Genomic DNA, 57,671 nt, shown 5'->3' on the forward strand with positions numbered 1-57,671 from the left:
TGTGCTTTAATTCCAAAATTCTCTCATCTAAAGTGGATGTTTGAGTGGTTCATTCAAAATACTACTTTTGATTTTCCGTCTCTTCAGATGTACGGAGCTTTTTCAAAAATCAAATACTAATCCTATAGCCTTTTATATATTAACTGGAAACACCTTAGATAAATCCAGAACTAAATCAGAAAAATATGGCAAATTAACTGACTCATTAGGCAGAAAAATTAACTTACGACGATAACCAAATTTACCTTGCAAATCTTTATAAGGTTCACTGTAAGATTCTAGATAGTTATCTAGTAAATTAAATATCCAATAGTCGGGAATACCAGCTTCTGCATAAACAGATAATTTTACATCTTGGTCATATTTCAAAGTGGAATTAGAAATTTCAATTACTAGCAATACATCAGATGGGCTAGGATGAGCTTCTAAATAGTCATCAGGACGATTTCGCACAATGACTAGATCAGGTTCTGGTTCACTATCATTAGGTATAATAATTGGTTCTTGTCCTCGAAGAATCGCTTCTTCTACAACCAGCTTGAACAACTCCCGATATAAGCGGGTGCTGCAAACAGAGTGCGGTGTACCTTTTGCTGCCATCTGGATTATTTCACCCTTAATTAGCTCAACTCGGTCATTCTCCTCAAAGAAGCCGAGTTCAGCTAGACGGTGATATTCAGCTATAGTAAAGCGTTTAGCAGTGGTAAGGCTCATAACAACTACGAGAATGCAGAGTTATTTTTATCTTAATATAGCTGTAGTTGATTAAAGTTGTGTGGCAGAGGATGATGAGGTGTCTAGGTCTTCTTTATCAGCTTCTATACTTACACCTTTCCAAGGAAAATCAAAATATTGTTCTTGAACAATTTTTAATTCCTTTATTGACTCTTGGAAAAATAATTTAATAGCAGATAGCTGGTCTTTTTCAGATAAAAAATCTTGTAGGCTTTTTTGATAAAAAATAGCTGAACATGCTGGCAAAATTGTCAAATTAGCAGGAGTCCATATATTCGGTTTATCGTTAATTACTTTCTGCATAGATTCAATAATTTTTGAGCGTTCTCCAAAACTAGCAGAAACCTCCAAAAATATACCTAAATATGGATATTCTGTTAAAGTATCTGGATTTAAATTAAAGTATCCAAGACCACACCAAAGATTATCGCCTGAAAATTTAGTATAGATAATATATCTACTGTACCATCTCCATTGAGTCATACTTGTACTTGCTATTGGCTTGATCAAACCTCCAAAAGCTAGCTTGAATTCGTGCTGTACTTCTTCACCAAGGGTTGATTCCATGAGATTGAGAGTTTTGTTAAAATTCACCATTGTCAATAAGTCAACTGATGAAAATTGATTAGTGTGAGACATTCTGTTATTCCTCATAAAAATTAAGATTTCTTGGGCTAAGATATCAGACGCGCGTTCTTTCAAGAAGCTATAAAACTGATACCACCTCAGTTGGAAGAAATTGATATTTGGTGATAACTCAAGACAATACTCTTTGATTGCTGGTTTGGGATCATAATCATATTGTTTGAGTTCATCTTTTGGGTCATAATCACGGGTGATGTAAATTAAAATTCGATGTCTGACATTTGGTAAATTACTCAAAATATCAGCATATTTTTTTAAAGCATTATTTCCATCCTTCGCGCCAATTTTTGATTCAATAAATATTACATCTGTAGTTAAACCAGTTGACAGTTCAACCACAATATCAAGTCTGCTATCCTCAGTATGGTTCACTAGTGCTTGATGTTCTTGTTGGGTTGAAATCTTGATACTGGAATAAATATCATCAGTAATGATTGAGTGATGTTTTAGCCAACCAAGCAAAATATCATTATTCAGGGACAAAAAATAAGCGACAACCTCAGTAAAAAAATCTTCACGCGGTTTGTTTCCTGAATGCAGATTGAGTAAATTTGTAAACAAAGACATTTATTTTTAAGTACTTCAGGTAATTACAAAAAAGTTATACACAGTAACTAAGTTTGTAGCCCTGCTTAAATAAGGCTACATAAAAGTTTTATAAGTTATGTTTGTATTCGATATTACTAGCTTTGCAGCAGTTATAACTTAGCCGATCGCAGTTTGCCAAGGGTGCTATACAGACGATACTTACAACAAATAGAGGTAAAATTTTTACCTCTACAAAGTTATGTATTATTTTAAGAAAAGCTAGAGAAGATTATTACTCTGTTAAGTGACTTTCTAGCAAAGTTGCGATCGCTTCAGGATGAATATTCTTGTATTTCTTTTTACCAAGGTGTAAAACACAGTTGGGAGCGCTGCCACAGCATTTTTGGCAACTTGTATGTTCAATGGTAACTTTGTCTAACAAACCGCGATCGCACAAAGTTTTTTCTAATTCTGATAATAACCCTTTACCACCACGTTTCAGGCAACCACCCTTTTGACATACCATAATCCTCGCTTTAGTTTGAGGTGGTAAATCTTGCTTTGGACATCCATCAATTGGTGTCACCCGATAGGCTTTAATTTTAATTTTACTTGTGCGTGAGTCTATCTTACTATGACCACAAACGCGAATTTGTTGGCCAGGAATTAAAGATGAACTTAGTAATCGGCGCAACTCTTTAGGCAGTTTAATTTCCACATTTCCAGATGGAACTGCCAATTGCATATATTTATATTTTCCTGGTTCACCACCAACAAAACCTAATAACTGTCCTTCAAGGTTCAATTCTGATAACGTCAAATACTTGTCACCCATGATTGATAAAAAGTTATTGGGGATTGGGGATTGGGGATTGGGGATTGGGGATTTGGAATTGGGGATTAGGGATTAGGGATTGGGAAAGTATTGCTAAATATTTATTTCCTAGTCCCCAGTCCCCAGTCCCCAGCCTCTTTATGCGAGGCGTTTAGCTTCTACTGTTTGAGGTAAATTTGCTGTGTCTGGCAAATCACGAAATTCTAATTCCCAACCGTTTGCTAGGGTAAGAATCTTGCCATCATTTCCATCGGTTTGTTTGACGACTTCTTCTTCAAGGTCTTTTTTAGCAACGTAAACTACTAAAGTACCGGCATCATTCATGCGTAGCATTACTTTCATGAGATTCCTCAACAGATTCTAGTTCTTTTTTCTTACAGCCGACGACGAATCCTGTTTCCAAGAAATGCACAGCATATATATAGGAAGTCTGCAAATATGTTCCTATACTGGCTATGTAGCCGATATCTCCTTTGTTCACTAAAACTTGCCCAACTTCTTTACCAGGAAAGGTACCATCGTTTTTGAGCAGTTTCCGAACTCTGACTTTTTCACCAATTTCAAAGGCGGGTGGCAAGTTTAGCTCTAATTCATCGCGTTGCATGAGAGTACCTCTGTTCTCTGACCAAATTCAATAGTTCTTCTGTCGTCAGGCTGCGTTTTTTCTGTACCGATTGATGGCGCACTGCATCTAAAACAGATTGGGTTTCTTGGGGGTTCAAGAAAATTCCATGCTGTTCTAGCAAGTTTGAAACCAAATGCCGTCCAGAATGTTTACCTAATACTAAACGCCGTTCCCAACCCACCTCTTCGGGAGCAAATGGTTCGTAGGTAATGGGGTTTTGCAATACCCCGTGAGCATGGATGCCAGATTCGTGAGCAAAGGTATTTTCGCCAACGATCGCTTTCCAAGGTGGTACGCTAGCTCCTGATGCGGCTGCAACTAGTTGAGACAGTTCCAGCAAACTGGGAGTGTCGATGCCTAAATCAACGCCATAGATGCGTTTAATTGCCATCACAACTTCTTCTAAAGCTGCATTTCCCGCTCTTTCACCTAATCCGTTGACTGTGGTATTAACTGATAAGGCTCCGGCTTTGATACCCGCAAGGGCGTTGGCTGTTGCCAGACCAAAATCATTGTGGGTGTGGATTTCTAAGGGAATCATCAAAGCTGAAACTAGCCGTTTAACCTTGGTGTAGGTGGTGAAAGGGTCGAGAACTCCTACGGTGTCGCAGAAGCGGAACCGGGATGCACCCCATTCTTGAGCATAAAGCGCTACATCTAAAAGGAAGTTTTCATCAGCCCTGGAAGAATCTTCTCCGCCGACTGCTACCCAAAGACCTTGATCGACGGCGAAGCTGATACAGTCTTTGAGTTTTTGCAAACTTACTCGCCATTGACCGTGGAATTTAGCGGCGATTTGGATACCAGAGACGGGAATGGCGATATGCACCCGGTTCATACCGCAAGCAATAGAAGCCTTAATATCTGAGATGACGGCGCGGTTCCAGCCGAGGAGTTTTGCTTGTAAACCTAAATCAGAAATTGCGGCGATCGCCCGTGTTTCTTCATCACCCATTGCTGGTATACCGACCTCTAATTCGGGAATACCAATGGCATCGAGAAATTTAGCGATCGCAACCTTTTCTTCTAGGGTAAAAGCAACACCTGCCGCTTGTTCACCATCACGTAGTGTAGTGTCATTAATTATGATTTGATTCATTGCAAATATCCCTCTCTTGGAAGTATTCTTAATATCCTTTCTCTCTACAATCCCCAGCGATGGCAAATGCTAAAAATATCACAATTCATAATGTAGGATACATGATCCTTAATTATTGACCTATTAGCAGCATCACATCTGTATGACAGGGAACTAAAACAATGTATAAATTACAAATCGTTTTTACCGATGTCAGTTGAAATCTCTTCGAGTAGCAATGAACTAATATAACTATTAGCAAACCCTGAACAAAGTAAAACACAGAATCCAGCAATTAAGGATGTAATCATCTTAGTAACCTCAGATTTTTTAGAGCATTGGTGTGTACTTTCAGCAGGTAAGGGGACTCAAAGCTACAAGGTACAAATTAGCTAACTGTGTTCTGCTAGCCAATCAAAAATCTTTCCTAGCTGCTCCAAATCAACTAAACCATACTGCCAGAGGAGCATCGGTAGTGGCCCATTTTCTAATTCACGGTGTCGCAGAGCTACAGCAATATCGGCATTTGAAAGTTCAAGTTCGTTGTGCAAATAATTGAGGAGTTTTATATCTCTGTTCCGAGTCGCCATAATTGATTGAACTTTCAATTTCTTAATTTGGGAAAAACTTAAAAATCAGAAATTCCAATTTTTATATGGAAATTTCGCATTTTTAATTGTTGCTATATGTCAGGGGAATTTCAGATTTAGCATAAGAAACAAAATCTAAACTCCATCTAATCCATCTCAGTCTGCAATAAATTCTGCAAGCATACAGTAGCTTCAAACTCTAAAGCTATTTGAGCTTTGTGCAGTCATGAACAAAAAGGATAAAGTTCAGTGATTGCGTCATGAATTCAAGATTAATTAGAAGATTCATGATTCATCGCTGTAATGCCAGCAACGCTCTAGCCACTCTAATAATTCCTGGCGAGAAGCGAGAAATTGCATAACTGTACTGCGAATTAGAATCGCTTCTAGCAAATTGTTCACTTGCACTCGTAAAGAACCATCGGGGGGACAAGAGCTATTTATTTTTAACTCTTGCAATCGGTGATAGATTCGCCAGCGATCGCTCCGAGGAATCTGCAAAACGTGATTTGTCATTTGTCCTTCGTCCTTTGTCAGTTGTCCTACCCTGCGGGAAGCCGCTGGCGCGTCTATGTCATTTGCAAATGACCAATGACCAATGACTAATGACTCTTGACTCCTAGAGTTTGCAGTTGTTTTTCGAGTTGCTCAACGCGCGAGAGCAAAGAACGAATCACGGTTGCTTCCATATCGGGTAGCTTTCCATGTTCTAAAGGAGAAAGGCTGACGTTTTCATTTCGGGAAATAATTCGGCCGGGAATTCCTACAACTGTGCAATCATTGGGGATATTCCGTAAGACAATGGAACCTGCGCCAATACGGACGCGATCGCCAATTTGCAGATTACCCAAAACTTTTGCACCCGCACCGATCACTGCATTTTTGCCCACTGTGGGATGACGCTTACCAGTTTCTTTACCAGTTCCGCCAAGGGTAACGCCCTGGTAAATCAGTGTGTAGTCGCCCACGATCGCAGTTTCACCAATGACAACACCCATTCCGTGGTCGATAAACACGCCCTGTCCAATCTCTGCACCTGGGTGAATTTCAATCCCTGTCAAAAATCGCCCCAAGTGGGAAATGAAACGGGGGATAAAACCCACTCCTCGACCATGTAACCAGTGAGCAAGACGATGCAAACAGAGTGCGTGCAATCCGGGATAGCAAAACACCACCTCTAGCCAATTACGTGCTGCGGGATCGCGCTCAAAAATAATGCGAAAATCACTCAATAATGGCTCAAAAAAACCGCCAGAGAGTAAATTTTTCAGCATGGATGTATGTGCAGAATCCTGCGTTTTGGTACTGGGGGGATCGCTAATACTGTCTAAAGACTGTTGCATCGGTAATGTCTATCTGGTAAATGAGTCATCTGCTATTTTTATGCTTATATCAGGTAACATCTAACTCGATAGGAAACCCAATGCTGATTGGATTTATTGGATTGATTAAGGTTGTACTCAAACGCCGAAACCCCGACTTAACATAAAGTTAAAATTTGTCTGGGGTTAGGGGCGCTAGTATTTAACGATGGGGGTACTAGTATTTTTGGGGCGGGGGTTAAGAATTTCTGTTCACGCTACAAGAAACTTTACCCGTAAGCCTTTGCTAAGATTTCGTCAAGATATTTTGCAATATATTAAGTTGTACTCAGATGCACTCAAACATCAGTTAGATAAGCCTACAAATTGATTTTCTGTATATGCTACTACTATTAGTATCCTATTATTTAGTTGAGCGAAAGACAGGTTTCTTTATTTTCTTTTAGGATTTGCTGTCTGTATGCAGATATACGTTTCAAAATATAGTTATCGCTCATTGTGACTGTTTTCTTATTATATAGATGTGTGGGAATAGCGATTGCAAAATCTTAGAAAAGCAGAATAAGTAAATGTTCTCATAGCGCCCCTACTCAAGAAACCTGTAGAGGTGGATTCATCCGGTTCAAATACTCGACGACGGAGATAAAAGGTGGATTCATCCAGTTCAAATACTCGACGACGGAGATAAAAGGTGGATTCATCCAGTTCAAATACTCGGCGACGGAGATAAAAGGTGGATTCATCCAGTTCAAATACTCGACGACGGAGATAAAAGGTGGATTCATCCAGTTCAAATACTCGGCGACGGAGATAAAAGGTGGATTCATCCGGTTCAAATACTCGTTAACGGAGTTCAGAGGCAATACGGTTCGGTTAACGCTTTAATATGTCTGAAGATCCCCCCAACCCCCCTTAAAAAGGGGGGCTTTTAAACATCTTTTACCCCCTTTTTTAAGGGGGTCGCCGCAGGCGGGGGGATCTTAAGCGAACCGTATTGAGTTCAGAGGTGGATAAACAAAATAGGGGCGTACACTTATACACCCCTACCGCAAATTTATTTGTTGCGAAGATTTTTGAAAATGATATGAGACTTGCCGATGAGTATTAATTTCTCAAGAGACGGGAGTTTTAGCAGATTTACCTTTACTAATAGCCTTAAAACGTTCGCCCAACTGTTCAGCAACAGTCTTTAAGCCTGGAGTCTTTTTCGATGCAGTCTTCACGTAATCATAAACAGTCAAACTGCTAGTCATCGCTTCACTACCGACAGCCATTAAGGTATCGTCTACCTGTTCGGTGAGTTGCTGCATGGAAATTAAAAGTTCGGTAAGCGCAGCAGCTAATTGATAATCTTGAACCAGTTCCTCAACGTCAAAAGTGGCTGGAAGAATTTCGCGGTTAGACTGAGCAGCAGTAATGCTATTGTTCACAAAGGCTAGGCTTTTATCGCCCATTTTTACCAACTTACGCCGTTCTTCATTGCTGAGAGTAATCAGAAACGGCATCTTTCTTTGGACTGTCTGTAGCGCGGCTTTAATTTCTTGGATATCTTGTGGAGAAAGGGACGCTGTAATATTTTGATAAGCCATTATATATTTACCTTGGGAGTTCTAAAGGTGAAGTAGCAATAGTTGCTAAGTATAGAATTCCCATTGGTGGATGCGATCGCACATCATAACCTATTTATTTATCTGTTTTAGCGCTGATGCTGAGGGGTACTGACCAGATGCAATCAAAGCTTGTCGTTCTACAATCCTTTCGTCGCCGTTAAAATCTAGGATGCGTGCAGTCACTTCACCGATATCTGTTTGATGCTGAATTACAGCCTCATCTAGTCGAAAATGATCGCCCCAAAAGTCTCTGCGTGGGTTAAAAAACCGCACAAGTTCGCCAGTTTGCCAATTAATTGACCCCAAATCCGTCCCTTTTTGCAGGTTACAGAAGATACAGGCATAGCAGAGATTATCTGCTGTTGTTGCGCCGCCGTGTTTGACACTGATTATATGGTCAACTTGACAACCCGATGATCTATCTTCTTCAGAAACGAGACAATACTCACAAATATGCTCGGCGCGATCGGCAACTAAACGTCGCAATTCTGCATTAATATATGGACGAGACACTTTGAATACTTACTCCGTGCTGATGTACTGACGAGCTTTTACTTTTGCTAGTAGCATAATATGTTCTAGCGTGAGGAAATGATCTAACTCTCGCTGGTCACTTCCTGTAAGACCTTCAGTTTTTGCGCGGTAAACAAGATCCTCTAAACGGTCTTTGGCTGCATCTGATAGTTTGAAATCGATAACACTTTGGGGAGTGGTTCCCGCAGCAATAAACTCTATAATTTCATCGTAGACTTTGGCTGTATTTACAGATGTGTTCATAAGCTACCTTTTTAATTCATAAATTTTATGCAACTTTCAAAGACTTTCCTAGCGTCTTAGGCTCTGGTAGAGGTTCACCGTCAGCCAAAGATGATTCAATCAGCATTTCTAAAACTTCCTGAGCATTTTTAAGAGCGTCTTCGTAAGTCTCTCCGTGAGTGCAAGGCTGCATTATATCCGTAAACTCAGGTAGCAAAGCCACATAACATTGATCTTCTTCTGACCATTGAATCACGATTGTATATTTCATATTTATTCATAAGCTTCTCGTCGATAAGCAATAGTAGTTACCATGACTTGATTAGTTCCATCATCAACTTGATAAATTACTCGATAGTTACCAATGCGATAGCGATAATAACCTGCAAAGTCACCTTTGAGAGGTTTAACATTAGGATGAAACCGAGGATTTTGTTCTAGTTGCTCAAAGCATCTAGCAACCTTTTTGGCTAAAGCTTGGTCTGCTGTAGCATAAATCTCCTCGGCTTTGGCAGATAACACAACGTTATACATCAGACCGAATTGTTCTCCAGCTTTTTACCCGACCTTCAGCAATATCTTTTTTACCTTCTTCAAATGATTCAATAAATTCAGGGATATCAAGTAACTCTTGGGTAGCATCTTCACTCTCCTTATCTGCTAGATATGCTAAAAAATCAGCAACCAGTTGTAAGCGTTCTGAAGATAATACATCTAAATATTGGTTGATTTGCTGACGAACTTCTGTGTTTTTCATATTTTTGCAACTCTTTTACTTCTCTAATTGTGCCAACTTCTTCTGAGCAAATTCCCGCACTTGCTCATCTGGGTCATTTTGTGCGCGATCGCGCAACAGTGGTAAAGTCTGGGGATGCTGAGGAAATTGCTTGATAATTATCTCTAGTGCAATGCGCCGAGGATTAGTTTCATAATCTTCCTTTCGCTCAAAGGGGTCATTAACAGCGCAGTTATGGTAGATGTCAAACAACTCAAGCTGATATTTAAAGTGTTTAGCTAATTGTTGGACTGCTGCACGTCGCACATCCCAGTTATCATCCTTGGTAGCGCGTTCTTTGAGGATGGATTTGGTTTCGGGGTCATCTTTGAAGTGATTCGCTAATTGTTGGACTGCTGCACGTCGCACATCGTAGTGATCATCCTGGGTAGCGCGTTCTTTGAGGATAGATTTGGTGTCGGGGTCATCTTTGAAGTGATTCGCTAATTGTTGGACTGCTGCACGTCGCATATCGTAGTGATCATCCTGGGTAGCGCGTTCTTTGAGGATAGATTTAGTGTCGGGGTCATCTTTGAAGTTTTCCGCTAATTGTCGGACTGCCATATATCGCACATCGTTGTCATCATCCTGGGTAGCGCGTTCTTTGAGGATAGATTTGGTGTCGGGGTCATCTTTGAAGTTCTCCGCTAATCCTATAACTGCTGCACATCGCACATAATTATTATCATCTTGGGTAGCGCGTTCTTTGAGCCAAGATTTAGTGTCGGGCGCATCTTTGAAGTTCTTCGCTAATTCTTGGACTACTACATATCGCACATCGTAGTGATCATCTTGGATAGTACGTTCTTTGAGCCAAGATTTAGTGTCGGGGTCATCTTTGAAGTTCTTCGCTAATTCTTGGACTGCTGCAAGTCGCACATCTTCGTGAACATCCTTGGTAACGCGTTCTTTGAGCCAAGATTTAGTGTCGGGGTCATCTTTGAAGTTCTTCGCTAATTCTTGGACTGCTGCAAGTCGCACATCTTCATGAACATCCTTGATAGCGCGTTCTTTGAGCCAAGATTTAGTGTCGGGGTCATCTTTGAAGTTCTTCGCTAATTCTTGGACTGCTGCACGTCGCACATCCGAGTTATCATCCTGGATAGCGCATTCTTTGAGCCAGGATTTGGTTTCGGGGTCATCTTTGAAGTTCTTCGCTAACTCTTCGACTGCTAGACTTCGCACTAGCCAGTTATCATCTTGGGTAGCCAGTTGTTTGAAAATGGATTTGGTGTTGGGGTCATCTTTGAAATTCTTTGCTAATTCTACGACTACTACACCTCGCGCTACCCAGTTATCATCCTGCATGGCACGTTCTTTGAGCCAGATTTTGGTGTCGGAGAATTCTTGCCAGGTCGTTGTAATTGCTGTGACTGCTTGCTTACAAATTTCCACAACTATCACAGTTTCTTCTTGATCTTCGTAGGAGACGTAATAGTACCAGAGGTCATATTTAGTTAAGTCTTTTAGCTTGTCAAGTAATTTATTAGCCGTTGACGCGATCGCAGAGCGATTTCTCACCTCTACAAGACACTTAGCCGCTAAAAATAAATTGACAAACTTTTCCTCTTCGCCATCTTGCGCCATTAAATAATCAAGAATCTCCCCAACAAATCTTGGCTCAATCATTCCCGCAATTAGCAGCAAGACTTCATGCCAACTTTCATCTTGCCAGTGTTTGCCAAAAACTTCATTCTTAAGTTGCTCAATAGTCAGCGTTTGCGTTTCTTTAAACTGCCAGACAAACTCCCAAGCACAGAAATATTCTAAAAATGTCCGATGCACAAAAGCATAATAATCCGCACCCAGGAAACATAACATAAAGTTGCGAGTCCGCAGTTGATTAATCATCACCCGCGCGGCTTCTCTGGGTTTATCAAATTCTATGGTTTTGAGATAATCAGTCAGAACTTTGACTAAATCATTTTCATTAATCAAATTACCAGCCAAACCTTTATCACCAGTTTGCATAAGAAAAGCAACCTGACGCAGCATCGCTTGCTTATCTTTATAATCAATAGTCTTGGGATCTAACCTCTTATCTTCTGTCAAAGCGCGTTCCACATCCCATTGATGCAGCAACACCCGCGATGCTTGATCGTAAAGTGTAGCTCTATCTCTTGGTAGCTCTTGATTACGATTAAGAATTGCCATCATCGTCAACAGCAGAGGATTTCCCGCCAATTCTGCAATAGATTTGGAAGCTGCAATTCCTCTTTGTAGCCGTTCTCGTTTTCTCACTTTATCTACGGCATCGGTAAAAGTTAACTCATGCCAACGGTTGATAAAATCCTGAATTTGTTCAGAGTCTAAATCTTGTAATATAAAGTGGCGAAACTCAGCATTAAGCAATCGTTGCGGTTTATAGCCAATAATCCGAGAAGTGACAATTACCTGCACATCAGGATAGTCATTAGTAAAGCGATGAATATCAGTAATTACATCCTCTCGCTTACCAGGGTCAAATACCTCATCCAAACCATCAAACATCACTAAGGCATTACCAGCTTTTAATTGTTTATCTAGTTCAAGCTGATTGAGATGATGAACAGCACCACTACATTGATGAAAAAATTCTAGAAAATTATTGCACTCTTTATCTTCCCGTCGCCGCATATAAGTGCGTAATTCAATTAGCAACGGAATTGGTAATGAGATAACATTATCCAGTGGTGACTCAGCCCAATTTAAAGCCAGAAATTGCAACAATGTAGACTTACCTGAACCAGGATCGCCCAAAATCACAAGATATTTATAATCTTGCTTTTTATTGACAACATCTAAAACTGAACGTATCGGCTGTTCAAAATAAACCCGTTTGTGGCGTTCTAATTCTTCTAATTCCACTTCTGCTTCTACTTGATCACTTTCTCGCAGCCGTCTAAGATGTTCTTTAGGCAGTTCGTGAACTTGTGGTAAAACTTGATGAGCTTCCCTGACATTTTGAACAGTAAAAATCCGCCATAATTTCAGTTCATTATAGGCATAGCCGCTTGTATCTAAGCTATCTAACTTGAGATTGCCATAGCGTTCGCGGATTCCTTCTTGATATTTAACTAAATTAAAATCTACAATAACACCAGCAATTTCTTTTGTATTGATTTCAATATCAGATAACTTTTGTAATTCTAGGATATGGTGTAATTCTTTTGAATCTAAAAGAAGTTCTTGGACTTGTGTCAAATACTGTTCTGTAATTGATTGCCAGTTAAACTTAGGTGGCAGAAGTTTTAATTGCAGCCTGTTCCAACTATCTTCTAGGGTTTTAGCGTCTAGAGATTCACAATTAATATCAAAAGCCTGACCAAGAATTTCTGTAACCGACTTATCGCTGATAAATTTTTTGATGTCTTTGGTGTACTCTTTAATCTCAGTTTCAGCAAGTTTGCAACGAACCTTTAACTGCTGCTGCATGAGTTGCAAAAATTCTTTTAACGCTTTCCCCGCAGCAATTTCTATGTCTTCCTTCTTAAGTTTCTGCACAATCTTGCCAGGGATGCCTTTTAATAAATCTTTAGCCCAATCTTTAGCAGCATCTTTGGCTAAGTCTTCCAGAATGGGTTTAAAAATCAACCCGGCGGCCTGAGTTACACCCCAATAAGCTAACCAGTCCAGCATAATACTCGCTTCTGTTGAGATTTTGATTACGAGTATATCCACTAGCTGGAGTAATGTTTCCAGATTTCAGGGTTATTGCAGAAATATCACAGGTATCTGCCGCTAATTATACCAAGGGATATGTGCGCTCAATTACCAAACTGATTTTATCAGGTTCAATCAATTCTTTGAGAAAAACCAAGTTTTGAACGCTTACGGTTTTTCAAACACCAATTTGGTTTATTGATATGAAAATAACGCTTTAACACTCTCTGCACAAGGCTTTATGGTATTTGCAATGGTGATAATTCCGTTGATTTTGATGACTTTTTTAGTTGGAAAGAGCGATCGCTATGCCTTTCTTTGCAACTCTTGGTTCACCCATTTTTGGATGAGTTAGGAAAGATAATAGTATATGCACTATATAAAGATATTTAACGAAGTATTTTCAAAAACAAGTACCCTGAGTATCTTTGTTCTGAATCTCTCGGAAAAATCGGCTAGCCGAGAGTTACGTGTGAGATACATCACTACCAGGCTAGAGAAAAGTTAAGAATGGTTATGTTTTCCCTAAACCAAATACCAATGCTCAAACGCATATTATCTGCGTCGCTACTTAGTTTGATCCCTTCAGTTGCTAGTTTATCCCTAGAGGTTTTTTCCCCCGCAGCGTTGGCCCAACCGCCTGCGGCCTCTGTTGAAACCAAGCTGAAAGTGCCTAGTAGCATGAACTATGCACCCTTCAATATTAACCGTTACTTGAAAGTACCCCCCAACTTCTCCATCGCTGTTTATACTCGCATTAACAAAGCTCGCTTTATGGCAGTTGCTCCCAATGGGGATCTTTTAGTATCACAACCCAGTGGGAATAAAGTATTAATTGTCCGACCAAATGGCAGCAAAGACCCAATTATTTCTGACTTTGTGACGGGTCTACGCAAGCCACACGATATTGTGTTTCATAAGATTAACAACACCACATACGTTTATATCTCTGAAACTCATCAAATTAACCGCTTTATCTACAACTCTGGAGACTTAACCGCAAAAAATCGTCAAATTGTTGTAACTGGTTTACCAGACAGCAGCACAAGTGAACTCAAAGGCGCTTATGGTCACGAACTGAAAAACATCGCCCTTGATGCCAATCACAAACTGTATGTGTCCATTGCCTCTACCTGCAATGCCTGCAAGGAAGATACTATCAGTAACCCAGTCCGTGGTGCAGTTTACCAGTACAACGCAGATGGAAGCAATCGACGGCTGTTTGCCCAAGGCTTACGTAATGCCGAAGGATTAGCATTCTTGCCTAACACAAATGACCTTTGGGTAGTTGTTAATAATCGAGATAACATTGCCTATCCCTTCAACGATGGCAGTGGCAATTACGGTAAGATTATCCCTTCCTACGTGGACAACCACCCACCAGAGGAGTTTACGCGAGTTCGAGATGGCGGTAACTATGGTTGGCCATTTTGCAACCCCAATCCTGATACTTCAAATGGCATGAACAATATGCCCTTTGACCGCGACTATGAGTTCAATGCTAATGGCAAGGTTAATTGCAATGCAATGGACAGGATTAGCAAAGGTATCCAAGCCCATTCCGCTCCCTTGGGACTAACATTCTTACAAAATACCAACTTTCCCAGCCAGTACTCAAATGGGGCAGTGGCGGGGCTGCATGGTTCATGGAATCGACAGAAGAAAACGGGCTACAAAATAGCTTACTTTCCCTGGAACAATAGCACAAAGGCTCCAGAGCAGGAGATGGATTTAGTCAACGGTTGGCTAGTTCCAGGAACACAAGAAATCTGGGGGCGACCCGTAGACATGGTAGTCGATCAACAAGGTAATTTGTTAATTTCGGATGATTATAGCGGCACCATCTACAAGCTCTCCTACACGCCGTCAGCAAAGGTGGTTAAGGTCTACAGAGATGCTAATTTTGCTGGAGTTTCCCAGTCTTTTCCTACAACTCTAGGAGTATACAAAGCCAACCAAGGTGACTTAAAGGTTGTGGGAAACGACACTATTAGCTCGTTAAGTGTACCACCAGGTACCGTAGTACGTGTCTGCCAGCATGAAACTGGTGGTCGATGCCGTGAGTTTAGCGCTGGTGATTATAAATCCGTTGGGGCTGACTTCGATAATATAATCTCGTTTATAGAAGTTAAGTAGCACCACTCGCCGGATTTGAAATTTTGCCCCTTTCCAAAACGGGAAGGGGGTTTTTCGTTAAGGTTTGTAGTGAGCAATTCAGAAAATTCATTGCGATCGCTCAATCATGTTAGATTATAGTTTGTTGTTTCTCTTAAACACAAAATCCGACAGTTTCCTACCCATCTCCTCATTGTGGGAATGAAAAAAAAGGAGTTAAAAGTTAAGTTTTTTGAAAATTATGTGCAGCAATATATCTATTTCCATTGCCTCATATCGCTTATCAGATAAGACTTATAACCACAATTGAATATCATTGTCAAAGCAAAAATTAAATAAATATGAATTGCATTTTTACCCTGAAAAAAATGATATGTTAGATACAGAATTGAATTTCGCACGTTTCTGGAGTAGAACGATATAGACTACTCCAGTTTTTCACCCTCAAACCCTTGGCATTTACTGCTTTTGACTGAATTTGAGGGCAGTCTGAGTACACATTTAAATAACCCAAACCCAGTTACAAGTAGATTAAATTCCTTACTGGGATTGGGTTTTGACTGAGTACAAAGAAATCCTGAACCCCTATCTATAAACACTAGAACCCCAACCAAAAAATACTAGAACCCCTACCCGAAAAAAACTTTTTTAATTCTTGTAATGCTTGAAGAATTAGGTTTTTTAGTATCTGAGTACAAAAGTAATAAATCCAATAAATTCTATCCTAGATAGACATATCGCTTAGCTTCAAGACGGCTGATATAAATCTTTTATCGCCAATCACTTAACGCTCTGAAACAAAACAAAGCGAAAAGTGAGTGGAGGGATGAGATAGCACCATGCCTGAAGTGAAGAGAAGTCGCGGCTGTAAGCACAAATTCTACCCAAGAACCGAACGTTGACACACACCAGCCGAACATCAGATATCTATCGCCTGCTTTACTTGAAAACAAGTCGCCCTCACCCAAGGGTTTGCAGGCAGTGTGGAAGACGCGACTTCAATTCTGGGCATGAAAGAGTAGCAACAGCATCTCCCACAGTGGCAGCCGAGTCCACCGACCTTTTTGCGAAATTCAATGACATCACCGTCTACACGACTCCTCAACTCTAACGCTACGGAATCGCCAACCCAAGCAAAATCCGGTGGTTGCGGCTGCGACAGCACCAGCAGCACCACCGTGGAAAGGGACGAAAAGCTCCAAGAACGCATTGCTAAACATCCCTGCTACAGCGAAGACGCTCATCACCACTACGCTCGGATGCACGTTGCAGTTGCACCAGCTTGCAACATCCAATGCAACTATTGCAACCGCAAATATGATTGCGCTAACGAAAGCCGTCCTGGAGTAGTTAGCGAATTGCTAACACCAGAAGAAGCCGCACACAAAGCTTTAGTCATTGGTGGTAAGATTCCCCAAATGACAGTTGTGGGAATTGCCGGCCCTGGCGACCCATTGGCGAACCCAGAAAAAACTTTCCGCACATTTGAGTTGATTGCAGCGCAAGCACCAGACATCAAGCTGTGCTTATCAACCAATGGTTTAATGCTGCCAGACTACATTGATCGCATTAAACAATTAAATATAGATCACGTAACGATCACCATTAACATGGTAGATCCAGAGATCGGTGCTAAGATTTATCCTTGGGTTCACTACAGACGCAAGCGTTATAGAGGCATTGAAGGCGCGAGAATCCTCCACGAAAGACAGATGGAAGGATTGCAAGCCCTAAAAGACGCTGACATCTTGTGCAAAGTCAACTCCGTGATGATTCCCGGAATTAATGACCATCACTTAGTCGAAGTGAATCGAGTCATCCGTGAAAAAGGTGCATTCTTGCACAACATCATGCCATTGATTTCTGCACCAGAACATGGCACACACTTCGGTTTAACCGGTCAACGCGGCCCCACACCCAAAGAACTCAAAGAAGTTCAAGACAACTGCTCTGGTAACATGAAAATGATGCGTCACTGTCGCCAGTGCCGCGCCGATGCAGTCGGATTGTTGGGAGAAGACCGCAGCCAAGAATTTTCCAAAGAGAAATTCTTGGAAATGGCTCCCGAATATGACATGGAACAACGCGCTACTGTTCACGAAGGAATTGAGAAGTTTAAAGAAGAACTTAAAGTAGCCAAAGATAAAGCGCTAGCTGGTAAGAAAGTTGCCAATAGTCCGAAAGTTTTAGTTGCAGTAGCAACCAAAGGCGGCGGATTAGTTAACCAACACTTCGGTCATGCGAAAGAATTCCAAATTTACGAAGTGGGTGGAAACGAAGTTCGCTTTATCGGTCATCGCAAAATTGACCAGTACTGCCAAGGTGGATACAGCGAAGAAGCTTCTTTTGAGCATATTATGAAAGCGATCGCAGATTGCAAAGCAGTTTTAGTCTCCAAGATTGGTAACTGTCCTCAAGAAAAATTGCAAGAAGCTGGAATCAAGACTGTTGAAGCTTACGACGTAATTGAAAAGGTTGCTTTAGAGTTCTACGAGCAATACGTTAAGGAATTAGGGAATAACGAATAGGGAATAGGTTACAGGGGATAGGGGAGAGATTATTACCTATCACCTGTCACCTGTAACCTCTCCCCTGACTCTAATGCCCCATTCCCCAAAAGGAGAATAAATCATGGCTTACAAAATTCTTACTAGCCAGTGTATTTCCTGCAATCTCTGTCTAACGGTATGTCCCACAAATGCAGTTAAAGTGGTTGACGGACAGCACTGGATTGACCCTGAACTTTGTACAAACTGCGTTGGTAGCATTCATACCGTGCCTCAGTGTAAAGCTGGTTGTCCCACCTGCGACGGTTGCATTAAGCAGCCTAGCGATTACTGGGAAGGCTGGTTTGCTAATTACAACCGCGTAGTCGCTAAATTAACAAATAAACAAGATTACTGGGAACGTTGGTTTAACTGCTATTCCCAGAAATACTCGGAACAGTTGCAAAAGCGCCAACCCCAAAAAATGGCAGCAGAAGCTTAAATAATTCGTAATTCTTAATTGAAGACAACAATGCAAAATAACTGCATCTATCTCGATAATAATGCCACCACTAAGGTAGACCCAGAAGTTATAGAGGTAATGCTACCTTACCTGACGGATTATTACGGCAACCCCTCTAGTATGCATACCTTTGGTGGGCAAGTCGGTAAAGCAGTGAGAACAGCAAGAGAACAACTTGCAGCTATGCTGGGAGCCGATGAGTCAGAAATTGTCTACACAAGTTGTGGAACTGAGGGAGATAACGCGGCAATTCGAGCCGCACTGTTAGCGCAACCAGAAAAGCGACACATCGTCACCACCCAAGTTGAACATCCAGCAGTACTCAATGTCTGCAAACAATTAGAAACCCAAGGTTATAGTGTTACCTATCTATCAGTAAATAATCAAGGGCAGCTGGATCTAGATGAACTAGAAGCTTCCTTGACGGGTAACACCGCCCTGGTGACAATTATGTATGCTAATAATGAAACCGGAACGATTTTCCCAATTGAGCAAATTGGGTTGCGTGTCAAAGAATATGGCGCTATCTTCCATGTAGATGCGGTGCAAGCAGTGGGAAAAATCCCGTTGAATATGAAAACTAGCACCGTGGATATGTTAACTCTGTCTGGTCATAAGCTACACGGGCCCAAAGGAATTGGTGCTTTATATATTCGGCGTGGGGTTCGGTTCCGTCCCTTCATGATTGGGGGACACCAAGAACGCGGACGTAGAGCGGGAACAGAGAATGTTCCAGCAATTATTGCCTTGGGCAAAGCTGCGGAACTAGAACTGTTACACTTAGAAGAAGCGACCGCAAGAGAAAGAAAGCTGCGCGATCGCCTCGAACAAACTTTACTAGCTAAAATTCCCGATTGTGTAGTTAATGGCGACGTTACGCAGAGATTGCCAAACACAACCAATATCGGCTTCAAGTACATCGAAGGTGAAGCAATTCTACTGTTATTGAACAAATACGGCATCTGTGCATCATCCGGTTCTGCTTGCACCTCCGGTTCTCTCGAACCCTCCCACGTCCTGCGGGCAATGGGCTTACCCTACACAACTTTGCACGGTTCAATTCGCTTCAGTCTTTGTCGCTACACCACCGAAGCCGAAATCGATCAAGTAATAGAGGTAATGCCCAGTATTGTAGAACGTTTACGCGCCCTCTCACCCTTCAAAAATGATGATGCGGGTTGGTTGCAAGGACAAGAACAAGCACTGGCGCATCGTTAATTAGGGAATAGGGTACAGGTTACAGGGAACAGATTATTCTCTATCACCTATCACCTGTCCCCTGTCCCCACTCAGCACTCACCACTCAGCACTCGGAACTTAATATGTGGGACTACACCGATAAAGTATTAGAACTGTTTTACGATCCCAAGAATCAGGGAGAAATTGAAGAAACGGGCGAAGTTGGAGTTAAAGTTGCAACGGGTGAAATCGGCAGCATTGCTTGCGGTGATGCTCTGAGATTGCACCTGAAAGTGGAAGTAGAATCTGATAAGATTCTAGATGCCCGTTTTCAAACCTTTGGTTGTACTAGTGCGATCGCATCTTCTAGTGCATTAACCGAAATGGTTAAAGGTTTAACCTTAGACGAAGCCCTGAAAGTGTCCAATAAAGACATTGCAGATTACCTTGGTGGTTTGCCAGAAGCAAAGATGCATTGCTCTGTCATGGGACAAGAAGCTCTAGAAGCCGCTATCTATAATTATCGTGGCATACCTCTAGCTACCCACGATGATGACGATGAAGGCGCATTAGTTTGCAGTTGCTTTGGCATCAGCGAATCTAAGATTCGTCGCGTGATTCTAGAAAATCATCTCACGGATGCCGAACAAGTAACAAATTATGTAAAAGCTGGTGGCGGATGCGGTTCCTGTCTGGCGAACATTGATGATATTATTAGATCAGTTCAACAGGAATACGCCTCACCTGCTCTCAACAATTACGGCGTAAAAGTTGCCACAGAAATTGTTACATCTAAGGAACGAGCGCTAACAAACGTCCAAAAGATTGCTCTAATTCAAAAGGTTCTTGATGAAGAAGTCAGACCCGTACTCATTGCAGACGGGGGAGATGTAGAACTCTATGATGTAGAAGGCGATCGCGTTAAAGTTGTACTGCAAGGTGCTTGCGGTTCCTGTTCTAGTAGTACAGCAACTCTCAAAATTGCGATCGAAGCCAGATTACAAGATCGTGTCAGCAAGAGCCTTGTAGTCGAAGCAGTTTAGGAATTGCTGTAGGACTTAACGTATTCTACAAATACGCTCTAATATGCATTCAGCCAGGAACAGAAAGTAGGATTTGAACCATATAATTGTCTCCACATCAATGCTTCAATCCTACCGACAACTGATAGCTAAATTAGCTATGACGGCTAACAGCATATAGGCAAAAAATTAAGCGCCTACTTGCAAATTTCATCATCCAACTCGCTTCAAAGGAACAGGATATGAGCACATTGTACGACAACATTGGTGGACAACCAGCTATTGAACAAGTAGTAGATGAACTCCACAAACGCATTGCTACAGACAGCCTCCTCAGTCCCATTTTTGCTGGTACAGACATGGCAAAGCAACGTAATCATCTAGTTGCTTTCTTAGGTCAAATATTTGAAGGGCCAAAGCAATACGGTGGTCGTCCAATGGACAAAACCCACGCAGGATTGAACTTACAGCAACCACACTTCGATGCGATCGCCAAGCATCTCGGCGAAGCAATGGCTGTGCGTGGCGTGTCAGCAGAAAACACCAAAGCTGCACTAGATCGCGTCACAAATATGAAGGGCGCTATTTTGAACAAGTAATAGGACTTATGCATTGATTGTTGACAAATAACAACATCAAGTCCTATTGAATCTTGCAAGCTGAAACATATTATGACGTATTTGTAAATTGCGTAATTTTCTTTGTTCTTTGTCAAAACAAATGACAAAGGACAAAGGACAAAAACCAAAAGAAAAAAATTTTAACGAGGAAAATCGATGAACTTACTGTCAATAATTTTGGCTGTGGAGCGATCGCCCCCAGCAGGCATTTATGCCAACGCTACCAACGATGCTCTACACGCGCTCACTACTGTCGCTCAACTGGCGTGAACGCAACTGACAAACGCACAGACCCACCAACCAACCAATTGCAGGGAAACAAGAACCATGACAGACGAAAACATTAGACAGATAGCTTTCTACGGTAAGGGCGGTATCGGTAAATCTACCACCTCCCAAAACACCTTAGCAGCTATGGCAGAAATGGGTCAACGCATCCTTATCGTCGGTTGCGACCCTAAAGCTGACTCCACCCGTTTGATGCTGCACAGCAAGGCTCAAACAACCGTTCTTCACCTCGCCGCAGAACGTGGTGCAGTAGAAGATATCGAACTCGAAGAAGTAATGCTAACCGGTTTCCGTAACGTTCGTTGCGTAGAATCTGGTGGTCCAGAACCCGGTGTAGGTTGCGCCGGTCGTGGTATCATCACCGCCATCAACTTCTTAGAAGAAAACGGTGCCTACCAAGACCTAGACTTCGTATCTTACGACGTATTAGGTGACGTTGTGTGCGGTGGTTTCGCAATGCCTATCCGTGAAGGTAAAGCACAAGAAATCTACATCGTGACATCAGGTGAAATGATGGCGATGTATGCTGCTAACAACATTGCTCGTGGTGTTCTTAAGTATGCTCACACTGGTGGCGTGCGTTTGGGTGGTTTGATTTGTAACAGCCGTAACACTGACCGGGAAATCGAATTGATCGAAACCTTGGCAAAACGGTTGAACACCCAAATGATTCACTACGTACCCCGTGACAACATTGTTCAACACGCTGAATTGCGCCGTATGACCGTTAACGAGTACGCACCAGAAAGCAACCAAGCTAACGAATATCGGACATTGGCTACCAAGATCATCAACAACAAAAACCTGGCTATTCCTACACCCATCGAAATGGAAGAACTAGAAGAATTGTTGATTGAATTCGGTATTCTCGAAAGCGAAGAAAATACTGCTAAGTTAGTTGCTCAGACTGCTGCTGAATAAAGCTCCTGTAGTCAAGTAGTAGCTGCTAAGAAATAACGATTTAGCACAAGGAAAAAGGAAGAGTTTCATATCTTACCTTTTCCTCTCTCTCTTGCATCTCCCCCCTAATCTTAGAGGGGACTCCTAGTCCCCCTATGCCCCCGATCCTTACGAGTCACAGAGGCTAAATATGACACCTCCAGAAAATCAAAACATCATCGAAGAAAGAAAAGAACTAATTAAAGAAGTTCTAGACGCTTACCCCGATAAAGCTAAGAAAAAACGGGAAAAGCACTTAAGTGTATACGAAGAAGGTAAGTCCGATTGCGGCGTTAAGTCTAACATCAAATCCCTTCCTGGTGTAATGACCGCTCGTGGTTGTGCTTACGCCGGTTCTAAAGGTGTGGTTTGGGGTCCTATTAAGGACATGATCCACATCAGCCACGGGCCTGTAGGTTGCGGTTACTGGTCTTGGTCTGGTCGTCGTAACTACTACATCGGCACCACAGGTATTGATACCTTTGGTACCATGCACTTCACCTCTGACTTCCAAGAAAGAGATATCGTGTTCGGTGGTGACAAGAAACTTGTCAAGCTGATCCAAGAACTAGATGTACTTTTCCCCCTCAACCGTGGTGTTTCCATTCAATCAGAATGTCCCATCGGTCTAATTGGGGATGACATCGAAGCTGTTGCTCGGAAGACATCGAAAGAAATCGGCAAGCCAGTTGTACCTGTACGTTGCGAAGGCTTCCGGGGTGTTTCCCAATCATTGGGACACCACATCGCTAATGACATGGTTCGTGACTGGGTTTTCACCAGATCCGACCAAGCTAAGAAAGACGGTACACTCAAGTTTGAAGGTACTCCTTATGATGTAGCCATCATTGGTGACTACAACATCGGTGGAGATGCTTGGGCTAGCCGCATCCTGTTAGAAGAAATCGGCTTGCGCGTAGTCGCTCAGTGGTCAGGTGATGGCACCATCAACGAAATGTTGATGACCCCCAATGTGAAGATGAACCTCATCCACTGTTACCGGTCGATGAACTACATCAGCCGTCACATGGAAGAAGCTTATGGTATACCCTGGTTGGAATACAACTTCTTCGGCCCCACCAAGATTGCTGAATCTTTACGGGAAATCGCTTCCAAGTTTGACGAAACAATCCAAGCAAATGCTGAGAAAGTTATCGCCAAGTATCAACCCACAATGGATGCGGTAGTTGCTAAGTACCGCCCCCGTTTGGATGGTAAGACTGTTGCCATCATGGTTGGTGGTCTACGTCCTCGCCACGTTGTCCCAGCTTTCCAAGACTTGGGCATGAAGATGATTGGTACAGGTTATGAGTTCGCTCATAACGATGATTACAAACGTACCACTCACTACATCGAAAACGGCACCATCGTTTATGACGACGTTACCGCTTACGAATTCGAGGAATTTATCAAGGCGCTGAAGCCTGACTTAGTAGCTTCTGGTGTGAAAGAGAAGTACGTCTTCCAAAAGATGGGTCTTCCTTTCCGTCAAATGCACTCTTGGGATTACTCCGAACCTAGCGATCGCTCTTAAACATCATATAATGCAAGGTTTTTTCGCGGCGAGAGAAAAAAGAGCCTATTTCTAGCCTAAATGCCAGTTGCAGGGTTATTTAGAAACAATCTGTTTTGATGCTTTAGATAGCATAACTCTTATGGAGTATGATTTTTAGGATTTGCTGGCATTTTGCTTAAAGAAAAACTGTAAAATAAAAGACTATTTTAAATAACGATTTTTTAGATTAAATGGTGCGTAACGGCTAAATTGAGCAGCCTTTACTCACTTGTGAGCCTGTGATTGTAGAGACTTGTTTTTTGTTGCGAAATATTTACAGTGGTCAGGAAACGCTGATGTCTTTACTAGACGGGGGAAAGATATTAATTTCGATGTGTTTGAGTGAAGAAGCGGCAGTGATTAAAGAATTGCCGTTCAAAACTACCAATTCTCTTTCATTCAGTAGATGTTGTGAATCTAATTACTATAGAGAAGCTAAAACTTTCATTCGTTTTTTTGGAACATAAACATAGTTAGGATCAAGAAATTCAAGAAGTTTGACAAGTGCATTGTATATTTCTACTAACCTTTGATCATCTTGTAATCTTTCACCATAATTTTTTGGTTGACTTGCAAGAACTCTGATATCTTCTTTAAGACTAGAGAACCATCTTGAGAAATCGGGTTCATTCTCTAACTTTGAAGCGAACTTGGCAAAACCAATACATTCTAAAGATTCACCTTCCACTATCATAATTTCACCTATCGCCCTTTGTTGTCCCTTAGGTAAACGAAATGTAAAATTAAGTGCGTCTGAAGTAAATTGCCTACTAATATTCCCAAGTAATCTTTCTAATTCCTGGTTTGATTTTGCATTGCCAAAGTCAAGAAATTGAACTTCTCTACGCAGAATCTCCGTCCATGCCAAAAACTCTGCAAAAACATAAAGAGTGCTTGTAATTGCATATTCCTTATCTACATCACTTCTATGACAGTAAATCTGCAAGAAGCTCTGATCTACAATATTGTATAACCTGCTTTGAAGGTCTAAACTTGCTCTTAAAATCGGGTTGCGATATTTTTCTACAACTTTCTTAACCTGAAGGCTATTTTGCAATTTTTGCGGCAAAATAACATCAAAAATCAACTTTGTCATTGCTCCAATTATGCCACCAATTATTGATGATACTAAAAGCCATAGAATACTATTTTGTTGGAATGATTTCTGAAGCCAGTCGAACATATTTTTGAAGTTAAACTCTTGTTATTGAAGTCTCAGAACACATCTTTGTTGATGTTGAAACATTTGTAATTAGCTTTCTGACTATAGTTTTCCCTATTGAGGGCTTGCAGTCTAACTACTTATTAGACTGAAACTTTCCGTCTAATTGCCCAATTTTGGATAGTTATCTGGAATTTTTCCATATTATAGCTATACTTAGAATATTATACAGAAACTTTCGATTTAATTACCTAATTTATCGGTTTTATACAGTAAGTTAAACTGCAATCGCCTTTAAAGATTATTTGTGAGATAGACAAGAAGTAGACTGTTGTAGCGATCGCCTCGTTGCAGCACGATATAAAGCTGTTCTAGACTTAGAAAGATGCTATGCAGTTTATAATCACCATGAGCTATCACGATATTATTACAATTGAACCGGACAAGCGAGGTGGTAAGCCTTGTATTAGACGGATGCGAATCACCGTGTACGATGTTCTAGGCTGGTTGGCAGCTGGTATGTCTCATGGAGAGATATTAGACGACTTCCCTGAATTAACAGAAGAAGATATTAGGGCAAGTCTAGAGTTTGCTGCTGACCGTGAACATCGTTTAGTTGCCTCTCTACCAAACGTTACGCGAACGGCAGGTGGTATTTGAAGCTGCTTTTTGATCAAAATTTGAGTCGCAAGCTGGTAACTCAATTAGCAGAGGTTTTCCCTGATTCCAGTCATGTTCAGTTTCATGGACTGGAAGTGAAGACTGATACTGAAATATGGGAATTTGCTAAAACCAATGACTTTTGCATCGTAACTCAAGATGTAGATTTTGCCGAAAGAAGCCGTTTGTACGGTTCTCCACCTAAAGTTGTATGGCTACGCTGCGGAAATGCACCAACAAAACAAGTTGAATCTCTACTTTGTTCTGGGGTAGAGGTAATTCAAGAGCTACTCAATAATCCAAGTCTGCATTGTCTAGAATTGTACTAAGGCTTTCTTCTTGAGAGATTGTGTGTGAGATTCATAAGAAGTAGACCGTTGGTGCAATGTCTACGACGGGCTTCTCTACGAGACGCTACGCGAACGCCTACGCCCTAATTCGGCAATCAACTAGGCGATGTCTACGACGGGCTGCGCCTACGCATTAAACTGTTACTACCTCAATTAACAATCCGGGTACTTTTCCCAAATCCCGATGATTGCGTGTTAATAAAACTAATTTACGAGATAGTGCGATCACGCTAAATAATCCTCGGTTTTGTACAGCAAGTTGAACTGCGTAGGTGTAGCCCGTCGTAGACATCGCTCCAACTCGACAACACGCTACTCTATATATTTAGAGATTTTATGTGAGATGCACAAAAAGTAGCCCCTTGGAGCGATCGCCCCAACTCGACAACACGCTACTCTATATTTAGAGATTGTGTGAGATGCACAAGAATTACCCCATCGTACACATCTCTCTGAATGGCGAATACGCTCATAACATATTCTGAACCTGCATTATCAAGCAACTTGATTGGAAACTCACCTACGAACTCACTTCCTGTAATGCTACTGTGCAAAAACAGGAAAACCAGCCATCGATATGATTCGAGATATATTATTGATGTATTCCTGTGTTTTTTAACCCTAGAAGGAGACTTATGGCAAAAATAAAAAACAATGCACAGCTAAGTTTCAACCAAGTTGAAATGGAAGAAATCTCTGATGCAGAGATGAAATGGGTGATGGGAGGGGCATCCTTGCCTCCAGTGCTACAATTCCAAGTGCCGCAGTTCCAAATGCCGCAATTCCAAGTGCCGCAGTTCCAAATGCCGCAGTTCCAAATGCCGCAGTTCCAAATGCCGCAATTCCAAGTGCCGCAGTTCCAAATGCCGCAATTCCAAGTGTCGCAGTTCCAAATGCCCGACTTTAATTAGTCTGTGCTTCAATTGCCTGCACTTTGATTTCAGCAATTTGTTATGAACTTTCATGGTTGGGGCTAAATCGTACTTTCAATAGCATCAAAACCACAAGGCTCGATAAACTTCTGTCACTTCCGGCGTTCTGTACTTGATATTGTTTTCAAAGCAATTGCTCCCAAGATAATATAATTGACTAATTTCCGACAGCGCTACCCAGAATCCAAATTGGCTCACAGATGAGTCACAGGCGATGTCTACGACGGGCTACGCCTACGCAACACCTATAGATAACGTTTGCCATATTCAATTATTAGCGAGAAGTTGTAGCTCAATACACTTGAGGGACAAAGAACTGCTCATTACGTGGAGCGCGAACATAATCCTCAGCCACAGGTCTAGAGGGAAGCTCTAAGGGAGGAGGTGTCATATCTTCGTAAGGAACTTTGCTCAACAAATGATGAATGCAGTTGAGCCGCGCCCGTCTTTTATCATCTGCTTCAATCGTAAACCACGGGGCTTCTGGAATATTCGTGTAAGCAAACATGGTATCTTTGGCTTTGGAGTATTCTACCCAGCGATCGCGTGATTCCAAATCCATTGGGCTGAGTTTCCAGCGCCTTGCTGGGTCGTGACTGCGAGAAAGAAAGCGTTGCTCTTGTTCTTCATCGCTGACGGAGAACCAGTACTTGATTAAAACAATGCCCGATCGCACCAGCATTCGTTCAAATTCCGGGCAAGATTGCATGAATTCTTGATATTCTGCTTCAGTACAAAAACCCATCACCCGTTCAACTCCGGCTCGGTTGTACCAACTGCGATCAAACAGAACAATTTCGCCTGCTGTGGGAAGATGTTGCACGTAGCGCTGAAAATACCACTGAGTTTTCTCGCGATCGGAAGGAGTTCCCAGAGCAACTACACGACAGCCACGAGGATTGAGTGGATCGGCAATGCGTTTAATTACTCCTCCTTTGCCGGCAGCATCGCGCCCTTCAAATATGACGACAACCCGATAGCCAGTGTGCTTAATCCAGTATTGCATTTTGACTAGCTCAATCTGGAGTTGCTCTAGTTCAGTTTCAAAAGTCTTTTTGGGAATTTTCTTAGCAAAAACTTCTGTGCTACCATCAAAAATCCGTTTGGATTTTTTAGCTTTTTTCTTGTCTTTTGCCTTTACTAGTTTTTCTATTAAGTCTGGAGTGGGTTGAACTAGACCAATATTTTGCTGGTTTTTCACTTCATCAATTGACATCGCACTGACTCCATGCCATTGAATCGGCATAATTAGAGTTTATCTATCAAGTATATATTTTAATACTGACTAAGCGTAAATATACACATTTGAAAGTATTCTGACATTAAAGATGTAAAACCAACAAGCTAATGACTAAAGTCAATGGCAGTAAAACATATAAGTACATCAACCTTTTGCTAACTTACTTTATTATACAGATTGGGTTAGGCGCGATCGCAAACATTTTTCACAATTAAATTTATCAATACGCGAGCTAACCCAACTCTCAATCTTTAATAACTAAATTATTGCGGATTGATCCGAATCAAGTCTGTTAAAATACTATCCAAGCTGCCGTTAACTTGAATTCGATCAATTTTCTCTGCAATCCGCTCTAATACTTCGAGTTCTTTTAAACGTAATGCAACGGGGTTATCCTCCATCACTTTGGCGGTGTTTAGCATACTGCGAGTAGCAGCAGTTTCTTCTCTACGTCTGACTACGTTTGCTTGAGCGGCTTTTTCTGCCTCGACTACTTTGCTCAAGATAGTCTTAATCTCACCAGGTAAAATAATATCTTTAACACCTACAGAATCAACTTCAATTCCATAGTCTGCTGCTTTCTGGCGAATGTATTCAGAGATGCTTCTATCAATTGCACCTTTATCTTCTAATAAAGCATCTAAGTTGCGTTCACCGACTGCACCACGCAAAGCAAACTGTAATTCTTTGTACAAGAAGCCGGAAATATCTGATAAGCCGTTTTTTGCTCTCAATGGGTCTTGGATGCGGAAGCCTGCGGTCAAATTCAACCGCAGAGGTACTTTATCTTTAGAGAGGATGTCTTGACCAGATACTTCCATGTTTTGGAGTCGCAGGTCGATGGTTTCGGTTTGAAAAGAGCGACCAAATAACCACCAAGCATGTACCCCTGGCGATCGCAGTCCTTGAAATTCTTGATTGATGTATACTAGTCCAACGTGTTGTGCTGGCACTTGGCAAATATGCAAACAGTTGCGACTGAGCAATTTCACTTCTGTTGAACCCTCAACCAACTCAGCCACTAAGTTAGGCTGCAACTGAGCATCAGCGCTGATATCGAGAATTTCCACTGCAACACCTTGCCAAAATAACTTGCGGCTGGTGGGTGGCAAAATAGAAATCACTTTCCCTCGATAGCGCACAATTGCAACTTGTGAAGTCTGTAATTGCACGGTTTGGCAGTAGGCAGCAATAAAGTCGGGATGTTTTTCAATGAGTACATCTTCCAGGGGAAAGTCTGGGTTAGGGATAATCCGGCTGAGAATTCGGACTGTAACATCTCTATCTACCGACCAAAAAGCATACTCTCCTGGTTCTAGAGGTCGCACAAAATTGTTTTGCAGATATAGTAAACCAATTTCAGACTCCGAAATTTGGAACTTTTTGAGTCCATTCAATGCAACTGAGCGCAATTGCTGTACAAAGGAACTAGGTAATTCCCAGCTTTGCTCTAAGTTGAATAGATGAGACTCTACCTCAATAAAACCACGCCAAAAAGCAATCAATTTATTTGGTGCAACGCTTACCCAATTCTGACCATAGCGGACTAACGCAACTTGGTTGAATGCGGTTCTGATAATCAATAAATGTTCTTGTAGTTCGGCTTCGTGATTTCGCAACAACAGTTCTAGGTTTTCAATTTGAGCTAGTGGCTGATTGAGGTCATGAATTTTTACTTGCCAATGGCGACCTAAATATGTATGTGTACCGGGTTGCAAAATTTTCTTAAAGTCACTGCGGTGATATAAGATGCCGATTTCGTTAGGTTTGATATAAAACGTTTCCCACATAGTGATTTGCATAAATAATTTGTGTGATAGCTTAAGTAAGCTAGGCGATTACAACTAGCTAAAAAGATTTGCTCAAGACATTTATAACCTTGCTTGAACTCAAATACCACCGATGTCTCACGGCTTAACTACTGGAGTAGACAGAACTTATCTAGAGGTTCTTTAGGCTTTACAACCCTTTAAACAAAGGCTAGAAGATTAGTTTTAGCAGTTTGTACTACTACATACTACAAAAAAAATATTTACTCTGCCAATGCAGGTTTTTACAGTTCCAGTGCGGGCAAAAGCTTCTCCAAAGCTGGATTAAGATTGCTGTTACTTTTCCCAAATTGCTCAATGGCAATCTAAAAAAAGAGAACCGCGCTCAAATATGCCGTTCACTTTGCCAATCCAGAATTCCCAAAGGAAAACCAGATGTAGGAAAAGGAAGGAACATACTCAAGTTAGGGAGAGATACAGTTGCACTAGCTCTTTTACTGTTATAAATACCTGCATGACAGAGTAGGAAAAACAAGAAAAAACAAGAAGTTTTTTTGATTGAGGTTTTTTGAACACCCAATACATTTGTGTAGCCATAAGGCTGCCTTGTCCCTAACAAGGTGCCCGTACCCAGGGCGAGGGTTTTTGGGTGAAAGTATAGGAATCGAACCTACCAATAATCGGCGATACACCGACCGCTCTACCAAATGAGCTAACTTTCATGGTGAAATAGTTGAAAGTATTGAGCGGTATACGCTATTACCAGAGGTTAGCGTACCAGTTGGGTATACAGAACCCAAACTACAGCTTTGTGACTTTGTTACTATCCCGGTTCAAATCTAGCACAGGAAAAAAGTTAAAAAGGCGAATTTCATTTGCACTGGCTATTTTTGGCTAAGAGGTTGTTTGAAAAGTATTTCGCTGTGACTTTAGACACTTTTAGATCCCCCCTAACCCCCCTTAAAAAAGGGGGAACCGGAGTCAAAGTCCCCCTTTTTAAGGGGGATTTAGGGGGATCTAGAATGTTTTGCTACCAAGAAGAGGACTTTTCAAACATCCTCTAAGGTACACCCAAATAAACCTTTTATCGCAAAAGAAGCAGCTTTAAAAACGTACTTCATCTGTTTGGGAGTCACCATATTTCTGCTTGATGCGTTCCACACTTGATTTAAATTCTGCTCCTTTGGTCGGGTTAATCATTGCTACATAATTTGCAAACCCAGTAATCGCAGAAATTAAATTAGTTGATTTTCCCCAACTTTTTCCTGATAAACCTTCTTGTTCAATTTGATATAGAGTTGCACGAAAGGCTTTTAATGTCTTTTTAGATATATTTAATTGTGTATTTACAATAACACCGGTTACTTCTTGCTGCATTGATTTACCGGAAATCTTGGTTTTATTATCATTAACGGTAAAATTTTCACTAGTAATAATAAATTTAGTATTTTTAATCAAATTAGATATTTTTGATGATACATCCTCAGAAGCAGAAAATGTTAAATCGTCAGCGTACCGCGTATAGCAAAAACCAAGATTTTCAGCGATCGCAGCAAGACGAATATCAAGATTACGGCAAACTAGATTAGAAATAGCAGGACTTGCAGGCGAACCTTGAGGTAAATGGCGGTTTTCTGAAGCTGTATAATTAATTTGTCCGTTTATTGCTATTTCAGCAGTCGTACAAATCAACCCAAAAATTGTCGCCGTAGGTTCTGAATAACCAAACCCACAAAATAATTCTTTGACACGTTTGTAAGAAATTGACTGAAAAAAATTCTGTAAATCAATATTGACTATTACATTTGCACCAACATGGGGTTTAGCATTGGTGACTATCGAACGATTTTTACAAAAGCCGTGCGCTGCATTGTGAACTTCTAATTTCTCTAAAATATTCTCTAGAATCCACCTTTGAGCAGCTTTAAGTTCCGGCTTTGGTGCAGAAATAATTCTTTCTCCACCTGTCTTTTTTGAAATTTTGAAAGGGAGGTAATGTCTAGTTATGGATGTACTAGTTGTTAAAAAGTGCAGTTTTTCCAGGCTTATTCCCATTGCAAAGGCTATTTCTTCAGCAGTATTATATTCAGCTAAACCATGCGATGCCTGCGGCGGGCGTAGCCATCGCAAAAGTGCTAAATTATCATCAGTTTGCAACTTTTCTAGATTACTCTCAGCCGCTAATGGGGTAGTGGTTAGATTTTTGCTGTACATAATACAAAATATTTTTTTACTCTGCAAGTGCAAGTGTTTACAGTTTAGGTGTGGGCAAAAGCTTCTCCAAAGCTGGATTAAGATTGCTGTTGCTTTTCTTCGACTGCTCAAGGCAATCGACAAAAAGAGAACTGCGCTCAAATATGCCGTTCGGTTGCCAATCTAGAATCCTAAAGGAAAACTAGATGTAGAAAATGAAGGGACATACTCAAGTTAGGGAGAAATGCAGTTGCGCTTGCTCCTTGACTGTGGCTACCGAACATCATCCTTACGAATAATGACCGATAGCAGAACACTTGCACCGCAGAGTTGAGAAAATGAGGGGTCTCGAATCTGTTGAGATTCGTACCATATTGGCTACCTTGGAAGGGTATTGTCTTTTAACCCGGACAGGGTTGGGTGAAAGTATAGGAATCGAACCTACAACACATCGATTATGAGTCGATTGCTCTACCAGTGAGCTAACTTCCTGGAGTTTGATACAGGAGTCGAACCTGTGACCCTTCGATTATGAGTCGATCGCTCTACCAACTGAGCTAATCAAACAATGGTATAGTTTAAAGGACTCGGCGGTATACGCTTATGCAAAAGCTTGGCGCACCAGTTAGGCTTATGGAACCTAAACCATAGCTTTGTAACTTTTTTACTATTCCGCTCCAAATTTAGCATATTGGAAATTGTAGGTGTAGGCTTAAATATTGTCTGACTCAAGTCGCAACATATCGCGCATAAAAATCACCAGTCTTAGATAGGTTTGATGAAATTGCTTTTCGTTGTTGAACTGGTGACTTTCATAAAAAACATTGTTACCAGTTGATATTTCAAGAATATCCATCTCACAAGCTCCTGACTCCCAAACCGTTACTCTACCAAGATGTAATAAACTCTCAAAGTCAAGACACATAGCTGGATTATCACTAGATTTACAGTAAGTGAGTGTATATTTCAGGCGATAAGCAGCGAAATGCGATCTTAATCCTGATTGAAATCGGTCAAAACCTCGTTCTGAAATTAGATGTGTTAGTGGATTTAGACTCATTCCTTATATTGTTGAAAGCTGGAGTATTATTAATTTGCCCCAACTCCGCAAAAAATAAGTAGCTCATCGTAGACTTTGAGCTACACGCCTCAATTTAATAGATGCTCACGATTTATTGCTGTAACTCAGTCTGGGAAAGCTAAACCAGTCATGGGGTCACGGATATACAACCCTAGTGTGAGACTACGCATCGCTTCATCCCAAACGGGTATTAATTGTTCTGCTTGATCTGCCCAATAATCAAATGTAATTAAGCATTGAACATTCGACCCCAAACCAATGCAAGTCCGCGAAAAAGCTTCCCGTGGTTCTTCTTGAACATCAATGAACTTCATCTCTGTCCAGACAATTCTAGCTGTTTGGCGCTTGATGGTAACAATTTCTCCCCTAGCAATGATGTTACGACTGTCGTCTTCCATCACCTTTTTCAATGTAGATTTTAGTGGAAACTGGCTCCAGTCGTTGGGTGGCAGACGATTGAAAGATACTTCTAGACAGCAATCATCGTTGGGTGGTTTTTTATCGAGGAATTTGAAAGATTTGTCTTGTGGCTCAAGAATCCAATCCTGGGGAACATTGAAGCGAACAGCGCCTCTATCTGCTACAAATATTTTGTAACCTGATGGAGATTCCCAACGATGGTCAGGTTTTAGTTCAAGCGTTTCTTTTATCCACTGGAGATTGCTTTTTTTACGCTTTGCCATAGGGTTTCTGCATTTCCTGCTAAAGAGAGCAATGTGGAATAGCCCATTGTAGACATTGCCCTTTTTGTTAATGTTATCAAATTGCTAGGATTTTGAAGAACTCTTATATTAAATTAATAAGATTTTAGGGATTTTATATCAAGGAATCCAAGGTAACTATAACGTTGTGATTAAAGTTTCAGCTTTTAGCATTAAAATCTTAGCCGCAGTGTTCATGGTTATGGATCATGTGTGCTATTTACTAATGCCTGAGTTTAGAATTTTGCACTTTATTGGACGATTGAGTTTTCCCCTCTTTGCATGGCTTTTGGCTAAAGGCGAAAAACACACCCAAAATGTATACCGCTATGGGAGCAGGCTATTAATTACAGCAATTATCTCTCAGCCTATTTATAGTTTTGTTTTTCGGAGTTTATCACTTAATATTCTCTACACGCTTGTTATTGGACTTGTGATGTTGCGCTTAATAAGGCATTATTCGCAATTATGGCAGCAATTAATAATTACTGGATTGAGTGCAGTATTTGCCGAGATTTTGGGGGTTGAATATGGAGCTTATGGGATTGGAGTAATTTTCTTGATGTCTTTAACAGACAAACTGAAGCCTAGCGTATGGTTGCTCTGCTGGTGCATCTTTGAGTTTATTTTAGGAACTTTATTTATCCGTAATATATTTCAGCATTGGGCAATTCTTGCAGGATTCATTGTTTTTCAATTCAATGGTAAACAAGGCTCACGAGCTAGATGGTTTTATCTGTTCTACCCGGTTCATTTAATTATTTTAGGTATAATAAATTATTTAATACATTCCAGATATAGCAATCCGCTTTAATTTTTGTATTCCTCACGGGAGCGTAGCCATAATTATTTGTGTAGAAGGCAATAGTCAAGAAACTCCTTTGATCTGTACTTAATTTTTTCAAATATCAAATATGTGTTTCTTGTGTGTCTCCCCTTCTCCCATTCGTGAGAGGCTAGCGCCAAGGGAGAAGCAAGTGGCATTTGAGGAACGAAACCCAACATTTATTTCCGGAGCTTTTTTGGGTTGCGCTTGGCTATCACAGTGGCGTAGAGAACGCAGAGAAAATAAAGAGGGATTTTTGCCAATGATTTAGGATTGCTATAGCACCTATAGCAATCCTAAATCAATAATATCTTACTTTAGAGGGAGATACTTTCCTCAAAAAAAATTAGAAACCTATAAATAATAGTATATACATTTAATACAATGATATTCATTAGATAAATCTTAGTCTTTTGTTAACGTTTACCAGCTATGATGCGAAAGTAGCGAATAATAATTCGGATTTGAATATCTAGGGATAATTATGTCATTCAAAAAAAAGCCCTAGATTTATCTTCCAAGCTACAAAATGTAGCCGAAAGTAACTATTCAACAGGTAAATCTTTAAGGTAACAAGCATGAATTATACTATCGAGTCTGCACGCAATATTTTCTCTAGCACTCAAGTAGCAGATGCTGTTCCAGCCACTACAGCAATGTTTGCTGAACTCAACATTGATGATCAATTGGCATTTCTCTGGTATGCCTACGCTGAACTAGGTCGTACAATTACTCCAGCTGCTCCCGGAAAAGCAAATCTCCAATTAATGGAGGGTATATTCAACGAAATTAAGCAGATGTCTCATGAAGAACAAACGCAATTAATGAGAGATTTAGCGAGTAATGCTGACACTCCTATTAGCCGTTCTTATGCATATTTTGGTGTCAACGCCAAGCTGGGATTCTGGTGGCAGTTAGGAGAGTGGATGAAACAAGGTATTGTCGCTCCGATGCCAGTTGGCTATCAAATGTCACCTCAAGTTAAAGCAGTGCTAGAAGCTGTTCAGAAAATCGATCAGAGTCAGCAAATTACTGTACTACGCAATACTGTAGTAAATATGGGGTTTGATCCATCTCTGGCTGATAAAAAGCAAGCACAAATAAACTTTAAGTTCCCACGTACATCCCTAAGTCCCCAATTTACTATTGAGGGAGTTACAGAACCAACAGTGCTGAAATACATTGAAGCTATGAATGCAGATAACTTTGAAGCTGCTGTTGCTTTATTTGCTAACAACGGTGCGCTGCAACCACCCTTCCAAAAACCAATTGTTGGCCGAGAAGCTATCACTGCCTACCTAAGAGATGAGGGACAAGGGTTAGTGATGAAGCCAACCAAAGGTGTTTCGGAAACTATCGAAGATGGTTACACACAGCATAAAGTTACTGGTACAGTCGAAACTCCTTGGTTTGGAGGTAATGTTGGGATGAACATTGCTTGGCGATTTTTACTTGATCCTCAAGGTCAAATTTATTTCGTGGCTATTGATTTACTTGCTTCTCCCAAAGAACTGCTTAATTTAACTCGCAAGTAAAATTCATTTGCCTTGTTACAAAGTAATTGCGCTTGTTGAAGATGATGTTTTAAAAGTTTTTTTGCTCTCATTGTTAGGAAAGTATTGCATCTTATACCAATTCCGTATAAAGATGCGCCAAATTATATTGCTCGGTTCACCTAAAACCGAGCTTTAGTCATGTTTTCGCAATTTCTCGCAGTTGTTTGGATTGCTCCCTTTTGGGAGTATGTTTTGCGATCGCACTACCATCACAACGATCGCAACTAGCCATTGCAGCTTAAAAATATAAATAAAGTCAAATTTAGTTAGCAAAAGCAGCTTTTACTTTCTCAAATCCCAGTTTGCTTTCTCATTTCGGTGTTTTCCGCAAGCAAAAGCAGCTTTTACTTATTCAAACCCCAGTTTGCTTTCTCATTTTGGTGTTTTCCGCAAGCAAAAGCAGCTTTTACTTATTCAAACCCCAGTTTGCTTTCTCATTTTGGTGTTTTCCGCAAGCAAAAGCAGCTTTTACTTATTCAAACCCCAGTTTGCTTTCTAATTTAAGTAGTTCGCGCAATCTGCTGTAATTATCTTTATGTAACAAAAGCTATTGCAGATTTGCCGGAATTCTCTCAGGCTGATCTATACGGAAGTTCTTTAAGGTAAAGAATATTAACCGTACTGTATTACAAGGTGTAGATTATGGCTAGGAGAAAAAGAACTTCCGCAGTGTTAGAAAGAGCAGTGCGTCGTGCAGCTAGCATAAACTCAATTGATCCAAGTTTAGATTTAGGGAATGGACTCACTTTACCTGCCTTCTCAACTCTGATCGAAATGATGCGAACTAAAGAAAATGCATATAACAGTGCACTTTCCACCTTGGATAAATTGTACCGTGAAATGCTGGAAACAGAAGACAAGTTGGGAGATATGACAGAACACATGTTAATGGCTGTTGGGACTCGGTATGGTAAAAGCAGTGTGGAATACGGTATGGCGGGAGGAGTCCCTAAAAGCCAGCGTCGTAAGGGATTGCGAGGCGAGTCGCTAACTCCTAGCGGGGAACAGCCATTATTTGTTGCCAGTGTGGAGAGCAAGAATGGAAAGACAGCAGCAACAAGTTAGCATGTGTACTGTTACTCAAAATTTGGTCTAGTCTAAATAATTGCGTAGATACATACTTCTAGGGAGAAACAAGCTAGGTAGCGTTTGTCTGCGACACAATGCGCGAATGTAGAGAAGCACTTTGTCGTAGACATCGCTCTTTAAAAAAGAGACGTAGCAGTGCTATATCTCTACCGCAAGCAGATTCTCTCAGATTTTCATCAAGTACACTTTTATAGAGACTTTATCCGTTCTATTCCACCCCATATTTCAAAAAGCCGTTTAGTTTCAGCTTCTATTTCTGAAATTATTCTTGGCTGTCCATTCCCAGAACTTGGAAAAACAACATAAACAAGGCCCTTGGGAATTCCTTGTCTGACTCTTGAGCGCACTAATGGATCGTTTCCAAGAGCCTGAGACAAAGCTATTGAACCCTCCCCTATCTGGTTCTTAGGCCCAATATCAGCATAAATTGCAAAAGCGAGTTTTCCGTTATTAGTGTTGTAAACAACTGCGAAATCCCCTAATTTAATGCCCGTAAGCTTTTTAAAATCACTATTTCCCGGAAGAACAATATATGGGATCTTGTTTGAATCAACATATCTGCGTGGATCTTGTTTAACAAATCCAGAATCGGATAATGCAGTTGTAGAAATATAGTATCCAGGATATGGATCTGTACTGCCTTGAATAAATGGATTACCATCTTTATTGACAACTATTGCCCACCAGTTACCTGGATTCCCAGCATTTGCCAAAAAATCAATTCCTGTATCTGCTGGGTGATAAGCATTAGGCGCGCCATCAGCATTAATGCTCATACCTGCTTCATAAAAAATGGCAGATTCTCCATCTGCCTGCTGAATAGGAATATCACCAATTTTAATAAGAGTACTAATAGAAAAGGTTGTGATTGGACTAAGAAATTTCTGAGAGACAAAACCTTCTAAAATTTTTCCTTCGAGAATAGTTGCAACCTTTAACCACTTGTTATCATCCAGATTTTCAATTTTAGATACAATTTGTGATTTTGGAAGAACCCCAATTCGATTGGTATCGTCAACAATAGGTGCTGAACGTATATTTAAACTATCTGATGTTACTTTGAATTGTTGCATAGATTACTCAAAATTTAAAAATTGAACTGAGGAAACTACATTTTAAAAAGCAAATTTAGTAATGTCTACGATAGGTGTACTTAGGTTATGGCGATTTCTATTTGAATGAGGATGAAGTACAGGGGTTGTAGAGTTATATCGATCAGATCATAAAAACCAAGGCGATCGCATGGATTGATACGTTACATAATATTACATACAAAAAATCCCCCAACTCCTTCTTTTTAAAGGCTGAGGGGGATTTAGGTTTCAAGTTTTTAGTGCGTAAGTCTTGTTTATGCAGTTAAGCGATCGCATTCACAATTACGCTAAATGTACTGAACCTGTATATCCTTTGAGAACTCCCAAAGAGCTACCAGATGAATTAATCAGCGTGTCATGCCCTATCTGGGTAAAGCTAGCGTTTAACCCGGTGACATCTAAGCGATCGTTGCAATCAAAGCCATAAATAGTTGCAAAGCCAATGCTTCCCAGAATTACTGTATCTCTTCCTTGACCCAAGTAAACTGTATCATTTCCCCCACCTATTACCTCAACAGATGAACCAAACAGGTTTGTATCGCTACTTAAAGGGTCAGGTAGAGAAACCGTTCCTCCTCGCAGATTTACTAAATCATTTCCATTTCCCACAAGGATAGTGTCATCACCTGAACCAGCAAAAATTAAATCATCACCTGAGCCAGACTTAATAGTGCTGTTCGTATCAATTGTAATAATTGTGTCATTGCCATTACCTGTAAAAATTTTTGTATCACTTGAGCCAGGGATTCCATAAGCAAGAATAAAATCCTCGCCGCAGCCGGTTTTAACTGTGGTTTCGCCATAGGGAGCAACAGCAATCTGATTGTCACCATCTCCAGCATTTATAGTTTGGTTATACAATGGCAAACCAGTAGCGGAAAAAATATAAGTTGCTATTGAAAGTTCACTGGTTATAATGTCATTTCCTGAGCCTGTTTTAATGTTGGCATCTCCGCTTCCCAAAAAAATTAAGTTGTTACCTTTTCCTGCATCAATGGTTCGGTTGGCAAATCCACCTAAATAGAAAATATCGTCACCTGCTCCGGCTGAGGCAATCACTTTTGGAGTTGTCCCTAAGCCAATAATATTAGTACCATCAGCATCGTATAAATAGTTTCCACCGTAATCGTCTAAAAAGTTATTTCCACTACCTAAATTAATTTTGTAATTGCCAGATCCAAAACTGACATAATCATCTCCTGCTCCAGTATCAACGATCGCACTAATCCCATCAGGATTAGAGGATAGAGGACTAGTTTGCAATACCTCCCCATTGAAAGTAGTAGATAGATAGATTAAGTCTATTTCTCTTGCTAGTAAAACAACATCATTACCATCTCGTGTATTCACAACATTGTTGTTGCCTTCTACAACAAACCAGTCTGGATTAGCAGTACCGAAAACTCTTTGATTACTCTCTTGAATGTCTAGTTCAGTGTAGGTAATGCCGCGAAAAACTTGGGTTGTCATAAAATTTATTTTATACCTCAGTACAGTTCAGTGAAACCAGAAAGTTACGTATATGAGCTATTTTTCTGGATAAATCAATATAATCCGGTTAATCGCAAAAGTTTTTTATAATTATGGTTTAAATAAATGAAAAAGCCTGTAAAAAACAAGCAATATGTAGGCACTATGCTTGTAACTGCGATCGCCAATCAAACTTGACTACTCTATCCACTGATCCAGCACAATATTTAGCCGTGAGATTGGTCTGGTGGTAAAGTTCAGCTTTTGTGAGAACTTTAGGATATTTGATATTATAGGGGGTTGTGCTTTGTGACAACATACCCTACAGCTACCTTTAACTAGACTAAAAAACTAAATAAAGGTGAGTATGTCGACATATTGGGAACTATAGAAGCAAATCAAATTAGCATAACTTTTAGCTTCCAGCAATGAAGATTCCCTATCCCCGCAAAGGTAAAGCTTTCCCATTACAGATTGTTCTTGTTGTTCCCTTCCTTATCCAAATTTTTGCAGCGGTCAGTTTAGTGGGTTATTTGTCGTTTAAAAATGGACAAAGGGCAGTTAACGACCTAGCAGAACAGTTGATAGATCGCACAAGTGAGGTAGTGGATGAACATTTGAAGTCTTATCTTGCCATTCCACAAACCCTTAATCAGATCAATGCAGATGCCATCCGCAGAGGAATATTAGACGTGCGCGTAGGCGAAGCCCGCCTTAGGCATCGCCAAACCGTTGGCAAGTATTTCTGGGATCAGATGCACGCCTCTGACCTGACTTATATTGGTATCGGGCTAACGACAGGTGAGGGTCTTGGAGCCGCTCGTTATGACGGCAAGACGATCACCATTGATGATTGGACTGCCAAGCCTCCGAATAATACTTCCACTTATGCCACAGATAATCAAGGTAATCGAACTCAGGTTAATGCTCGGTGGGATTGGAACAATTTCAAGGAATCTTGGTACACTCAACCCATCGCTGCTGGTAAACCTATTTGGGCAAAGATTGTAACTGGAAATTTTCCTACTGGCCCTTACATAGCTGCTTCTGCCAGTCGTCCCATTTATGACTCGCAAAATCGCTTACTAGGCATGATTGCCTGCGATATTCATCTGTTAAAACTCAGCGATTTTTTACGCAATTTAAATATTAGTAAGTCTGGGCAAGTATTCCTTTTAGAGCGAGATGGCACATTAATCGCCAGTTCTGGTACAGAAAAGCCTTTTGTCCTCGTCAATCAAGATATCCGGCGATTACGAGCGATCGACAGTTCTGACCCAGTAATACAGAACATTGCCAAACACCTCCAAACCTCCGGGTTTAAATCCATCAATCAAGATACAGATTTTTGTCTTGAGGTAGGAGGAAAACGGTATTTTGTCGATGTTGCACCTTGGCGTGACAAGTATGGCTTGAGTTGGTTGATGGTAGTGAGTGTGCCAGAAAACGCATTTATGGCGGAAATTCACGCCAACACGCGCACCACGATCGCACTTTGTTTTGGTGCATTAGTCGTTGCCTCTGTGATGGGCGTATTTACCTCCCATTGGATTGTACGCCCAATTCTGCGCCTAAATTGGGCAAGTAAGGCAATGGCATCCGGTAATTTAGCTCAGACAGTAGAAACTGGCGTTATTCAAGAACTTAATACCCTGTCTAACTCTTTCAACTACATGGCAGGGCAACTATATGAATCATTTACCGCTTTAGAGAAAAGTAAAGAAAAACTAGAAGATCGGGTAGAAGAACGTACTACTGAACTCAAAAATACTTTAGAGGAATTGCAGCGCACTCAATCTCAAGTTATTCAAAGTGAAAAAATGTCTAGTCTGGGACAACTAGTTGCTGGAGTAGCACACGAAATTAATAATCCAGTCAACTTTATTCATGGCAACCTCATCTATGTGCAGGAATATACTCAGGATTTATTAGCGTTTGTGCAATTGTATCAGCAGCACGATCCCAACCCTGCGGCTGAAATCCAAACCGTTGCCGAAGACATCGAATTAGAGTTTTTGCAGGAAGACTTACCAAAAATGTTGTCTTCCATGAAAGTAGGCACCGATCGCATTCGCCAAATTGTACTGTCGTTGCGAAACTTCTCCCGCATCGACGAAGCGGAATTCAAAAGTGTTGATATTCATGAAGGCATCGACAGTACCTTGATGATTTTGCAGCACCGCCTCAAAGCTAAACCAGAACAACCCGAAATTGAAGTGATTAAAGACTACGGCACTATACCTCTAGTAGAATGCTATGCCGGACAACTCAACCAGGTATTTATGAATATTTTAGTAAATGCGGTTGATGCGTTAGAAGAAAATAATATTAAGCGTACCTATCAAGAGATTGAGGAAAATCCTAGTCGAATTAAGATTCGCACATCTGTAATTAATTCAACGTGGTTAGAAATAGCGATCGCTGATAATGGAGTCGGTATTTCTAAAGAATTTCAGCAACGCATATTCGATCCTTTTTTCACCACCAAACCCATTGGCAAAGGCACCGGAATGGGTATGTCTATCAGCTACCAAATCATCACAGAAAAACATGGCGGCAAACTAGAGTGCTTCTCAACTTCTGGAGAAGGAACCGAGTTTATCATTCAAGTTCCTCTCCAGCTAAAGGTTCATGAAGTGGTTTAACTTAATACTAATTTGGAATTACCAAATTATCTAGCCATTATTACGGTAGTCAATTCAAATTAAGTATTATATTGTACGTATGCTGAGAAATTAAAACCAGTAGTTATATTTTTTAAGGAACCTATGCAGATAAATCAGGTGATTGAAACCTACGATCGCGGGGCGGTAGATTATGACGCAATTATGAAGCGTTATTGGCACATTGAGCGCGAACCGCTAATTGCTTCTTTACAGCTTCAGCCAGGACAAACTGTACTAGATGCTGCGGTAGGAACAGGTCTTAATCTTTCAGCTTACCCGGAAGGGGTAAATGTTGTGGGTATTGATTTTTCTGATAAGATGATGGATCAAGCACGTAAAAAGCGCGTATCCGCAAACATCACTTTCAAGCTATCGGATCTCTGCAACCTTGATTTTCCTGATAATAGCTTTGATGCAGCAGCGTCGGGATTTACCCTCTGTGTCGTTGAAGATCCAGTTCTTGCTCTTAAAGAAATCCTACGAGTTACTAAACCTGGTGCATTTATTGCCATTCTCGATTACTGTAAATCCCAAGATCCAGAGATTCAAAAATGGCAAGAGTTAATAGCTGATGGTGCTTCACAACTAGGCTTCCCGACTGGCAAAATCAAGTGGGATGCATTGATGGATTATGATGAATTGATTTATAACAGCAAGCTTCCGATTGAAGTGCTTGCAGACGAGCGGATAGAAAGTCCAAATCCGTTTTTATGTGGTTGTCAATTACTGCTTAAAAACTTAAAAAGTTAAGGACAACACTATTGCAGTCTTGTAATTTTGTTTTGTAGTAAACCTTAAACTGTAGTGGCGTGGCAAGCTTAAGATAGTGTATTAGACATAGATGTAGTAGCGCGGCAAGCTTAAAACATTGGGTTTAAAAAACCTAGAATATCCAAAACAAAACTATTCTATGATTACTCAAACCAATAAATTTAAGCTTGTCGTACTAGTAGGTTGGGTGGTAATACTTCTCGGTTAAGCATTTTTAACTCGGAATCGGGTTTGGGGTAAAGGGTAAAGGTTAAAGGTTTTTTCTTTCCCTTTTCCCTTTCCCCTTTTCCCCTTAACCGAGAAGTATTGGGTTGGGTGGAGCAGAGCGCAACCCAACATATATCAGGATGTTGGGTTACGCAAAGCCTCCAACGCCACTTGCTACAATGCGGGGAACCCGCGCAACGCAGTGGCTCCCCAACCTACAATTTTTTTGCAACATTTTAGCCTTGCCACGCCACTACCTAATATTTACTTTATCAAGAGACGGGGTTTTACAAGTGATTTTGAAACAGTTCTAGAACATGCTGCCAAGCATCAGGAGCAGCTTCAGGATTATAGCTTGGGTGTTGTTCCATAAATGGGTACTTGTCTTTGAAGAATCCGGCGAAAAAACCGTGTCCGGCATCGTATCGAAATACACGGTGATTGATTTGATGTTTCTTTAACTCTGCCTCAATTTGCTCGTTTTCTTCCTGGGAAATTAATGTATCTCTTGTACCAAAAAAGGCATAAATAATACCTTTAATTTCCGAGGTACGATTAATGGTTGGAGTCTCTTCACCATAACTAGAAGTGGTAATTCCACCACCATAAAACGAAGCTGTTGCTTTGATATCAGGGAAAGTTGCAGCGATGTAAGCAACATGACCGCCAAAACAAAAACCAATAACACCGATCGCATCATCTTTGACATTGGGTAAAGTTTTTAAGTAGGCGATCGCAGCTTGAATATCACTTAAGATATCTTGATACTTTACTTGTTGATAGTATTCCAACCCCAGCTTATAGCTTTCTGGACTAAACCCAACATCTTCAGCGCTAAAATCAGCTTTAAAACCGGGAGCAATACGTTGATACATCGCAGGGGCTATTGCTACATAACCTTGTTTAGCGATTAGTTCGGTGATATCTCGAATATTACTATTGATTCCAAAAATTTCTGGAAAAACTATAACCGCTCCAAAAGTTCCGTTTTGTGATGGTTGAGCTAAGTAAGCATCGATTTCTAAATCACCGTTGGGTACTTTGACTTTTGCAGTATTAATTTCGATGTTTGTTGTTTCTACCATATTTGTTTCGGCTGCTTTTATACCAACTCATTTATTTTGACTGGTTTTCGACACAGACGGGCACAAACATCAGAAGTATTGCTCTCCTCACCTCAACCATGACTTTACAGCTATGAGCAGATCAAAGAAATTTCTAACTTTTGAATAGATACCATCTCAAACTTCTGGAAGATTCCAAGCGTTTTTGATTTGTGCGACCTTACATACAGTAAGCATAAAGACTCAAAAATAATAACCACAAGAAAAAACAATGCCCGATCAAAGTTTTAGAACAAATATTCCAGAAGTTGACCCAACGGAGATTGAAGATACTCGAACTGCGATCGCTGATGAACATCACTCTTTTCTTGAAAAGGTCATGGTTCGAAGCGGATTTGCAGATTTGTATGACGCAAGAGACTTTACCGAAGTTGTGTATCGCGTTATGCGTGACTTAATGACCGTGGACACAATTGATCGCGTCGAGTCAGAATTGCATACAGAGGCAGTGCCTACAGATGAAAAAGCACTCCAGTTTGAAGTGGCTGAACTCTGGAAAGACACTAATCCCATAGTGAGATTTTTAAGTAGAATCCGTCAACCTTTAAAAGGCCCGGCTCCTATTGGAATTGACTCCAAGCTATTTCTAACGCGGGTTGCAAATGAAGGCGGAGTTCCAGGATCAGTCGAGGCAGAACAGGCAGTTAAAGCGGTATTTTCTGCTACCAAAGACGAACTTTCCCCAGAGCGGATTCAGGAAATTGCTGGCGCGCTCCCTGATTATGTACGTCAGCTTTGGGAACAAGCTTAATTAGAAGTATAAAAAAGTCAAGTCTGTTTGCGATCGCTTACTCGCAAACAGTCTTTTTCAATAGGTTTAGCCTACAGCAAACTCTGTATACTGCCGTACATGAGGTGCATGATATGCTATCACAATATCTTGCTTAGGCACTCCCTCCATCACAAGTTGATCTGCGATCGCATCCTCCGTTCCATCATGCTGCACCCAAATCTTCCCATCCTTGATATCTATATGCAGCACACAGCCATAAATCCGGGTACTACTATCCTTCCATCCCACATGCACAAGCTGATAGTGGTCTTTTGTAGTATCAAAAATGGTTTGACTTTCTATTGGATCGCTCCCAGAACGCAAGTTTGCTCGCGCCGTCAATAATTTCTGAATTAGTTCCCGATACAAAATTAGCTTATCCATTCTGCAATCTCCTGTTTTTGTGTGTCATACACCAAAAGGGGAATTTTGTTACGGACAATGAATGACCGTTTGAATAAATGGATATCTGAAAAATCGCTTATAAACGTCGAGCGGAACTGCCAAATACAACCGCCGCTCTGGATCATCATCTTCCAAAGCAATGCGGTAATTAATAAATTGTCCAATTGCAGTATGGAACTCAGAAATCGTTGAGGGTGCTAAAAACGTTTTGATTTCAACTGCAATTTTTTCCTCATCCTTTGTCGCTGCTAGCAACAGCTCTGCACCCAAGTCGATATAAAAATCAACAAACCCCAAATCATGTGGTACGGATCATGAGTAATTATCCACCCTTCCTTCTCAAGGGCAGTTCTAACCAGTTCATGAAACCTATCTCTTGCAGACATCGTAGACAGCTAACCAGAAGGATAAAGTCTTTTCTTTTGCTTAAATTCTATCGTGCATCCCACTAAAGCAGCACCAGGTGTAGATACAATTCGGCTTTGCATAACCCGAAGGCGATCGCTTGCTGTGTTGGAGAGAAAGGGCGATCGCACTATTTTAAAATTCAGCTATTTGTGATCTCAGGAAAAAGTTGAGAAATTTCTTTCCAGTGGGGACGTACCCACCCGGCAATGCAAACTGCTTCTCGCATAACCTCCAACGATAAGCTTGGCTGAACTTTCTCAAATGCTGATGCCCATTCACTCAGATCGTATAAAAATTTATCGAGTGTTTGCAATCCAAGTGTAGCGAATGCTTCAACAAAGTGCCCAATGTTTGCGATCGGCGCTGCTAAACCGCTGAGCCCTTCCCGGCGATGTAAGTCATTATCGATCAACAGTTGAACCTCTTTCTTTGCTAGATCGAAATGTCCTGCTTGAGATAATGCAGCTGCAAATGTCCATACTGCTGACTCTCTGCGCCCATAGCTTTCAACAGCATAGGTAGCTGCTTTAGCCTCCATAAATATTCTATTTGCCTCAATTTCAAGTTTTGCATTAGTTAAGGTTGCCGCTACAGCACATAATGCTTGCACTTTTTCTAAATCGTCTTCGATATAAAGCATATTTTCCATAGCCTGGTTAAAACGACCTACCTGAGCTAATGCTTTTACTAACGTACTTTGTGGTGGTGCATCAATTGAGCTAATTGTCATAGGTTTGTGAGCAAACTCCTGAATATTTTGAAAAACTCTATCTGCTTCCAGTGTTTGCCCATTTTGCTCAAGAGCAACTGCCAATGCACTTAGTGCTTTGACACGAAATGGATTGGTTGGCGGAATCATCTGAAGAACTTCCTGCACCTCACTGAAGCGTCCAACTTGGGCAAAAGCAATAGCTAATATAGTCCATATCTTCAGCTGCTCGTATTCATCACTATTAGACGCAGTTTTCCTTATTTTCGTAAAGATAGCCTCTGCTTGTGCTTTATATCCAGCCTTCTCCATTACCACTGCTAGATTACCCATTGCTGCTGATGTCTGTCTGTCTTTAGTAATGCTGGCAGCTTCTCTGGCTTCTGTAAAAATTTTTATGGCTTCTTGACTTTGCCCCACATGCGCTAAAGTATTTGCTAATATACTTAAAGCTTTTGCTCGTGTCCAACTGCCTTTATGAATAGTACAAGCTACTTTATAAGCTTCATCGAAACGTCTAGCTTGAGCCAAGTGATATATTAAGCGACTTTGAGATTCGTCACGATACCACCAAGGACTCTCATCAGCAAATCTTTTAGCTTTGGTGAAGAATTGATCAGTGTCTTCTTCATGTCCAGCTTGAGCTAACACTGCTGCAAATTCACCCAATGTATCTATCGATTCTTCATAGTGATCAGTAAGATGTGAATTATTAGCTTCTATCAAGACTTTAATTTCTGTAAAAATTGCATCTACCTCTTGACCTAATCCTTCATGAATCAGTGCTTTAGCTAATTCACTTAATGCTTGTACTTTCAAGCACTCAACCTCAATATCATTTGCTATTTGTTTAGCTTCACAAAAGCGTCGGAGTTGGGCAAGAGTAGCTACTAAATCTCTTAAACGAAATGCTTGATGCCAAGTATGCTGTTCATCAAGTGCAATTTGCCTTGCTTGAGCAAAGGCTGTACTTGCTTTCTCCTTCTGTCCTCTTTTATCTAATGCTTCGGCTAATTTTGTTAAAAGGTATGCCTGAAATGAACTTCTAATGTTGACAAATTTTTTAGCTTCCTCAATTACTATGCTAAATTCTTCCACAAAATATTCAGTTTGGGATATAGCTACTGCTAAATTCACTAATATGCTTGCTTTATCCCAACTTTTCATTTGAATTGATAAAGCTAATTCTTTTAGCTCCTTCAAAAGTAGATAGTTACCTTCTCCTTTCTTTTGTTCGGCTTTAAAAACAGCTAATAAGCCCTTAAACCTACTTTCAGGAAATTCTCGCAAACGCGCATAGCCAACTGCTTCTGTTTCACGCCCCAACCAGACCAGAGTTGCTAAATCAGTGTCGCTATAATTAGTTACTCTTTGATTTACTACTTGTCTTGCTGTTTGGAGTTGAGTTAGCGTTAACAATTGATTTGCTTCTAACGGATCAGCAAAGTCACTTATTGCCAATTCCAAGTCAGCAACATAGGCTGCATCACCTGTACAAGCAATATATTTCGCTTCCATCCAATCTGGGGATTTAGTTAGCAGTTCATACAGTTCTTGTTTTCGCCCAGATTCATGTAGATGGTAAGCTAAGTTTTCAAAAAAATAGCCATCATTTGGGCCAGTATGCCAGCCATTTGAGCAACGTGAAGAGTAAGAATTCACAAAACGGTTATGCAATGCAGGCAAATCACCAGCTTGCTTACGCACATAGTCATACTGGAGGTCATGCAAAGTTAAACATCCTTTATCATCACGCTGTGCTAGCGATCTCTCTACTAGCACATCTACCACATCTTGCGTGTTGAATTCATCTAGCCCTTCCAGTTCCCAAAAAGTTTGCAACATAGCTTCAGGAATAGGCGTATCTTCTGGAAAAACGGCAAAATCTAAATAGCGCTTTTGGATATCAATCTCTAATGCCTCAATACTGACTTGAATCGCTTTCAGTAAGTTTGGATAAGGGTAATCAGGAAATTGATGCCTAATTTTTTCTAGATTAGCATTGCAAAGCTTATGCAGCAGATTGCCCCAACGGTCTGGCTTACCTTGCACTAATGCACCAATCATTGCTAGTGCTAAAGGCAAGTTACCACATTCTCCTACCACTTCATGTGCTTCAAGAGGTAATGTTTCTTTCTCTTGTTTTGCCCACAATGCCAAGAGTGTTAGCGCCTCTTCATCCTCCAGCAAACCTAGCAAATATCCAACAGTGCCTAGTTCCTGAAGCACCTTATTATCACGTGTTGTAATTAACATCTTACACTTCTGCCCTAGTGCATTAAATGCCTCAGCGTGTTTGCTTTGCCACACGTCATCTAGAATCAACAAGCAAGCTTTATCTGCTAACAATTCGCTCAAGTGAACTCTGCCCTGTTGAACATCTTGGAACATCTGTGAACTATCGCCCAGCATTTTGGCTAAATCTAATTGCCGTAAGGTAAGTGCTGGATTTTGACCAAGTGTTACCCACAAGATGCCATCGGGAAAACTATGCCGCACCTCCTCATCCCGTGCTAGCATTGCTGCCAAGACTGATTTGCCAATTCCGCCCATACCTTGCACTCCAACTCTAAGAGCAGTTCCAGTAACGCCTACTGGCTGGTTTGTACCATCAAGTACCAACTTTTTTACGTCCTTGAGTGCATCAAAGCGTGGCAAGAAATTTAATGGTAAATCTGGTACATGGTTGCTGAGTTTTCCTAATGCTGCCCGGGATACTTGAATTAGATGGTTAGCCTCTGAAGCTGACTCAAGTGGAGTATCAAAGTTAGAAGTTTGCAGCCATTGCAAATATTGTTGTTTTAACCAAGCAAGGAATTGTTGATCTTTATTTTGGCTTCTCTGTTTATAGCCCGGAAAACCTTCCTTGCCATCTTTTGGACAGAACCGCTCATTGTATATTGTCCACATATGCTTTCTGACAGTTTCTGGATTAGGAGGCAATTCATCATCTTCTATCGCTTGCTTTGCAACCTGTTTGTTAGTTCTGACAGTTTCTTGGCTAGGGAATTTAGACAGAAGAATGGCTTGCTCAGTTTTGGTTAATCCATATCGTTCTTGAGGAAACACCTCCGTTCTTAAAAATGTGTACCAGTTTTTCATAGTTACTGTTATCTTCCTAAACTGTCTTATAATTTGGCATATTTTGATTCAGTTTAACTGAATTGGCTTGAGAATGTATATGTTTTCCGGTTATTTTCAAAAGCGGAAAAATTTTTCCGCTTATATTTTATTTACTGGAAATTCTTTTCTGGGACTTTTTCAGAAGCAGCTTATAGAATGTATTTGTTGGTCATTACACCTTAAAATTTGATTAAAGGATTGAATATATCTATGAATTACTCTTTAGTCTCTGGAACTATTCAACAACAACAAACAAATCAGCTATTGCGCTGCCAAACAACAACAGCAAAACCAGACAAACTTGTTTGTACGACTGAAAAAGCTATCATCTCACCTTTGGAACAATCAGATACAATTGCATTACTCCAATATGGGGGACTTCCAGTCGCCATCATCCTAGCTATTGCGTTTCTCATTCTTGCTTTAGCTGAATATAACAAGATATTTGTACCTGTAATGCTACAAAAGCGAGATGTAAAAACCAAATAATTTACTAATAGCTCGTAACTCAACTGTAAATGCGATTGCTATCCTCTCCTGCAACGATACCAAATTTTAGGTAAATCGACAGCTAGCGATCGCGCCTTACTTAAAAATGCTCACGAAGCAATTGTAGAGATAGCAATTGCACCTTCTATGATTTATATATAGTAGAAGTGTACAAATGCACTTGATTTTTAACTTCGCTTATAAACCAATTCCATCTTCAACTTCTCAATCTCCAATCTCAACTTATCATTCTCCATCCTCAACTTTGCATTCTCCTCCCTAATCAACTCAACTTCATTCCTCTTACTCAAAGCTTGATTAATCGCCAACTTCCGCATATCTAGCGAAAACCAACGCTGATAAGTTTGGGTGTGAACTTGCACACTATGCCCCAAATTATCCGCCGCCGCTTTAATTGGTATCCCCAAAATATGCGCCCGAATTGCCCAAGCGTGACGTAAATCATAGGGTTTAAAATCTAATCCTATCTTGCGGAACCACCAACTAACTCGCTGTGTTAACGCCGTTATCTCAGCATGATTTGTGTTATCTTTTTTAGCGATCGCACTCTTCAACATCTCTAAATATTTCGGATTTCTCAAATCAAAGTCGTCAATCCATTGCCGATGTAATGGCAATGCTTCTCTCTCACCAGTTTTACAATCTTTATGAACTTTCCATGTCAAATCAGTGTTCTCTTGACTCAACCACCAATCAATATCAGGATTAATAAAAAGTTCCCGTGGACGTAAACCAAAAACTGCTAACATTCCATAAGTCCACCGCCAAAGTTGCCAGCTATCTTGAACATTTTGATTAACTTGATTACCTCTATTATGTTGGTAATCTTCAAACTTGATAATTCCATCATATATTTCCGCATCTGTAGGTATATTGCGGGAATTATTCTCCGGCATTTTGGAATATTTAGATAAATCGATTTCGATTTTAAATGTCATGCAAAATGCTGCGATTGCTCTAGCTGCATTATACTTAGCCCATTCCTTATCGATTTGTTCAATTAAACTTATCAGATTATCAGCAGTTGCCAAATCTTTAGGATTCGTAAATCTCTTTGTTCGGGAAAAGTAATAAAAAAAGGTATGTTCGCTTTTAGTAGTTCGTTTATGAGTTTTAAAATACTCACTCTCAAATTGTTCGAGTAATTCTCCTATAGTCTTAAATTCTTTTTTAATTGCCTCATTACCTAAATATTTATCATTCCATTCAAACGTTTTACGAGCGATTAACTTCCCTAATTCATAGGCTTCTTCCTCAGCCGTTTTGAGTCCATCTAAGTTAGAGGGAATATTCAAACTGATATTGTATTGTTTTCTGCCAGTACCATTGCTATCTTTGTCTCCCGGTTTAATTGGTAACGTCGCCCGTAATTGCAGACTTCCATTCGATTCTCTAATAGTCACCTTTGCCTTTGCAGACTTCAAACGCAGATTAACTTTCTCTAATTCTAGTAGTACTTTCGTTCTCATGTGTTCTTTTTGCTGCTGTGCTTGCAGACTTGAGCCAAGAAAACTGCCATCGGTAGATGAAACAGGCTCTAAGTCTGCAAAAGCTTGTTGATACTTGTCTTGACCCTGATTATGCATCGCTGTGTTTTTAGCCTATATTTAGCCTAAAAAGAAATGTGTTATCAGCGAACAATGTTTAGAACAGACACTGTTTACTGCAAACATTAGGCTATTTAAAAGAATTAAACCACAAAAAGGATTACTCCGGTCCTTATCACGGTTATGACGGCTTTGCCATCTTCGCACGTGACATGGACTTAGCACTCAACAGCCCAACCTGGGGATTAATTGGCGCTCCTTGGAATGAAAAAGCTCAGGCTAAGAAGGCTGAAGCTAAGGCTAAGGCTGCCGTTTAGGGAAATGGGAGAGAGAGATAAGTAAGGATAACCTGGGGCTAAAACCCCAGGGGGGAGTTGGGAATCCAAAATTCAAAATTGAAAGATTAAAAATTTATTTTGATTTTTGCATTTTGAATTTTGAATCATATTCCCACTCCCTACTCCCCACTCGCACCTCAATCAGTAAAAGAATTCAGTAACCTTGGAGTCCAGAAGAAATGCCTCAGAATCCAGAAAAAATTCAAGATCACGTCGAGTTATTCCACCAGCCTGAGTACCAACAGCTATTTGAAAACAAAAAGCAGTTTGAAAATGGTCACGATCCCGAAGAAGTAAAACGGGTTTCAGAGTGGACAAAGGGTTGGGATTATCGTGAAAAGAACTTCGCTCGTGAAGCTTTAACCGTTAACCCTGCTAAAGGCTGTCAACCACTAGGAGCAATTTTTGCTGCTGTTGGTTTTGAAGGTACTCTACCTTTCGTTCAAGGTTCTCAAGGTTGCGTTGCTTACTTCCGCACCCACTTAACCCGTCACTACAAAGAGCCATTCTCTGGTGTATCTTCTTCAATGACTGAAGATGCAGCCGTGTTTGGTGGTCTGCAAAACATGATTGACGGGTTGGCGAACTCTTACCAACTGTACAAGCCTAAGATGATTGCTGTCTGCACCACCTGTATGGCAGAAGTAATTGGTGATGACTTACAAGCCTTCATCAACAACTCTAAGCAAGCTGGTTCAGTTCCTCAAGATTTCCCAGTTCCCTACGCTCACACCCCTAGCTTTGTCGGTTCCCACATCACTGGTTACGACAACATGATGAAGGGAATTCTTTCTAACTTGACCGCAGGTCATAAGAAAGAAACCAGCAATGGTAAAATCAACTTCATCCCAGGTTTTGATACCTATGTAGGCAACAACCGCGAAATCAAGCGGATTGCTTCTTTGTTCGGCTTTGACTACACAATTCTAGCCGACAACAGCGACTACTTGGATTCACCCAACACAGGTGAATTCGATATGTACCCAGGTGGAACAAAGCTAGAAGATGCAGCAGATTCAATCAATGCGAAAGCTACGATCGCACTGCAAGCACACTCTACACCCAAAACCCGCGAGTACATCGAAAAAGAATGGAAGCAACCAACCTCAGTTTCCCGTCCTTGGGGCATTAAGGGTACTGATGAGTTCTTGATGAAACTCAGCGAATTGAGTGGTATCCCCATTCCTGAAGAATTGGAAATCGAACGCGGTCGTGCAGTTGATGCCATGACTGACTCCCACTCATGGATTCACGGCAAGCGCTTCGCTATCTACGGCGAACCAGATTTAGTATACAGCGTAGTTGGCTTTATGCTAGAAATGGGTGCTGAACCTGTGCATATCTTGGTTCACAACAGCAACGAAGTATTTGAAGCAGAAATGAAAGAACTGCTTGCTTCTAGCCCCTTCGGTCAACATGCAACTGTTTGGCCTGGTAAGGACTTATGGCACATGCGTTCTTTGCTCTTCACCGAACCAGTAGACTTCTTAGTTGGTAACACCTACGGTAAGTACCTGTGGCGCGACACCAAGATTCCCCTCGTGAGAATCGGCTACCCCATCATGGATCGCCACCACCTACACCGCTATGCCACCATTGGTTATCAAGGTGTGATCAACCTCCTCAACTGGACTGTAAACACCCTGTTTGAAGAAATCGATCGCAACACCAACATTCCTTCTAAGACAGATATTTCCTACGACTTGATTCGTTAGAAATTGCGTAGAAACACAACGTGTTAATTAAGGGTAAAGAAGGGGAGTAGGGAATAGGGACTGGGGACTGGGGACTGAGGACTAGGGACTGGGAAAACACCCAATGCCCAATGCCCAATGCCCCATACCCAATCCCCAATACCCAATCCCCAACTCCCCTTTTTCTTGCTAGCATTTACCCAAGGAATTGATAAATGGAAACCATCAATCACACTCACGAACATACTCACACTCATCCTCATCCTAACTACCATCCACCTAACCAGAAAAAACGAGGATGGTTCCACAATCTTCTTAATCCGTTGCGTAGTGTAGTGGATGGAATTCAGGTTAAAAATAATCGCTTCGCTCATCTAATTTGCCAAACAATTCCTTGTTGTTGTCCCTTTGAGCGACAAATTCAATTATTTGGGAAGACTATTGATATTCCACCACTATGTAAACTCAATCCTTTATATGACGAATTTGTAGGATTGCGTTTCCGCGCTCTATCTTACCTCGCCGATGTATGTGGAGAGGATGTCACAAAATACATTTGCTAATTATTGGGCATGGGGCATTGGTTATTGGTCATTAGTCATTGGTCATTAGTCATTGGTCATTAGTTATTTAAAGGACAAATGACAAATGACAAAGGACAATTAACAATTAAGAGAAGAGAGATGAAAAGCACCCAAGGCAAAATCAACGAGCTGCTGACTGAGACAGGATGCGAACATAATCAGCACAAACAATCCGAAAAGAAAAACAAATCTTGCGCCCAACAGGCACAACCTGGCGCGGCTCAAGGGGGCTGTGCCTTTGATGGTGCAATGATTGCTCTAGTGCCGATCGCAGATGCTGCTCATTTAGTCCACGGGCCGATCGCCTGTGCTGGTAATTCCTGGGGCAGTCGTGGTAGTCTGTCGTCTGGCCCTCAACTCTACAAAATGGGCTTTACCACAGACTTGGGTGAAAATGATGTCATCTTCGGTGGCGAAAAGAAACTCTACAAAGCAATTCTAGAACTTCACGAGCGCTACCAACCAGCAGCAGTATTTGTCTATGCCACTTGCGTTACAGCCTTAATTGGCGATGATATCGATGCAGTCTGCAAAGCGGCGGCTGAGAAAATTGGTACTCCTGTTGTTCCCGTCATTGCTCCAGGATTCATTGGCAGTAAAAATCTCGGCAACCGTTTTGGCGGCGAATCTTTATTAGAATATGTTGTCGGAACAGCAGAACCGGAACATACAACGCCCTATGATATTAACTTAATCGGTGAATACAACATCGCCGGTGAAATGTGGGGAGTAACACCACTGCTAGAAAAATTAGGCATCCGTATTTTGTCTAAAATTACGGGCGATGCTCGCTACAATGAAATTCGCTACGCCCACCGCGCCAAGCTCAACGTCATGATCTGCTCACGAGCGCTGCTCAATATGGCGAGAAAGATGGAGGAGCGTTACAACATCCCTTACATTGAAGAGTCTTTCTACGGCATCGATGATATGAATCGCTGTCTGCGAAACATCGCCGCTAAATTAGGCGACGCTGATTTACAGGAGCGGACAGAAAAGCTAATTGCAGAAGAAACGGCTGCTTTAGATTTGGCATTGGCTCCTTATCGCGCTCGGCTCAAAGGTAAGCGGGTTGTGTTGTATACAGGTGGTGTCAAGAGTTGGTCGATTATTTCGGCTGCTAGAGACTTAGGCATTGAAGTTGTTGCTACTAGTACTCGGAAAAGTACTGAAGAAGATAAAGCCAAAATCAAGAAGTTGATTGGCAACGATGGCATCATGCTAGAGAAAGGCAACGCTCAAGAATTGCTACAACTGGTTAAAGACACTCGCGCAGATATGCTGATTGCTGGTGGACGTAACCAATACACAGCTTTGAAAGCTCGGATTCCTTTCCTTGATATCAACCAAGAACGCCACCATCCCTATGCAGGTTATGTGGGAATGATTGAGATGGCGCGGGAACTGTACGAAGCTCTGTATAGCCCGATTTGGGAACAAATACGCAAACCCGCTCCTTGGGAAGAAGAGGAGGAAGTTTAAATGGCGATCGTTACCGCTTCTAACAAAGCACTGACAGTTAATCCCCTCAAGCAAAGTCAAGCTTTGGGCGCAACCTTAGCCTTTTTGGGATTGAAAGGGACGATGCCCTTATTCCACGGTTCTCAAGGTTGTACTGCTTTCGCCAAAGTTGTTCTCGTGCGGCATTTCCGGGAAGCGATTCCCCTTGCTACGACAGCGATGACGGAAGTCACTACAATCTTGGGTGGTGAAGAGAATGTGGAGCAAGCAATTCTGACTCTGGTGGAAAAGGCTAACCCGGAAATTATTGGTTTATGTACCACTGGGTTAACGGAAACTAGAGGAGATGATATTGAAGGTTTTCTGAAGGAAATCCGCGATCGCCATCCAGAATTGAATGATTTAGCGATCGTTTTTGCACCTACCCCAGATTTTAAAGGTGCGTTGCAAGATGGCTTTGCTGTCGCTGTGGAAAGCATCGTTAAGGAAATTCCTCGCGCGGGTGGACTCAGAACTGAACAAGTCACAATTTTGGCGGGTTCTGCCTTCACACCTGGGGATGTACAGGAAATCAAAGAGATAGTCACATCCTTTGGATTAGTGCCGATCTTTGTACCTGACCTTGGCGCTTCTCTAGATGGACATTTAGAGGATAATTATAGTGCGGTTACAGTCAGTGGCACTACCTTAAAACAGCTACGAGAAGTAGGTAGTTCTGCCTTTACCCTGGCATTGGGTGAAAGTATGCGGGGGGCTGCCAAGATTCTCGAAGAACGCTTTGGCACACCTTACGAAGTGTTTGGCGAACTAACTGGATTAGAACCAGTAGATGAATTTATCCAAGCATTGGCGATTCTGAGCGGTAACAGCGTACCCGAAAAATACCGCCGCCAACGTCGTCAGTTGCAAGATGCGATGTTGGACACTCATTTTTACTTCGGTGCAAAGCGAGTTTCCCTAGCACTGGAACCAGATTTGTTGTGGTCAACCGTGCATTTCCTGCAATCGATGGGAGCGCAAATTCATGCAGTGGTGACAACCACGCGATCGCACCTCTTAGAAAAACTCCCGGTTAAAAGCATTACCATCGGCGACTTAGAAGACTTTGAGAGTCTAGCAGGCGGTTCTGATTTGCTGATTGGTAACTCCAATGTGGGTGCGATCGCAAAACGCCTCTCGATTCCTCTTTATCGTTTAGGATTGCCCATTTATGACCGCTTAGGTAATGGTCAATTTACCAAAGTTGGCTATCGAGGCACGATGGAGCTTTTATTTGGCATCGGCAACCTGTTTTTAGAGGCAGAAGAAGCGAGAGTTAAACAGTTCCAAGAGTTCGGAACTGTGAGCGCAGAGTTTTGAAT

General features: G+C 41.1%; 54 protein-coding genes, 3 tRNA genes and 3 pseudogenes. 25 read left to right on the forward strand and 35 right to left on the reverse strand.

Going from position 1 to position 57,671, the window contains the following annotated elements; genetic code table 11:
• Positions 1-120, forward strand: a pseudogene (locus IQ274_RS23605) (IS630 family transposase); the annotation flags it as partial.
• Positions 121-132: 12 nt separating this feature from the next.
• Here IQ274_RS23605 and IQ274_RS23610 read toward each other — a convergent pair.
• The 17 genes from IQ274_RS23610 to IQ274_RS23690 all read right to left on the reverse strand — a co-directional run bounded on the left by IQ274_RS23610 (position 133) and on the right by IQ274_RS23690 (position 13,117).
• A complete protein-coding gene (locus tag IQ274_RS23610) occupies positions 133-714 on the reverse strand; it encodes a Uma2 family endonuclease (protein ID WP_194143609.1) in 582 nt (193 codons plus the stop codon).
• 51 nt (positions 715-765) lie between these two features.
• Positions 766-1,947 (reverse strand): PD-(D/E)XK nuclease family protein, encoded by a 1,182-nt coding sequence (locus IQ274_RS23615; protein WP_194143610.1) that lies wholly within the window; start codon positions 1,945-1,947, stop codon positions 766-768.
• 253 nt (positions 1,948-2,200) lie between these two features.
• Complete coding sequence (locus IQ274_RS23620) at positions 2,201-2,743, reverse strand: (2Fe-2S) ferredoxin domain-containing protein (protein WP_194143611.1); 543 nt, start codon at positions 2,741-2,743, stop codon at positions 2,201-2,203.
• Positions 2,744-2,881: 138 nt separating this feature from the next.
• On the reverse strand, positions 2,882-3,085 hold the full coding sequence (nifT, locus tag IQ274_RS23625) for a putative nitrogen fixation protein NifT (protein WP_114083693.1): 204 nt from the start codon (positions 3,083-3,085) through the stop codon (positions 2,882-2,884).
• Entirely contained in the window at positions 3,060-3,347 is a 288-nt protein-coding gene (locus IQ274_RS23630; RefSeq protein ID WP_012407236.1) for a nitrogen fixation protein NifZ, read from the reverse strand. Before IQ274_RS23630 ends, nifT begins: the two co-directional genes overlap by 26 nt.
• Positions 3,334-4,467 (reverse strand): homocitrate synthase, encoded by a 1,134-nt coding sequence (gene nifV, locus IQ274_RS23635; protein ID WP_163926981.1) that lies wholly within the window; start codon positions 4,465-4,467, stop codon positions 3,334-3,336. Before nifV ends, IQ274_RS23630 begins: the two co-directional genes overlap by 14 nt.
• 371 nt (positions 4,468-4,838) lie before the next feature.
• A complete protein-coding gene (locus tag IQ274_RS23640) occupies positions 4,839-5,036 on the reverse strand; it encodes a DUF2949 domain-containing protein (protein ID WP_041565135.1) in 198 nt (65 codons plus the stop codon).
• 285 nt (positions 5,037-5,321) lie between these two features.
• On the reverse strand, positions 5,322-5,552 hold the full coding sequence (locus IQ274_RS23645; RefSeq protein ID WP_163926979.1) for an Asr1405/Asl0597 family protein: 231 nt from the start codon (positions 5,550-5,552) through the stop codon (positions 5,322-5,324).
• An 86-nt stretch (positions 5,553-5,638) separates the two neighbouring features.
• On the reverse strand, positions 5,639-6,379 hold the full coding sequence (cysE, locus tag IQ274_RS23650) for a serine O-acetyltransferase (protein ID WP_194143612.1): 741 nt from the start codon (positions 6,377-6,379) through the stop codon (positions 5,639-5,641).
• Between the two features lie 569 nt (positions 6,380-6,948).
• Positions 6,949-7,185, reverse strand: a complete 237-nt coding sequence (locus IQ274_RS23655; protein WP_194143613.1) for a hypothetical protein — start codon at positions 7,183-7,185, stop codon at positions 6,949-6,951.
• Positions 7,186-7,470: 285 nt separating this feature from the next.
• A complete protein-coding gene (locus IQ274_RS23660) occupies positions 7,471-7,947 on the reverse strand; it encodes a hypothetical protein (protein ID WP_194143614.1) in 477 nt (158 codons plus the stop codon).
• Between the two features lie 90 nt (positions 7,948-8,037).
• Positions 8,038-8,481 carry an HNH endonuclease gene (locus tag IQ274_RS23665; RefSeq protein WP_194143615.1) on the reverse strand — a complete coding sequence of 148 codons (444 nt, stop codon included), beginning with the start codon at positions 8,479-8,481 and terminating at the stop codon, positions 8,038-8,040.
• Positions 8,482-8,490: 9 nt separating this feature from the next.
• Complete coding sequence (locus IQ274_RS23670; RefSeq protein ID WP_194143616.1) at positions 8,491-8,745, reverse strand: hypothetical protein; 255 nt, start codon at positions 8,743-8,745, stop codon at positions 8,491-8,493.
• A gap of 25 nt (positions 8,746-8,770) precedes the next feature.
• Positions 8,771-8,995, reverse strand: a complete 225-nt coding sequence (locus IQ274_RS23675; RefSeq protein WP_194143617.1) for a type II toxin-antitoxin system HicB family antitoxin — start codon at positions 8,993-8,995, stop codon at positions 8,771-8,773.
• A 2-nt stretch (positions 8,996-8,997) separates the two neighbouring features.
• Positions 8,998-9,258 (reverse strand): type II toxin-antitoxin system RelE family toxin, encoded by a 261-nt coding sequence (locus tag IQ274_RS23680; protein ID WP_194143618.1) that lies wholly within the window; start codon positions 9,256-9,258, stop codon positions 8,998-9,000.
• The gene (locus IQ274_RS23685; protein ID WP_194143619.1) at positions 9,251-9,481 is read right to left on the reverse strand and encodes a hypothetical protein; all 231 of its coding nucleotides are present in this window, start codon (positions 9,479-9,481) and stop codon (positions 9,251-9,253) included. The genes IQ274_RS23680 and IQ274_RS23685 overlap by 8 nt, the downstream gene beginning before the upstream one ends.
• A gap of 15 nt (positions 9,482-9,496) precedes the next feature.
• A complete protein-coding gene (locus tag IQ274_RS23690) occupies positions 9,497-13,117 on the reverse strand; it encodes a HEAT repeat domain-containing protein (protein WP_194143620.1) in 3,621 nt (1,206 codons plus the stop codon).
• A gap of 540 nt (positions 13,118-13,657) precedes the next feature.
• Between IQ274_RS23690 and IQ274_RS23695 the strand changes: the two genes are divergently transcribed.
• From IQ274_RS23695 to nifD, 8 genes are all read left to right on the forward strand, one after another.
• Positions 13,658-15,277: a PQQ-dependent sugar dehydrogenase gene (locus IQ274_RS23695; protein WP_228058328.1), complete on the forward strand. Its 1,620-nt coding sequence runs from the start codon at positions 13,658-13,660 to the stop codon at positions 15,275-15,277.
• Between the two features lie 1,055 nt (positions 15,278-16,332).
• Entirely contained in the window at positions 16,333-17,784 is a 1,452-nt protein-coding gene (nifB, locus tag IQ274_RS23700; protein WP_175586476.1) for a nitrogenase cofactor biosynthesis protein NifB, read from the forward strand.
• Positions 17,785-17,887: 103 nt separating this feature from the next.
• Entirely contained in the window at positions 17,888-18,244 is a 357-nt protein-coding gene (locus IQ274_RS23705) for a 4Fe-4S binding protein (RefSeq protein WP_194143622.1), read from the forward strand.
• Positions 18,245-18,274: 30 nt separating this feature from the next.
• Complete coding sequence (gene nifS, locus IQ274_RS23710; RefSeq protein WP_194143623.1) at positions 18,275-19,483, forward strand: cysteine desulfurase NifS; 1,209 nt, start codon at positions 18,275-18,277, stop codon at positions 19,481-19,483.
• A gap of 104 nt (positions 19,484-19,587) precedes the next feature.
• Positions 19,588-20,487, forward strand: coding sequence for a Fe-S cluster assembly protein NifU (nifU, locus tag IQ274_RS23715; protein ID WP_163926969.1), 900 nt, complete (start codon positions 19,588-19,590; stop codon positions 20,485-20,487).
• A 221-nt stretch (positions 20,488-20,708) separates the two neighbouring features.
• Complete coding sequence (locus IQ274_RS23720; protein WP_012407221.1) at positions 20,709-21,065, forward strand: globin; 357 nt, start codon at positions 20,709-20,711, stop codon at positions 21,063-21,065.
• A 348-nt stretch (positions 21,066-21,413) separates the two neighbouring features.
• A complete protein-coding gene (gene nifH, locus IQ274_RS23725) occupies positions 21,414-22,295 on the forward strand; it encodes a nitrogenase iron protein (RefSeq protein ID WP_163926967.1) in 882 nt (293 codons plus the stop codon).
• A 169-nt stretch (positions 22,296-22,464) separates the two neighbouring features.
• A complete protein-coding gene (nifD, locus tag IQ274_RS23730; RefSeq protein WP_194143624.1) occupies positions 22,465-23,847 on the forward strand; it encodes a nitrogenase molybdenum-iron protein alpha chain in 1,383 nt (460 codons plus the stop codon).
• 445 nt (positions 23,848-24,292) lie between these two features.
• Here nifD and IQ274_RS23735 read toward each other — a convergent pair whose 3' ends face one another.
• Complete coding sequence (locus tag IQ274_RS23735) at positions 24,293-25,051, reverse strand: hypothetical protein (protein ID WP_194143625.1); 759 nt, start codon at positions 25,049-25,051, stop codon at positions 24,293-24,295.
• 387 nt (positions 25,052-25,438) lie between these two features.
• Between IQ274_RS23735 and IQ274_RS23740 the strand changes: the two genes are divergently transcribed.
• The gene (locus tag IQ274_RS23740) at positions 25,439-25,690 is read left to right on the forward strand and encodes a DUF433 domain-containing protein (RefSeq protein ID WP_094349937.1); all 252 of its coding nucleotides are present in this window, start codon (positions 25,439-25,441) and stop codon (positions 25,688-25,690) included.
• Positions 25,687-26,019: a DUF5615 family PIN-like protein gene (locus IQ274_RS23745; RefSeq protein ID WP_194143626.1), complete on the forward strand. Its 333-nt coding sequence runs from the start codon at positions 25,687-25,689 to the stop codon at positions 26,017-26,019. Before IQ274_RS23740 ends, IQ274_RS23745 begins: the two co-directional genes overlap by 4 nt.
• Positions 26,020-26,173: 154 nt before the next feature.
• Here the strand turns inward: IQ274_RS23745 and IQ274_RS23750 are convergent, their stop codons facing one another.
• On the reverse strand, positions 26,174-26,332 hold the full coding sequence (locus tag IQ274_RS23750; RefSeq protein ID WP_194143627.1) for a hypothetical protein: 159 nt from the start codon (positions 26,330-26,332) through the stop codon (positions 26,174-26,176).
• A gap of 343 nt (positions 26,333-26,675) precedes the next feature.
• On the opposite strand from IQ274_RS23750, the gene IQ274_RS23755 reads away from it, so the two are divergent.
• A complete protein-coding gene (locus IQ274_RS23755; RefSeq protein ID WP_194143628.1) occupies positions 26,676-26,951 on the forward strand; it encodes a hypothetical protein in 276 nt (91 codons plus the stop codon).
• A 313-nt stretch (positions 26,952-27,264) separates the two neighbouring features.
• Here the strand turns inward: IQ274_RS23755 and ppk2 are convergent, their stop codons facing one another.
• The 8 genes from ppk2 to IQ274_RS23795 all read right to left on the reverse strand — a co-directional run bounded on the left by ppk2 (position 27,265) and on the right by IQ274_RS23795 (position 33,938).
• Complete coding sequence (ppk2, locus tag IQ274_RS23760; protein ID WP_228058329.1) at positions 27,265-28,218, reverse strand: polyphosphate kinase 2; 954 nt, start codon at positions 28,216-28,218, stop codon at positions 27,265-27,267.
• Positions 28,219-28,475: 257 nt separating this feature from the next.
• Complete coding sequence (locus IQ274_RS23765; RefSeq protein ID WP_194143665.1) at positions 28,476-30,002, reverse strand: slipin family protein; 1,527 nt, start codon at positions 30,000-30,002, stop codon at positions 28,476-28,478.
• A gap of 625 nt (positions 30,003-30,627) precedes the next feature.
• Positions 30,628-30,703, reverse strand: a tRNA-Ile gene (locus IQ274_RS23770).
• 382 nt (positions 30,704-31,085) lie between these two features.
• On the reverse strand, positions 31,086-32,222 hold the full coding sequence (locus IQ274_RS23775; RefSeq protein WP_228058330.1) for a reverse transcriptase family protein: 1,137 nt from the start codon (positions 32,220-32,222) through the stop codon (positions 31,086-31,088).
• Positions 32,223-32,591: 369 nt separating this feature from the next.
• Positions 32,592-32,666 (reverse strand) — tRNA-Met (locus tag IQ274_RS23780).
• Positions 32,666-32,741, reverse strand: a tRNA-Met gene (locus tag IQ274_RS23785). Before IQ274_RS23785 ends, IQ274_RS23780 begins: the two co-directional genes overlap by 1 nt.
• 145 nt (positions 32,742-32,886) lie before the next feature.
• Positions 32,887-33,234, reverse strand: coding sequence for a hypothetical protein (locus tag IQ274_RS23790; protein WP_194143629.1), 348 nt, complete (start codon positions 33,232-33,234; stop codon positions 32,887-32,889).
• A gap of 125 nt (positions 33,235-33,359) precedes the next feature.
• Positions 33,360-33,938, reverse strand: a complete 579-nt coding sequence (locus tag IQ274_RS23795; RefSeq protein WP_163926960.1) for a hypothetical protein — start codon at positions 33,936-33,938, stop codon at positions 33,360-33,362.
• 166 nt (positions 33,939-34,104) lie between these two features.
• Between IQ274_RS23795 and IQ274_RS23800 the strand changes: the two genes are divergently transcribed.
• The 3 genes from IQ274_RS23800 (at position 34,105) to IQ274_RS23810 (ending at position 37,403) form a co-directional block, all read left to right on the forward strand.
• Positions 34,105-34,770: a TraX family protein gene (locus IQ274_RS23800; RefSeq protein WP_194143630.1), complete on the forward strand. Its 666-nt coding sequence runs from the start codon at positions 34,105-34,107 to the stop codon at positions 34,768-34,770.
• 590 nt (positions 34,771-35,360) lie between these two features.
• On the forward strand, positions 35,361-36,317 hold the full coding sequence (locus tag IQ274_RS23805) for an orange carotenoid protein N-terminal domain-containing protein (protein ID WP_163926958.1): 957 nt from the start codon (positions 35,361-35,363) through the stop codon (positions 36,315-36,317).
• Positions 36,318-36,980: 663 nt separating this feature from the next.
• Positions 36,981-37,403 (forward strand): hypothetical protein, encoded by a 423-nt coding sequence (locus IQ274_RS23810; RefSeq protein WP_194143631.1) that lies wholly within the window; start codon positions 36,981-36,983, stop codon positions 37,401-37,403.
• Between the two features lie 212 nt (positions 37,404-37,615).
• On the opposite strand, the gene IQ274_RS23815 is transcribed toward IQ274_RS23810, so the two are convergent.
• The 3 genes from IQ274_RS23815 to IQ274_RS23825 all read right to left on the reverse strand — a co-directional run bounded on the left by IQ274_RS23815 (position 37,616) and on the right by IQ274_RS23825 (position 40,310).
• Positions 37,616-38,500, reverse strand: a complete 885-nt coding sequence (locus IQ274_RS23815) for a glycoside hydrolase family 75 protein (RefSeq protein WP_194143632.1) — start codon at positions 38,498-38,500, stop codon at positions 37,616-37,618.
• 303 nt (positions 38,501-38,803) lie between these two features.
• Positions 38,804-39,991 carry a calcium-binding protein gene (locus tag IQ274_RS23820; RefSeq protein ID WP_194143633.1) on the reverse strand — a complete coding sequence of 396 codons (1,188 nt, stop codon included), beginning with the start codon at positions 39,989-39,991 and terminating at the stop codon, positions 38,804-38,806.
• 163 nt (positions 39,992-40,154) lie between these two features.
• Positions 40,155-40,310, reverse strand: coding sequence for a hypothetical protein (locus IQ274_RS23825; protein WP_194143634.1), 156 nt, complete (start codon positions 40,308-40,310; stop codon positions 40,155-40,157).
• A gap of 109 nt (positions 40,311-40,419) precedes the next feature.
• On the opposite strand from IQ274_RS23825, the gene IQ274_RS23830 reads away from it, so the two are divergent.
• On the forward strand, positions 40,420-42,636 hold the full coding sequence (locus tag IQ274_RS23830; RefSeq protein ID WP_194143635.1) for an ATP-binding protein: 2,217 nt from the start codon (positions 40,420-40,422) through the stop codon (positions 42,634-42,636).
• 123 nt (positions 42,637-42,759) lie between these two features.
• On the forward strand, positions 42,760-43,407 hold the full coding sequence (locus tag IQ274_RS23835; RefSeq protein WP_163926952.1) for a class I SAM-dependent methyltransferase: 648 nt from the start codon (positions 42,760-42,762) through the stop codon (positions 43,405-43,407).
• A 515-nt stretch (positions 43,408-43,922) separates the two neighbouring features.
• Here IQ274_RS23835 and IQ274_RS23840 read toward each other — a convergent pair.
• Complete coding sequence (locus IQ274_RS23840) at positions 43,923-44,720, reverse strand: dienelactone hydrolase family protein (protein WP_194143636.1); 798 nt, start codon at positions 44,718-44,720, stop codon at positions 43,923-43,925.
• Between the two features lie 250 nt (positions 44,721-44,970).
• Here IQ274_RS23840 and IQ274_RS23845 point away from each other — a divergent pair, with 250 nt between their 5' ends.
• Complete coding sequence (locus tag IQ274_RS23845) at positions 44,971-45,510, forward strand: DUF2267 domain-containing protein (RefSeq protein ID WP_194143637.1); 540 nt, start codon at positions 44,971-44,973, stop codon at positions 45,508-45,510.
• Positions 45,511-45,576: 66 nt separating this feature from the next.
• Here the strand turns inward: IQ274_RS23845 and IQ274_RS23850 are convergent, their stop codons facing one another.
• Positions 45,577-45,915 (reverse strand): XisI protein, encoded by a 339-nt coding sequence (locus tag IQ274_RS23850; RefSeq protein WP_194143638.1) that lies wholly within the window; start codon positions 45,913-45,915, stop codon positions 45,577-45,579.
• Positions 45,903-46,322 (reverse strand): annotated as a pseudogene (locus IQ274_RS38075) (XisH family protein). The gene IQ274_RS23850 and the pseudogene IQ274_RS38075 overlap by 13 nt, the downstream one beginning before the upstream one ends.
• A 52-nt stretch (positions 46,323-46,374) precedes the next feature.
• Here IQ274_RS38075 and IQ274_RS37465 point away from each other — a divergent pair.
• Entirely contained in the window at positions 46,375-46,497 is a 123-nt protein-coding gene (locus IQ274_RS37465; protein ID WP_265578565.1) for a hypothetical protein, read from the forward strand.
• Here IQ274_RS37465 and IQ274_RS23865 read toward each other — a convergent pair.
• A complete protein-coding gene (locus IQ274_RS23865) occupies positions 46,484-50,155 on the reverse strand; it encodes an NB-ARC domain-containing protein (RefSeq protein WP_194143640.1) in 3,672 nt (1,223 codons plus the stop codon). The genes IQ274_RS37465 and IQ274_RS23865 overlap by 14 nt on opposite strands.
• Before the next feature lie 231 nt (positions 50,156-50,386).
• On the opposite strand from IQ274_RS23865, the gene IQ274_RS23870 reads away from it, so the two are divergent.
• Positions 50,387-50,665, forward strand: coding sequence for a hypothetical protein (locus IQ274_RS23870; protein WP_194143641.1), 279 nt, complete (start codon positions 50,387-50,389; stop codon positions 50,663-50,665).
• 188 nt (positions 50,666-50,853) lie between these two features.
• On the opposite strand, the gene IQ274_RS23875 is transcribed toward IQ274_RS23870, so the two are convergent.
• Complete coding sequence (locus IQ274_RS23875) at positions 50,854-52,272, reverse strand: site-specific integrase (RefSeq protein ID WP_194143642.1); 1,419 nt, start codon at positions 52,270-52,272, stop codon at positions 50,854-50,856.
• Between the two features lie 110 nt (positions 52,273-52,382).
• Here IQ274_RS23875 and IQ274_RS38080 point away from each other — a divergent pair.
• From IQ274_RS38080 to nifN, 5 genes and pseudogenes are all read left to right on the forward strand, one after another.
• Positions 52,383-52,550 (forward strand): annotated as a pseudogene (locus tag IQ274_RS38080) (nitrogenase molybdenum-iron protein alpha chain); the annotation flags it as partial.
• 200 nt (positions 52,551-52,750) lie between these two features.
• On the forward strand, positions 52,751-54,286 hold the full coding sequence (nifK, locus tag IQ274_RS23885) for a nitrogenase molybdenum-iron protein subunit beta (protein WP_012407198.1): 1,536 nt from the start codon (positions 52,751-52,753) through the stop codon (positions 54,284-54,286).
• Between the two features lie 194 nt (positions 54,287-54,480).
• A complete protein-coding gene (locus IQ274_RS23890; RefSeq protein ID WP_163926947.1) occupies positions 54,481-54,828 on the forward strand; it encodes a Mo-dependent nitrogenase C-terminal domain-containing protein in 348 nt (115 codons plus the stop codon).
• Between the two features lie 120 nt (positions 54,829-54,948).
• Complete coding sequence (gene nifE / locus IQ274_RS23895) at positions 54,949-56,331, forward strand: nitrogenase iron-molybdenum cofactor biosynthesis protein NifE (protein WP_163927026.1); 1,383 nt, start codon at positions 54,949-54,951, stop codon at positions 56,329-56,331.
• The gene (nifN, locus tag IQ274_RS23900; RefSeq protein WP_163926946.1) at positions 56,332-57,669 is read left to right on the forward strand and encodes a nitrogenase iron-molybdenum cofactor biosynthesis protein NifN; all 1,338 of its coding nucleotides are present in this window, start codon (positions 56,332-56,334) and stop codon (positions 57,667-57,669) included. It abuts the gene before it with no gap.
• Positions 57,670-57,671: the final 2 nt, after the last annotated feature.

Origin of the sequence: Nostoc sp. LEGE 12447 (assembly GCF_015206985.1) — a bacterium.
Lineage (GTDB): Bacteria > Cyanobacteriota > Cyanobacteriia > Cyanobacteriales > Nostocaceae > Nostoc.

Bases quoted from the DNA above. Each gene is read 5' to 3' on its own strand.
- IQ274_RS23610 (WP_194143609.1), bottom strand. From the start codon at position 714: ATGAGCCTTACCACTGCTAAACGCTTTACTATAGCTGAATATCACCGT.
- IQ274_RS23615 (WP_194143610.1), bottom strand. From the start codon at position 1,947: ATGTCTTTGTTTACAAATTTACTCAATCTGCATTCAGGAAACAAACCG.
- IQ274_RS23620 (WP_194143611.1), bottom strand. From the start codon at position 2,743: ATGGGTGACAAGTATTTGACGTTATCAGAATTGAACCTTGAAGGACAG.
- nifT (WP_114083693.1), bottom strand. From the start codon at position 3,085: ATGAAAGTAATGCTACGCATGAATGATGCCGGTACTTTAGTAGTTTAC.
- IQ274_RS23630 (WP_012407236.1), bottom strand. From the start codon at position 3,347: ATGCAACGCGATGAATTAGAGCTAAACTTGCCACCCGCCTTTGAAATT.
- nifV (WP_163926981.1), bottom strand. From the start codon at position 4,467: ATGAATCAAATCATAATTAATGACACTACACTACGTGATGGTGAACAA.
- IQ274_RS23640 (WP_041565135.1), bottom strand. From the start codon at position 5,036: ATGGCGACTCGGAACAGAGATATAAAACTCCTCAATTATTTGCACAAC.
- IQ274_RS23645 (WP_163926979.1), bottom strand. From the start codon at position 5,552: ATGACAAATCACGTTTTGCAGATTCCTCGGAGCGATCGCTGGCGAATC.
- cysE (WP_194143612.1), bottom strand. From the start codon at position 6,379: ATGCAACAGTCTTTAGACAGTATTAGCGATCCCCCCAGTACCAAAACG.
- IQ274_RS23655 (WP_194143613.1), bottom strand. From the start codon at position 7,185: ATGAATCCACCTTTTATCTCCGTCGCCGAGTATTTGAACTGGATGAAT.
- IQ274_RS23660 (WP_194143614.1), bottom strand. From the start codon at position 7,947: ATGGCTTATCAAAATATTACAGCGTCCCTTTCTCCACAAGATATCCAA.
- IQ274_RS23670 (WP_194143616.1), bottom strand. From the start codon at position 8,745: ATGAACACATCTGTAAATACAGCCAAAGTCTACGATGAAATTATAGAG.
- IQ274_RS23675 (WP_194143617.1), bottom strand. From the start codon at position 8,995: ATGAAATATACAATCGTGATTCAATGGTCAGAAGAAGATCAATGTTAT.
- IQ274_RS23680 (WP_194143618.1), bottom strand. From the start codon at position 9,258: ATGTATAACGTTGTGTTATCTGCCAAAGCCGAGGAGATTTATGCTACA.
- IQ274_RS23685 (WP_194143619.1), bottom strand. From the start codon at position 9,481: ATGAAAAACACAGAAGTTCGTCAGCAAATCAACCAATATTTAGATGTA.
- IQ274_RS23690 (WP_194143620.1), bottom strand. From the start codon at position 13,117: ATGCTGGACTGGTTAGCTTATTGGGGTGTAACTCAGGCCGCCGGGTTG.
- IQ274_RS23695 (WP_228058328.1), top strand. From the start codon at position 13,658: ATGTTTTCCCTAAACCAAATACCAATGCTCAAACGCATATTATCTGCG.
- nifB (WP_175586476.1), top strand. From the start codon at position 16,333: ATGACATCACCGTCTACACGACTCCTCAACTCTAACGCTACGGAATCG.
- IQ274_RS23705 (WP_194143622.1), top strand. From the start codon at position 17,888: ATGGCTTACAAAATTCTTACTAGCCAGTGTATTTCCTGCAATCTCTGT.
- nifS (WP_194143623.1), top strand. From the start codon at position 18,275: ATGCAAAATAACTGCATCTATCTCGATAATAATGCCACCACTAAGGTA.
- nifU (WP_163926969.1), top strand. From the start codon at position 19,588: ATGTGGGACTACACCGATAAAGTATTAGAACTGTTTTACGATCCCAAG.
- IQ274_RS23720 (WP_012407221.1), top strand. From the start codon at position 20,709: ATGAGCACATTGTACGACAACATTGGTGGACAACCAGCTATTGAACAA.
- nifH (WP_163926967.1), top strand. From the start codon at position 21,414: ATGACAGACGAAAACATTAGACAGATAGCTTTCTACGGTAAGGGCGGT.
- nifD (WP_194143624.1), top strand. From the start codon at position 22,465: ATGACACCTCCAGAAAATCAAAACATCATCGAAGAAAGAAAAGAACTA.
- IQ274_RS23735 (WP_194143625.1), bottom strand. From the start codon at position 25,051: ATGTTCGACTGGCTTCAGAAATCATTCCAACAAAATAGTATTCTATGG.
- IQ274_RS23740 (WP_094349937.1), top strand. From the start codon at position 25,439: ATGAGCTATCACGATATTATTACAATTGAACCGGACAAGCGAGGTGGT.
- IQ274_RS23750 (WP_194143627.1), bottom strand. From the start codon at position 26,332: ATGTCTACGACGGGCTACACCTACGCAGTTCAACTTGCTGTACAAAAC.
- IQ274_RS23755 (WP_194143628.1), top strand. From the start codon at position 26,676: ATGGCAAAAATAAAAAACAATGCACAGCTAAGTTTCAACCAAGTTGAA.
- ppk2 (WP_228058329.1), bottom strand. From the start codon at position 28,218: ATGCCGATTCAATGGCATGGAGTCAGTGCGATGTCAATTGATGAAGTG.
- IQ274_RS23765 (WP_194143665.1), bottom strand. From the start codon at position 30,002: ATGTGGGAAACGTTTTATATCAAACCTAACGAAATCGGCATCTTATAT.
- IQ274_RS23790 (WP_194143629.1), bottom strand. From the start codon at position 33,234: ATGAGTCTAAATCCACTAACACATCTAATTTCAGAACGAGGTTTTGAC.
- IQ274_RS23795 (WP_163926960.1), bottom strand. From the start codon at position 33,938: ATGGCAAAGCGTAAAAAAAGCAATCTCCAGTGGATAAAAGAAACGCTT.
- IQ274_RS23805 (WP_163926958.1), top strand. From the start codon at position 35,361: ATGAATTATACTATCGAGTCTGCACGCAATATTTTCTCTAGCACTCAA.
- IQ274_RS23810 (WP_194143631.1), top strand. From the start codon at position 36,981: ATGGCTAGGAGAAAAAGAACTTCCGCAGTGTTAGAAAGAGCAGTGCGT.
- IQ274_RS23815 (WP_194143632.1), bottom strand. From the start codon at position 38,500: ATGCAACAATTCAAAGTAACATCAGATAGTTTAAATATACGTTCAGCA.
- IQ274_RS23820 (WP_194143633.1), bottom strand. From the start codon at position 39,991: ATGACAACCCAAGTTTTTCGCGGCATTACCTACACTGAACTAGACATT.
- IQ274_RS23825 (WP_194143634.1), bottom strand. From the start codon at position 40,310: ATGTTGTCACAAAGCACAACCCCCTATAATATCAAATATCCTAAAGTT.
- IQ274_RS23830 (WP_194143635.1), top strand. From the start codon at position 40,420: ATGAAGATTCCCTATCCCCGCAAAGGTAAAGCTTTCCCATTACAGATT.
- IQ274_RS23835 (WP_163926952.1), top strand. From the start codon at position 42,760: ATGCAGATAAATCAGGTGATTGAAACCTACGATCGCGGGGCGGTAGAT.
- IQ274_RS23840 (WP_194143636.1), bottom strand. From the start codon at position 44,720: ATGGTAGAAACAACAAACATCGAAATTAATACTGCAAAAGTCAAAGTA.
- IQ274_RS23845 (WP_194143637.1), top strand. From the start codon at position 44,971: ATGCCCGATCAAAGTTTTAGAACAAATATTCCAGAAGTTGACCCAACG.
- IQ274_RS23850 (WP_194143638.1), bottom strand. From the start codon at position 45,915: ATGGATAAGCTAATTTTGTATCGGGAACTAATTCAGAAATTATTGACG.
- IQ274_RS23865 (WP_194143640.1), bottom strand. From the start codon at position 50,155: ATGAAAAACTGGTACACATTTTTAAGAACGGAGGTGTTTCCTCAAGAA.
- IQ274_RS23870 (WP_194143641.1), top strand. From the start codon at position 50,387: ATGAATTACTCTTTAGTCTCTGGAACTATTCAACAACAACAAACAAAT.
- IQ274_RS23875 (WP_194143642.1), bottom strand. From the start codon at position 52,272: ATGCATAATCAGGGTCAAGACAAGTATCAACAAGCTTTTGCAGACTTA.
- nifK (WP_012407198.1), top strand. From the start codon at position 52,751: ATGCCTCAGAATCCAGAAAAAATTCAAGATCACGTCGAGTTATTCCAC.
- IQ274_RS23890 (WP_163926947.1), top strand. From the start codon at position 54,481: ATGGAAACCATCAATCACACTCACGAACATACTCACACTCATCCTCAT.
- nifE (WP_163927026.1), top strand. From the start codon at position 54,949: ATGAAAAGCACCCAAGGCAAAATCAACGAGCTGCTGACTGAGACAGGA.
- nifN (WP_163926946.1), top strand. From the start codon at position 56,332: ATGGCGATCGTTACCGCTTCTAACAAAGCACTGACAGTTAATCCCCTC.